At 61.1% G+C, this 55,098-nt stretch carries 61 protein-coding genes (2 of these 61 running past the window's edge); 35 read left to right on the top strand and 26 right to left on the bottom strand.

The features are described from left to right. The 3 genes from choV to AC2YI2_RS05305 form a co-directional block, all read right to left on the bottom strand. Positions 1-386 carry the beginning of a choline ABC transporter ATP-binding protein gene (gene choV / locus AC2YI2_RS05315; RefSeq protein ID WP_487385401.1) on the bottom strand. Its footprint begins 652 nt before the window's first position, so the window shows 386 of its 1,038 coding nt (coding positions 1-386); it begins with the start codon at positions 384-386; the stop codon falls past the left edge of the window. After that, the gene (choW, locus tag AC2YI2_RS05310) at positions 383-1,258 is read right to left on the bottom strand and encodes a choline ABC transporter permease subunit (RefSeq protein ID WP_487385400.1); all 876 of its coding nucleotides are present in this window, start codon (positions 1,256-1,258) and stop codon (positions 383-385) included. Before choW ends, choV begins: the two co-directional genes overlap by 4 nt. Positions 1,259-1,337: 79 nt before the next feature. Further along, positions 1,338-2,276, bottom strand: coding sequence for a choline ABC transporter substrate-binding protein (locus AC2YI2_RS05305; protein WP_487385399.1), 939 nt, complete (start codon positions 2,274-2,276; stop codon positions 1,338-1,340). On the opposite strand from AC2YI2_RS05305, the gene AC2YI2_RS05300 reads away from it, so the two are divergent. The 7 genes from AC2YI2_RS05300 (at position 2,275) to AC2YI2_RS05270 (ending at position 9,166) form a co-directional block, all read left to right on the top strand. Continuing rightward, positions 2,275-2,493, top strand: a complete 219-nt coding sequence (locus AC2YI2_RS05300) for a hypothetical protein (RefSeq protein WP_487385398.1) — start codon at positions 2,275-2,277, stop codon at positions 2,491-2,493. The genes AC2YI2_RS05305 and AC2YI2_RS05300 overlap by 2 nt on opposite strands. Further along, positions 2,493-3,086 (top strand): thymidine kinase, encoded by a 594-nt coding sequence (locus tag AC2YI2_RS05295; RefSeq protein ID WP_487385397.1) that lies wholly within the window; start codon positions 2,493-2,495, stop codon positions 3,084-3,086. The genes AC2YI2_RS05300 and AC2YI2_RS05295 overlap by 1 nt, the downstream gene beginning before the upstream one ends. A 90-nt stretch (positions 3,087-3,176) precedes the next feature. Then, positions 3,177-3,557 carry a c-type cytochrome gene (locus tag AC2YI2_RS05290; protein ID WP_487385396.1) on the top strand — a complete coding sequence of 127 codons (381 nt, stop codon included), beginning with the start codon at positions 3,177-3,179 and terminating at the stop codon, positions 3,555-3,557. 186 nt (positions 3,558-3,743) lie between these two features. Further along, positions 3,744-4,832: a hypothetical protein gene (locus AC2YI2_RS05285; RefSeq protein WP_487385395.1), complete on the top strand. Its 1,089-nt coding sequence runs from the start codon at positions 3,744-3,746 to the stop codon at positions 4,830-4,832. Positions 4,833-4,917: 85 nt separating this feature from the next. After that, entirely contained in the window at positions 4,918-5,799 is an 882-nt protein-coding gene (locus AC2YI2_RS05280) for a prohibitin family protein (RefSeq protein ID WP_487385394.1), read from the top strand. A gap of 10 nt (positions 5,800-5,809) precedes the next feature. Further along, the gene (locus AC2YI2_RS05275) at positions 5,810-6,958 is read left to right on the top strand and encodes a hypothetical protein (protein WP_487385393.1); all 1,149 of its coding nucleotides are present in this window, start codon (positions 5,810-5,812) and stop codon (positions 6,956-6,958) included. 291 nt (positions 6,959-7,249) lie between these two features. Then, the gene (locus AC2YI2_RS05270) at positions 7,250-9,166 is read left to right on the top strand and encodes an AAA family ATPase (protein ID WP_487385392.1); all 1,917 of its coding nucleotides are present in this window, start codon (positions 7,250-7,252) and stop codon (positions 9,164-9,166) included. 38 nt (positions 9,167-9,204) lie between these two features. Here AC2YI2_RS05270 and AC2YI2_RS05265 read toward each other — a convergent pair whose 3' ends face one another. Beyond that, positions 9,205-9,522, bottom strand: a complete 318-nt coding sequence (locus tag AC2YI2_RS05265; protein ID WP_487385391.1) for a hypothetical protein — start codon at positions 9,520-9,522, stop codon at positions 9,205-9,207. Between AC2YI2_RS05265 and AC2YI2_RS05260 the strand changes: the two genes are divergently transcribed. The 6 genes from AC2YI2_RS05260 (at position 9,521) to AC2YI2_RS05235 (ending at position 15,682) form a co-directional block, all read left to right on the top strand. Continuing rightward, entirely contained in the window at positions 9,521-9,862 is a 342-nt protein-coding gene (locus AC2YI2_RS05260) for a helix-turn-helix domain-containing protein (protein WP_487385390.1), read from the top strand. The genes AC2YI2_RS05265 and AC2YI2_RS05260 overlap by 2 nt on opposite strands. 44 nt (positions 9,863-9,906) lie before the next feature. Next, positions 9,907-11,196 carry a DUF6638 family protein gene (locus AC2YI2_RS05255; RefSeq protein ID WP_487385389.1) on the top strand — a complete coding sequence of 430 codons (1,290 nt, stop codon included), beginning with the start codon at positions 9,907-9,909 and terminating at the stop codon, positions 11,194-11,196. Positions 11,197-11,200: 4 nt separating this feature from the next. Beyond that, positions 11,201-12,322, top strand: coding sequence for a DUF2333 family protein (locus AC2YI2_RS05250; protein WP_487385388.1), 1,122 nt, complete (start codon positions 11,201-11,203; stop codon positions 12,320-12,322). Between the two features lie 361 nt (positions 12,323-12,683). Further along, positions 12,684-14,012 carry an omega-aminotransferase AptA gene (aptA, locus tag AC2YI2_RS05245; RefSeq protein ID WP_487385387.1) on the top strand — a complete coding sequence of 443 codons (1,329 nt, stop codon included), beginning with the start codon at positions 12,684-12,686 and terminating at the stop codon, positions 14,010-14,012. A gap of 223 nt (positions 14,013-14,235) precedes the next feature. After that, complete coding sequence (locus tag AC2YI2_RS05240; protein ID WP_487385386.1) at positions 14,236-14,934, top strand: pentapeptide repeat-containing protein; 699 nt, start codon at positions 14,236-14,238, stop codon at positions 14,932-14,934. Positions 14,935-15,538: 604 nt separating this feature from the next. Next, positions 15,539-15,682 carry a DUF1127 domain-containing protein gene (locus AC2YI2_RS05235; RefSeq protein WP_487385385.1) on the top strand — a complete coding sequence of 48 codons (144 nt, stop codon included), beginning with the start codon at positions 15,539-15,541 and terminating at the stop codon, positions 15,680-15,682. 160 nt (positions 15,683-15,842) lie between these two features. Here AC2YI2_RS05235 and AC2YI2_RS05230 read toward each other — a convergent pair whose 3' ends face one another. Continuing rightward, on the bottom strand, positions 15,843-16,079 hold the full coding sequence (locus AC2YI2_RS05230; RefSeq protein WP_487385384.1) for a hypothetical protein: 237 nt from the start codon (positions 16,077-16,079) through the stop codon (positions 15,843-15,845). A gap of 153 nt (positions 16,080-16,232) precedes the next feature. Between AC2YI2_RS05230 and AC2YI2_RS05225 the strand changes: the two genes are divergently transcribed. Then, a complete protein-coding gene (locus AC2YI2_RS05225) occupies positions 16,233-16,952 on the top strand; it encodes a BA14K family protein (RefSeq protein ID WP_487385383.1) in 720 nt (239 codons plus the stop codon). A 456-nt stretch (positions 16,953-17,408) separates the two neighbouring features. On the opposite strand, the gene AC2YI2_RS05220 is transcribed toward AC2YI2_RS05225, so the two are convergent. Next, complete coding sequence (locus tag AC2YI2_RS05220) at positions 17,409-18,632, bottom strand: MFS transporter (RefSeq protein ID WP_487385382.1); 1,224 nt, start codon at positions 18,630-18,632, stop codon at positions 17,409-17,411. Between the two features lie 120 nt (positions 18,633-18,752). Here AC2YI2_RS05220 and AC2YI2_RS05215 point away from each other — a divergent pair, with 120 nt between their 5' ends. Next, positions 18,753-19,343, top strand: coding sequence for a TetR/AcrR family transcriptional regulator (locus AC2YI2_RS05215; protein ID WP_487385381.1), 591 nt, complete (start codon positions 18,753-18,755; stop codon positions 19,341-19,343). Between the two features lie 74 nt (positions 19,344-19,417). Next, positions 19,418-19,558 (top strand): hypothetical protein, encoded by a 141-nt coding sequence (locus AC2YI2_RS05210; protein WP_487385380.1) that lies wholly within the window; start codon positions 19,418-19,420, stop codon positions 19,556-19,558. A gap of 85 nt (positions 19,559-19,643) precedes the next feature. On the opposite strand, the gene AC2YI2_RS05205 is transcribed toward AC2YI2_RS05210, so the two are convergent. Further along, positions 19,644-20,135: a hypothetical protein gene (locus tag AC2YI2_RS05205; RefSeq protein ID WP_487385379.1), complete on the bottom strand. Its 492-nt coding sequence runs from the start codon at positions 20,133-20,135 to the stop codon at positions 19,644-19,646. 210 nt (positions 20,136-20,345) lie between these two features. Next, entirely contained in the window at positions 20,346-20,609 is a 264-nt protein-coding gene (locus tag AC2YI2_RS05200; protein WP_487385378.1) for a hypothetical protein, read from the bottom strand. A gap of 898 nt (positions 20,610-21,507) precedes the next feature. Here AC2YI2_RS05200 and AC2YI2_RS05195 point away from each other — a divergent pair. From AC2YI2_RS05195 to AC2YI2_RS05180, 4 genes are all read left to right on the top strand, one after another. Next, entirely contained in the window at positions 21,508-22,536 is a 1,029-nt protein-coding gene (locus AC2YI2_RS05195) for a CorA family divalent cation transporter (RefSeq protein ID WP_487385377.1), read from the top strand. A gap of 64 nt (positions 22,537-22,600) precedes the next feature. Next, the gene (gene ade / locus AC2YI2_RS05190; protein ID WP_487385376.1) at positions 22,601-24,295 is read left to right on the top strand and encodes an adenine deaminase; all 1,695 of its coding nucleotides are present in this window, start codon (positions 22,601-22,603) and stop codon (positions 24,293-24,295) included. A gap of 56 nt (positions 24,296-24,351) precedes the next feature. Further along, positions 24,352-24,615: a type II toxin-antitoxin system Phd/YefM family antitoxin gene (locus AC2YI2_RS05185; RefSeq protein ID WP_487385375.1), complete on the top strand. Its 264-nt coding sequence runs from the start codon at positions 24,352-24,354 to the stop codon at positions 24,613-24,615. A gap of 1 nt (position 24,616) precedes the next feature. After that, a complete protein-coding gene (locus AC2YI2_RS05180) occupies positions 24,617-24,883 on the top strand; it encodes a Txe/YoeB family addiction module toxin (protein WP_487385374.1) in 267 nt (88 codons plus the stop codon). A gap of 25 nt (positions 24,884-24,908) precedes the next feature. Here the strand turns inward: AC2YI2_RS05180 and AC2YI2_RS05175 are convergent, their stop codons facing one another. Both AC2YI2_RS05175 and AC2YI2_RS05170 read right to left on the bottom strand, forming a co-directional pair. Continuing rightward, on the bottom strand, positions 24,909-25,166 hold the full coding sequence (locus AC2YI2_RS05175; RefSeq protein ID WP_487385853.1) for an Atu4866 domain-containing protein: 258 nt from the start codon (positions 25,164-25,166) through the stop codon (positions 24,909-24,911). A 109-nt stretch (positions 25,167-25,275) separates the two neighbouring features. Next, positions 25,276-25,404, bottom strand: a complete 129-nt coding sequence (locus tag AC2YI2_RS05170; RefSeq protein WP_487385373.1) for a hypothetical protein — start codon at positions 25,402-25,404, stop codon at positions 25,276-25,278. A 194-nt stretch (positions 25,405-25,598) separates the two neighbouring features. Between AC2YI2_RS05170 and AC2YI2_RS05165 the strand changes: the two genes are divergently transcribed. Next, complete coding sequence (locus AC2YI2_RS05165) at positions 25,599-26,492, top strand: AraC family transcriptional regulator (RefSeq protein ID WP_487385372.1); 894 nt, start codon at positions 25,599-25,601, stop codon at positions 26,490-26,492. 3 nt (positions 26,493-26,495) lie between these two features. Here AC2YI2_RS05165 and vapC read toward each other — a convergent pair whose 3' ends face one another. Genes vapC through guaD form a run of 3 tightly spaced genes read right to left on the bottom strand, consistent with a single transcriptional unit; the run spans position 26,496 to position 28,457 of the window. Next, positions 26,496-26,885 (bottom strand): type II toxin-antitoxin system VapC family toxin, encoded by a 390-nt coding sequence (gene vapC / locus AC2YI2_RS05160; RefSeq protein ID WP_487385371.1) that lies wholly within the window; start codon positions 26,883-26,885, stop codon positions 26,496-26,498. Then, positions 26,882-27,094, bottom strand: a complete 213-nt coding sequence (locus AC2YI2_RS05155) for a type II toxin-antitoxin system VapB family antitoxin (protein ID WP_487385370.1) — start codon at positions 27,092-27,094, stop codon at positions 26,882-26,884. Before AC2YI2_RS05155 ends, vapC begins: the two co-directional genes overlap by 4 nt. A 55-nt stretch (positions 27,095-27,149) precedes the next feature. Next, a complete protein-coding gene (gene guaD / locus AC2YI2_RS05150) occupies positions 27,150-28,457 on the bottom strand; it encodes a guanine deaminase (protein ID WP_487385369.1) in 1,308 nt (435 codons plus the stop codon). Positions 28,458-28,656: 199 nt separating this feature from the next. On the opposite strand from guaD, the gene AC2YI2_RS05145 reads away from it, so the two are divergent. Continuing rightward, on the top strand, positions 28,657-29,700 hold the full coding sequence (locus AC2YI2_RS05145) for a hypothetical protein (protein WP_487385368.1): 1,044 nt from the start codon (positions 28,657-28,659) through the stop codon (positions 29,698-29,700). Positions 29,701-29,712: 12 nt separating this feature from the next. Here AC2YI2_RS05145 and puuD read toward each other — a convergent pair whose 3' ends face one another. From puuD to AC2YI2_RS05100, 9 genes are all read right to left on the bottom strand, one after another. Then, positions 29,713-30,939, bottom strand: a complete 1,227-nt coding sequence (gene puuD, locus AC2YI2_RS05140; RefSeq protein ID WP_487385367.1) for a urate hydroxylase PuuD — start codon at positions 30,937-30,939, stop codon at positions 29,713-29,715. A 95-nt stretch (positions 30,940-31,034) separates the two neighbouring features. After that, positions 31,035-32,591 carry a tetratricopeptide repeat-containing sulfotransferase family protein gene (locus AC2YI2_RS05135; RefSeq protein WP_487385366.1) on the bottom strand — a complete coding sequence of 519 codons (1,557 nt, stop codon included), beginning with the start codon at positions 32,589-32,591 and terminating at the stop codon, positions 31,035-31,037. Positions 32,592-32,630: 39 nt separating this feature from the next. Beyond that, on the bottom strand, positions 32,631-33,431 hold the full coding sequence (gene xdhC, locus AC2YI2_RS05130) for a xanthine dehydrogenase accessory protein XdhC (RefSeq protein WP_487385365.1): 801 nt from the start codon (positions 33,429-33,431) through the stop codon (positions 32,631-32,633). Between the two features lie 229 nt (positions 33,432-33,660). Continuing rightward, positions 33,661-35,991, bottom strand: coding sequence for a xanthine dehydrogenase molybdopterin binding subunit (xdhB, locus tag AC2YI2_RS05125; protein ID WP_487385852.1), 2,331 nt, complete (start codon positions 35,989-35,991; stop codon positions 33,661-33,663). Positions 35,992-35,996: 5 nt separating this feature from the next. Beyond that, positions 35,997-37,478, bottom strand: coding sequence for a xanthine dehydrogenase small subunit (gene xdhA / locus AC2YI2_RS05120; protein ID WP_487385364.1), 1,482 nt, complete (start codon positions 37,476-37,478; stop codon positions 35,997-35,999). A 201-nt stretch (positions 37,479-37,679) separates the two neighbouring features. Then, a complete protein-coding gene (locus AC2YI2_RS05115; RefSeq protein ID WP_487385363.1) occupies positions 37,680-38,351 on the bottom strand; it encodes a glutathione S-transferase family protein in 672 nt (223 codons plus the stop codon). A 29-nt stretch (positions 38,352-38,380) separates the two neighbouring features. After that, complete coding sequence (locus AC2YI2_RS05110) at positions 38,381-38,971, bottom strand: VOC family protein (protein WP_487385362.1); 591 nt, start codon at positions 38,969-38,971, stop codon at positions 38,381-38,383. A 23-nt stretch (positions 38,972-38,994) separates the two neighbouring features. Next, positions 38,995-40,326: a phenylacetate--CoA ligase family protein gene (locus AC2YI2_RS05105; RefSeq protein WP_487385361.1), complete on the bottom strand. Its 1,332-nt coding sequence runs from the start codon at positions 40,324-40,326 to the stop codon at positions 38,995-38,997. After that, positions 40,316-40,444: a hypothetical protein gene (locus AC2YI2_RS05100; RefSeq protein WP_487385360.1), complete on the bottom strand. Its 129-nt coding sequence runs from the start codon at positions 40,442-40,444 to the stop codon at positions 40,316-40,318. Before AC2YI2_RS05100 ends, AC2YI2_RS05105 begins: the two co-directional genes overlap by 11 nt. A 110-nt stretch (positions 40,445-40,554) precedes the next feature. Here AC2YI2_RS05100 and AC2YI2_RS05095 point away from each other — a divergent pair, with 110 nt between their 5' ends. From AC2YI2_RS05095 to AC2YI2_RS05060, 8 genes are all read left to right on the top strand, one after another. Further along, positions 40,555-41,244 carry a GntR family transcriptional regulator gene (locus AC2YI2_RS05095; protein ID WP_487385359.1) on the top strand — a complete coding sequence of 230 codons (690 nt, stop codon included), beginning with the start codon at positions 40,555-40,557 and terminating at the stop codon, positions 41,242-41,244. A gap of 114 nt (positions 41,245-41,358) precedes the next feature. Further along, positions 41,359-42,855 carry a glycerol kinase GlpK gene (gene glpK / locus AC2YI2_RS05090; RefSeq protein WP_487385358.1) on the top strand — a complete coding sequence of 499 codons (1,497 nt, stop codon included), beginning with the start codon at positions 41,359-41,361 and terminating at the stop codon, positions 42,853-42,855. A gap of 59 nt (positions 42,856-42,914) precedes the next feature. Next, a complete protein-coding gene (locus AC2YI2_RS05085) occupies positions 42,915-43,190 on the top strand; it encodes a type II toxin-antitoxin system TacA family antitoxin (protein ID WP_487385357.1) in 276 nt (91 codons plus the stop codon). A gap of 6 nt (positions 43,191-43,196) precedes the next feature. Beyond that, positions 43,197-43,700, top strand: a complete 504-nt coding sequence (locus AC2YI2_RS05080; protein WP_487385356.1) for a GNAT family N-acetyltransferase — start codon at positions 43,197-43,199, stop codon at positions 43,698-43,700. Between the two features lie 35 nt (positions 43,701-43,735). Next, positions 43,736-44,110 carry a YciI family protein gene (locus AC2YI2_RS05075; RefSeq protein WP_487385355.1) on the top strand — a complete coding sequence of 125 codons (375 nt, stop codon included), beginning with the start codon at positions 43,736-43,738 and terminating at the stop codon, positions 44,108-44,110. Positions 44,111-44,255: 145 nt separating this feature from the next. Further along, entirely contained in the window at positions 44,256-44,723 is a 468-nt protein-coding gene (locus AC2YI2_RS05070; RefSeq protein ID WP_487385354.1) for an SRPBCC family protein, read from the top strand. Positions 44,724-44,740: 17 nt separating this feature from the next. Next, positions 44,741-45,163, top strand: a complete 423-nt coding sequence (locus AC2YI2_RS05065) for a DoxX family protein (protein ID WP_487385353.1) — start codon at positions 44,741-44,743, stop codon at positions 45,161-45,163. Between the two features lie 94 nt (positions 45,164-45,257). Next, positions 45,258-45,512: a type II toxin-antitoxin system Phd/YefM family antitoxin gene (locus tag AC2YI2_RS05060; RefSeq protein WP_487385352.1), complete on the top strand. Its 255-nt coding sequence runs from the start codon at positions 45,258-45,260 to the stop codon at positions 45,510-45,512. A gap of 43 nt (positions 45,513-45,555) precedes the next feature. Here AC2YI2_RS05060 and AC2YI2_RS05055 read toward each other — a convergent pair whose 3' ends face one another. Then, complete coding sequence (locus AC2YI2_RS05055) at positions 45,556-46,182, bottom strand: LysE family translocator (RefSeq protein ID WP_487385351.1); 627 nt, start codon at positions 46,180-46,182, stop codon at positions 45,556-45,558. 155 nt (positions 46,183-46,337) lie between these two features. Between AC2YI2_RS05055 and AC2YI2_RS05050 the strand changes: the two genes are divergently transcribed. From AC2YI2_RS05050 to sbmA, 3 genes are all read left to right on the top strand, one after another. After that, entirely contained in the window at positions 46,338-47,399 is a 1,062-nt protein-coding gene (locus AC2YI2_RS05050) for an LLM class flavin-dependent oxidoreductase (RefSeq protein WP_487385350.1), read from the top strand. Positions 47,400-47,434: 35 nt separating this feature from the next. Continuing rightward, entirely contained in the window at positions 47,435-48,184 is a 750-nt protein-coding gene (gene map / locus AC2YI2_RS05045; protein ID WP_487385349.1) for a type I methionyl aminopeptidase, read from the top strand. Between the two features lie 132 nt (positions 48,185-48,316). Continuing rightward, positions 48,317-49,588, top strand: a complete 1,272-nt coding sequence (gene sbmA / locus AC2YI2_RS05040; RefSeq protein WP_487385348.1) for a peptide antibiotic transporter SbmA — start codon at positions 48,317-48,319, stop codon at positions 49,586-49,588. A 4-nt stretch (positions 49,589-49,592) separates the two neighbouring features. On the opposite strand, the gene AC2YI2_RS05035 is transcribed toward sbmA, so the two are convergent. Both AC2YI2_RS05035 and bglA read right to left on the bottom strand, forming a co-directional pair. Beyond that, entirely contained in the window at positions 49,593-50,570 is a 978-nt protein-coding gene (locus tag AC2YI2_RS05035; protein ID WP_487385347.1) for a polysaccharide deacetylase family protein, read from the bottom strand. A gap of 66 nt (positions 50,571-50,636) precedes the next feature. After that, the gene (gene bglA / locus AC2YI2_RS05030) at positions 50,637-52,289 is read right to left on the bottom strand and encodes a beta-galactosidase BglA (protein WP_487385346.1); all 1,653 of its coding nucleotides are present in this window, start codon (positions 52,287-52,289) and stop codon (positions 50,637-50,639) included. An 86-nt stretch (positions 52,290-52,375) separates the two neighbouring features. On the opposite strand from bglA, the gene AC2YI2_RS05025 reads away from it, so the two are divergent. Together AC2YI2_RS05025 and AC2YI2_RS05020 are read left to right on the top strand one after the other, a co-directional pair. Beyond that, positions 52,376-53,284, top strand: coding sequence for a sugar kinase (locus AC2YI2_RS05025; RefSeq protein ID WP_487385345.1), 909 nt, complete (start codon positions 52,376-52,378; stop codon positions 53,282-53,284). A gap of 95 nt (positions 53,285-53,379) precedes the next feature. Further along, positions 53,380-54,411 carry a glycosyltransferase family 4 protein gene (locus AC2YI2_RS05020; protein WP_487385344.1) on the top strand — a complete coding sequence of 344 codons (1,032 nt, stop codon included), beginning with the start codon at positions 53,380-53,382 and terminating at the stop codon, positions 54,409-54,411. A 141-nt stretch (positions 54,412-54,552) separates the two neighbouring features. Here the strand turns inward: AC2YI2_RS05020 and der are convergent, their stop codons facing one another. Continuing rightward, positions 54,553-55,098: the final stretch of a ribosome biogenesis GTPase Der gene (der, locus tag AC2YI2_RS05015; protein ID WP_487385343.1), read on the bottom strand. 879 nt of this gene lie beyond the right edge of the window; 546 of the gene's 1,425 nt are visible here — the last part of the coding sequence; the start codon falls outside the window, past its right edge — the gene reads right to left on this strand; its stop codon occupies positions 54,553-54,555.

The following is a 55,098-nucleotide window of genomic DNA, read 5'->3' as shown; positions in this document are numbered from 1 at the left end:
TTCTCCGCAACCGTCCGCCAGGGCAAGAGGCCGAACTGCTGGAACACCATCGAGACGGTGTGCATCCTGAGATCGCGCAGTTTCTGCGGCGGGCACTTGTAGGGATTGGTCGTGTTGCCGCCGGAAAACACATTCACCTCGCCGCGCACCACAGGCGCCAGCGCATTGACCGCGCGCAGCAGCGTCGACTTGCCTGACCCGGACAGCCCCATCAGCACGAGGATCTCGCCCTCCTCGATATCGAGCGAAGCATTGGCGACACCGAGCACGAGACCGGTGGCGGCGCTGATCTCGTCGCGGGTCTTGCCGGCATCGGCCATGGCGAGCGCACGCTCGGGCTGATTGCCGAAGACGATGGAGACATTGTCGAAACGGACAGCGGTCATGCCTTGTCTCCTTCGTCACCGGATCGGAACACGCGGTCGAGAATGATGGCGAGGATCACGATGCAGAGGCCCGAGGCGAAGCCCTGGGCGATATTGACCGAGTTCAGCGCCCGCACCACAGGCACACCAAGCCCGTTTGCGCCGACCAGCGCGGCGATGACCACCATGGACAGCGACAGCATGATCGTCTGCGTCAGGCCCGCCATGATCTGGGGCTGGGCGAAGGGCAGTTCGACCTTGGTCAGCACCTGGCGCGGCGTCGCGCCAAAGGCCTGCGCGGCTTCGACCAGCGACGGCGGTGTCGAGATGATGCCGAGGCGCGTCAGTCGTATGGGCGCGGGGATGGCGAAGATCACGGTCGCGATCAGGCCGGGCACCATGCCAAGGCCGAACAGGATCAGCGCGGGGATCAGATAGACGAATGTCGGAATGGTCTGCATCAGGTCCAGGATCGGCCGGATGATCGCGTAGAGCCACGGCCTGCGGGCGGCAGCGATGCCGATCGGCACCCCGATCAGCATGGAAACGGTCGCGGCCGCCAACACCAGTGCCAGCGTGTCCATAGTCTCCTTCCAGTAACCCTGGTTGAGGATCAGGAGCAGACCGATGAATGTGAAGGCAGCGACGCCGACAGACCGGCGAATCAGCCAGGCCAGGCCGGTCAGCACCAGGATCATGAAGACGGGATAGAAATCCTCTAACACAGTGCCGCGCAGAAACGGCCCCTGAAGCACGTAGAGCATCGCCTTGATGCCGCCGTCGAGAACCACTTTGATGAAATCGAAGAAGAATTTCAGATTGGTCGTAAGCCAGTCGACGACGGTCTTCGCCCATGGTCCGACGGGAATCTTGTTATCGGTCAGCCAGTCCATACGCGTCCCCCGTCCGCCGGCTTGTCATGTCGGACAGAGCGGTTTCCCGCTCCGTCCATCGCAGTCGTGCATAGGCAGATCAGAGACCCAGTTCGCTCTTGACCGCTCCAACGGCGTCGCCGCCGTCCTTCGTCGTCACGCCCTTGAGCCAGGGCTCGAACGCGGTCGGATTGGCCTTCAGCCAGGTGGTCGCGGCCGCTTCCGGCTGCTCGCCACCGTCGATGATCAGCTTCATCACCTCGTTCTCCATCTGCAGCGAGAACTTGAGGTTCTTGAGGAAGGCGCCAACATTCGTGCATTCAGAGACGTAGCCGGCACGGGTGTTGGTGTAGATCGTTGCACCGCCGAGATTCGGACCGAACACCTCGTCGCCGCCCGTCAGGTAGGTCAGCTTGAAGTTGGCGTTCATCGGATGCGGTTCCCAACCGAGAAAGACGATAGGCTTGCCGTCGGCATTGAGCTTGGCGGCCTGGGCCAGCATGCCCTGTTCCGAGGATTCGACCAGTTCCACGCCCTTGAGGCCGAACTTGTCGCTTTCGATCATGCCGAGGATCAGGCGGTTGCCATCATTGCCGGGCTCGATGCCATAGATCTTGTTGTCCAGCGCGTCCTTGTGCTTGGCGATATCGGCGAAATCCTTGATGCCGAGCGCGGCACCTGCCTCGTTGGTCGTCAGCGTATATTTCGCACCTTCGAGATTGGCGTCGAGCACATCGACAGTCTTGGCGTCGCGGAAAGGCTTGAGGTCGGCTTCCATCGTCGGCATCCAGTTGCCGAGGAAGACGTCGATGTCCTTGTTGGCCATGGACTGGTAGGTGACCGGAACCGAGAGCACCTTTACGTCGGTCTCATAACCGAGTGCTTTGAGGATCACGGATGCCGTGCCGGTGGTCGCTGCAATGTCGGACCAGCCCACATCGGCGAAACGCACCGTCCCGCAGCTCTCCGGCTCGGCAGCGAAAGCTGCACCCGCCGAAAGGCTCAGGGCGAGGAAGGTGGAAGCTAGAAGTCTTGTCATGGTCGTTCTCCCAGTTGTTCTTATGGGCGACAGCCAATCACCAATGAAAGGCAAATTCAAGCGGATAGGCGCCGCCTATCTGCGCATTAGCGACCTTTCCGTGCCGTTTGCGGAAAGGAGCCGGTTTGGGCCCACAGAAAGCTGTGTCTTTCGTGCCGTAGCGGTGGCAATCCGCAAATCGATTGCGCATGAGGAAGTGACAGAAGGGATTCCTTGATGGCAAAGCTCTATTTCTCCTACTCCACCATGAATGCCGGCAAGTCGACCATGCTGATGCAGGCCTCCTACAATTACCAGGAGCGGGGCATGCGCACGGTCATCCTGATCGCGGCAATTGATGATCGCGCCGGATTTGGCAAAGTCTCTTCGCGAATCGGTCTTGAGGCCGACGCCATTCCCTTTCATCCAGGCGATGACCTCTACGCGTTGCTCGAGGGCCTGAACCGGAAAGAGCGGATCGCCTGCATCTTCATCGACGAGTCGCAGTTCCTCGAACGCGACCAGGTCTGGCAGCTCGCCCATGTCGTCGATCGTCTCGACATCCCGGTCATGGCCTATGGCCTCAGGACGGATTTCCAGGGCGAACTCTTTCCCGGTTCCAAGGAGTTGCTCGCCATCGCCGACGAGCTGCGCGAGGTCCGCACGATCTGCCATTGCGGCCGCAAGGCCACGATGGTGGCCCGACTGGACGCGGAGGGCAAGGTACTGCGCGAAGGCGCCCAGATCGACATCGGCGGCAACGACAAATATGTTTCCTATTGCCGCCGCCACTGGGAAGCGCTGATGCATGGCGGCGCCCCTGCCGAATAGCGGAAAGACGAACGCTTTCCATGTTTCGATCAGGGCGGCGAAAGCCGGAACCGGTAAAAGCGGTGCGATCGCTTTCCAATGGAGGACCCCGTGAAGCTCCGTCTTGCTCTTTTCTCCGCCGCACTCTGTTCCGTCACCGGTCTCGTTCATGCCGCCGATGCCGCGCATGGCGCCGTCGTTTTCAAGAAATGTATGGCCTGTCACACTGCAACCGCGCCGACCAATCGCGTCGGCCCCAGCCTGCAGGGGCTCATTGGACGCCCCGTCGCGACGGCGGAGAACTTCAAATACAGCCAGGCGATGAAGGATTTCGGCGCCGGCAAGGTCTGGGACGAGGCGACGTTGACGACCTACCTCGCCGCGCCGAGGCAGGTGGTCAAGGGCACTTACATGGCCTTCCCCGGCCTCAAGGTACCCGAGGATATCGCCGATGTGATCGCCTACTTGAAGGACCCTGCGGCGGCAAACTAGTCGCTATCCCGACACATAAGCTGAATAATACGCGGTACTTGACCGTCAGAAAGCCGACACCAAATCTGGTTGAGGCGATCTGCCGGAGGGTACCCTTTTCAGTTTCAAAGCTGGCGAAAACGGGTATTGTCTGGCCGGATCATTGTCACAACCAGCTATGCAAGCTGTGGAAAACCGGGGAAAATCATGGCCACTCTTCAGTCCTTCGACGCGGAAATCCAGAAGACCCAGGCGGTCGTCAACGACATGCGCGGCAAGCTGGACGCCTCGACGAGCGTCCTCAACCAATTCGCCCAGGCGGATGCCAAGATCGGTGACGTCAATTTCGACATCGAAAATGCCCGCATCCAGGACGTCATCAACCAGCAGAAGGTCATGGAAGGCAACATCGCCGACCTCATCATCGGCCTGGAAGACGCGACCAATGTCTTCGGCACCGAATTCGAAAGCATGAAGAGCCAGACCGGCTGGGAAAAGTTCATCGGCATCTTCTCCAAGCAGTCGGCCCAGCGGATGCGCACCGAGCGCGTCCGCAACATGTCGCTCGCCGGCAACCTGCAGGAACTGCTTGCCAAGTCCGACTCGATCGTCGGCATGCTGAAAGAGCAGAAATCCGTGCTTGAAATGCGCTACAAGCAGTCGGAAGCCAATCTCGTGCAGGTCATCCAGCGCCGCAAGAACACCATCACCAATCTCGAAGCCGTGCAGAAGCGCATCGAGGAACTCAACCCGCTGCTGATGGACATCGAGAACAAGATCGCCTCCGCGACCGACCAGGTCGCCCGCCAGGATCTCGAAGCCGAGCGCTCCAAGCTCGCGACCGAATATAACGAAAAGCAGGCCAAGGAGCAGGAACTGCTCGCCGAAAGCCAGACGCTGGAACGCTACACCTCGATGTTCCAGACCTTCGTCGACTCGCTCAACAACCAGCTTGCGGCGCAGAACACGCTGATCAACAAGCTGACCATCGATACCGAACAGCGCATCGTCCTCTACAAGGCGCTCGAAGACTCGCTGAAGACCGCCGCCCAGCAGGACGTCGCCCACAAGATCAACACGCTCGGCAGCCAGGTCGATACCGCCGCGGAGGAAACCATGGCCGGCATCGGTGCCGCTTCCCAGAAGCATATCGGCGACCTGCTCGAAATGCATGAAAAGAACATGCTCGCGACCCAGGACATCCAGCGCCGGAAGAAGCTGGCCGACGATGCCTTCGCGCGCCGCTTCCAGAGCGTGCTCGAAAAGCACAATTCTGCGAATTACGTGAAGCAGTAAGATAGATATCCGGGTTGGTTACCTGGTGGCCGGCCATGCCGGTCGCCAGATTAGTCATGTGAGCGAACCCATGGGGGAGATTTGAATGGCCGAAGCAACGGCGCCTGCATCGACACGAGGATTTCTGAGGACAGCGGCCATCGCAGTCGTCGCCGGCCTCGCCGCGCTGATCATCTTCGGTGGCAGCTTCTACACCATCGACCAGGGCGAGCGGGGTGTGATCCTTCGCTACGGCGCGGTGGTCGGCACGGCCGAGCCGGGCCTCGGCTTCAAGCTGCCGCTCATCGATACCGTCGTGAAGATCTCGGTCCAGAGCCGCGCCAAGGTCTATGACAACGTCAACACCTATTCCCGCGACCAGCAGCCGGCCAATATCACGATCTCCGTGAACTACCGCCTGCCGACCGACCAGGTCGAAAAGATCTATGCCGAATATGGCGGCGAGGACGGCATCGTCAACCGCCTCATCGACCGCCGCGTTTTCGAGCAGTTGAAGAACGTCTTCGGTCGCTTCAACGCAGTGACCGCAATCCAGGACCGTGCCAAGCTGAATGCCGAGACCGAAGACGCGATCCGCAAATTCATCGTCGGGCCGGTGGTGATCGAGAGCGTGCAGATCGAAAACATCGATTTCTCCGACGCCTATGAGCAGTCGATTGAAAACCGCATGCTGGCCGAGGTTGAGGTCCAGAAGCTGCAACAGAATGCCGAACGCGAAAAGGTGCAGGCGCAGATTACTGTGACCCAGGCACAGGCCCGCGCCGACGCCGTTCGTGCCGAAGCCGAAGCCAATGCGGCAGCAACCCGCCTCGCCGGCGATGCCGAGGCCGATGCGATCCGGGCCAAGGGCGCGGCGCTCCGCGACAATCCCGAACTCATCAACCTGACCGCCGCGGAGAAGTGGAACGGCGCGCTTCCCTCCACCATGGTGCCGGGTTCGGCCCTGCCCTTCATCGGCGTGAAATAGGAAGGCTGACATGACCTCGGCCGATGCCGCCGTGCAGCAATATTTCCAGACCGTCCGGGCCGCCTTTGCCGGCCTGGAAGTCTATCTCGACGATGTGACGCGGAACAATCCGCCGGCGCGTGATCTCACGGCTTCGCTCATCATGAAATATGTCGAGCGGCTCATGACGTCGCTGCGCTGTTGGGAAAACAAGACCGGCTTCCTCGAACGCTTCCGCATCTCGCGTGCTGAATCCGGCTTTCCGATCTACCAGAACGTGCTCGAACTCGAGAACGACCGGAAGACCGCGCCCGAACGCCTCGCCCAGATCCCTGATGGCAACAAGCTCCGCGCCGAGATGGTCGATTTCATCCTGCGCAACAAGGCTTTCCCGGAAGCCCTGCAGGGCCGCATGGCCGAGCGCCTCTATCTCGAAGAGGTGGTCAAGGGCGACGTGTTCTCACCAGTTATTCTGCCGGAAACCTCTGGCGTCACCATCAACCCCGACAACCGCAGGCCAGTGATCGTGGCCAACTGGGCCTCCTTCGACGGCAGCCAGACACTGCCGATGATCTATGTCGCCAAGATCGAGGATTCCTCCGAGAACATGGCGCGGATGCTGGTCACCCGCGACGGCAAGCTCAACACCGATATCGACATTCCGCTCCCCGTCGGTGGCCTGCTCAATCCGGAACTCGCCGCCCGTTTCGACGACTTCGTCATCCGCAATTCGAGCTACACGCTCTCGCCGGTGACGATCGCGACCAACATGGACAAGGATTTCCCGACGCTGCACCCCAAGCAGCTCCGCCGCATCGTGATCGGCCCCTTCTATTCCGCCGGGATCACCGAAAACAACGAGATCATCAACGGCATTCTCTCCCGCGTGCGTCGACCCGAAAATGCCTGGCTGCTGACCTGGACAGTGCAGGAAGTGTTCTCGACACGCGAAAGACCCGAGGTGAAAGGCTTCTTCTCCTCGACGCCGGCGAGCCAGGAGTTCCATATCGACACCACCAATATGGAAGCCTCCCGCATGGGCGTCTCCGGCTTCGAGAAGCACGCGCTGGTTCCGCACGAGGCCTATACCGCGCTTTACGCCTCCAACGAAGCCGAGAAGATATTCGCCGGCTACAAGGTGCATGTGATTTCAGGGAACCAGGTGACGAGTCAGGTTTAGCTCGACGGAGCCTGACGCGTTTACCCCTCACCAACTTTGGCCATGGGTTCACGATCGTTCACCCGGCCTTCGTATCCTCTCCCACAAGGGGAGAGGTCGGTGCCACAAGCCCGGCCTTTCTCTGAGGCGAGGCAGCGCCGCGAGTTTCACCTCTCCCCTTGTGGGAGAGAATAGCAAGGCCGCGAGAGGCAAAGCCGATCGCATGGCCGCGCTTGGTGAGGGGTAACTCGCCGAGCACAACAGCCAACACGGGGCACCTGCCCGACCCGATCGACGAAAGGAATAGCTCCCATGTCCCTGAACACCGGTCTCACCGCCATCCCCGAAGAGGATATCGCCAAGCACCAGTCGATCGCCCAGAGCTTCGTCACCAAGGTGGTGATGCTGGAAAACGACGGCGGCACTTCGGGCACGGCGATCGCCGGCACCGGCCGCCGCTTCGTTTCAACGGTCTCGACATCTGGCGCCCGCAAGACGCGCGAGGTCTCGCTGGCCGCGGTCATCCAGTCCATCCGCGCTGGCGACCAGATGCTGTCGCCAAACCAGCACGCCCTGCTCTACCGCGCCCGCCGCGGAACCATGATCGGCCTGGCTGTCGCCGATGTCTTTGCCCGCCACACCAATCTCGAGGGCCTGCAGGCGCGCAACACCACCGCTCCCCTCCAGGGCCCGGATGCCGACAATTTCAAGGCCCTGCTCTCGGCGGCGGCCTATATCACTGCCTTCACACTTTCAGCCTATCTCACCACCACGCTTCCCGGTGAAGGCGAACCCGGCGAGGATGTCGCCGAGCCCGACTACCTCTTCGATACGCCGCAGGATGCAGCGAAATCGCTGATCGCCGGCCTCGAACGAGCCATCCAGGGCTCGCCCGACGACACGACCATGATCTCCCGCGCCCGCGCCTTCGCCCGGGTCGCGACCGAAGGCCTGATCTCGCGCAAGGCCCGCTTCACCGGCCTCGCTGCCTTCGAGAACGCCCATATCCGCATCGAGCAGGACGATTTCGACCTCAACGGCTTCGACGTCAAGCCGGGCGCCAAGCGCAAGCCGCTGGTCATGTCGTTCAAGAAACCCGAAGAGGTCGTCGGCAACCACATCGCCAAATACCAGAGCATGAAGCTCGCCAAGATGATCATGGCCTACGATTTCGAGCGCCAGATGAACCCTTTCGTCGAGCTCGGCGGCTTCCTGTTCACCTTCATCGGCGACGGCATGCCCGGCACCGGCAAGACGACCTTGATCCAGATGATCGCCGGCCTGATGAACGATTACTGCCAGGTCGCCGGCTACGCCTTCCACTACGAGAACTTCGGCGTCGACCAGATTTCCTCCTACCAGGGCAAGTCGGGCCAGAATTGCAAGGACTTCATCAACAATGTGATGAACCCCAAGGCGATCGGCTTCGGCACGATCGACGACGTCGATCAGGTCGCCGCCAAGCGCTCCGACGATCGCGCCTCCGCCGGCCAGCAGGAAGTGACCGCCGTGCTGATGGAGAGCTTCGCCGGCGCATCGACGGTCGTGCGCGGCAACGCCACTTTCGGCATGTTCTCGAACTACCCTGAAAATGTCGACGACGCGCTGCGCCAGCGCGCCGGCGCCCGCTGGCTGGTCGACGGGCCGCAGACCCGCGAGGACTATATCGACATCTTCGCGCTGCTCGCCGGCAAGAACCACACGATTCCGCTCGGCGAACACCAGCTCTTCGCCAACCAAGAAATCAAGAAGGCTGTCTCCGATACCTATTCGGCCCATGCCAAGCCGCATGAAGAGGGTCTCGCCGCTGTCTGGGAACGTTTCGAGAAGGAAAAGGGCGGCCTCAAGACCATCGCCGATGTCGGCACCTACCTTCACATGATCCGCGTTGCCGAACCCCGCTTCACCGGTCGTGCGGTCAAGAACATCACCGACGCAATCAAGATGCGCGCCATGGATGTCGAGCTTCCAGACCTATGGTTCGAGAAGCCGGAAACCTTCATGCACAAGTCCTACGACGACAAGAAAGCGATGATTGCGGAACTTCGTGGTCCGATCACGCTCGACATGATCCTCCAGGAGATCAACCGCTACGGCGACTCCGAATTCCGCTACACCGACAAGTCCGACGATGCCGCCATCAACGACATCATCCGCCGCGAACGCCAGCGCGAGAAGGCGATCCGCGAGATCGAGGCAATGCGGAAGGACGGACGGTGGGGTGCGTGAGTTAGCTTATAGCGAATATCATTGTGCTTCGCCGTAATCTAGGCTACTAAATGGGCGAGAAAATAGCCTACAGCAAACAAGCAATCAAAACGCTTGCGAAGCTGCCGGCAAACGAATCCACACGTATCTGATCGAAACTTCGCCAGTATGCCGACGATCACGCCTCGCAGGCAAACAATGTCAAAAAGCTTCAGGGACGGGACGCCTACAGGCTCAGAGTCGGCGACTGGCGCGTCATCTTCGACGAAAATGATGTCGTCATCGACGTGATCAGGATCGGCGCGCGGGGCGACGTCTACAAGGAGTGAGACCATGAATACGGCGGTTTCGTTCAAGACCCCGAATGGCGAGGACATGATCGTCCTCAGCAAATCCGATTACGAAATGCTGCTGGAAAGGGCGGAACTCGCCGAGGACATCGCCGCCGTCGATGCTTATCGCAAGAAGCTGGCGGCCGGCGAGGAGGAAGCCATCCCCGAGGAATTCGCCAACCGATTGATTGACGGCGAAAACCCTATTCGTGTCTATCGCGAATTACGCGGATTGAGTGCGAGGGAACTTGCAGAGAAAACAGGCATCAGCGCAGCTTTCCTGTCTGAAATCGAGAACAGCAAGAAGGAGGGTGGCGTTTCGACATTGAAAAAAATCGCCCAAGCTCTACGGGTAACCATCGACGATCTTGTCGATGGTGACTAAGAAATTATTGCATCGCCCGCGTGAACTCGTGAACAGTTGACCGCATGAAACGCCTCCTCGAAGCCGAACTGATCTATGGACGCCTGATGACGGTCAACGAGCCGCATCTGATCGGCCGTTACAACAAGGCGCTCAAGGGTTTCGGCCTGCCGGAGACGAAGCTCGAGGAATTCGACATCGACATGACCGGATTCTCGCCCCAGGTCGCAGCCGAGTTGAACGACCGTGACTATCTCGATCCCAACCGCGTCAACCGGCGCTTCATCATCCTCACCCCCGGCCAGGAGCAGTTGCCCGTCGTCCATACGAGCTTCTCCAACACGGCCGCACTGATGCACGAATTCTTCAACGCCAATGCGCGCGCCATTAATGCCGTGACGATCAAGGACGCGCTCTATGGTGAGATCGAGGATTCCGTCGCCTCGGTCGATCACATCGAGGATCTGCTCTCGATCAACGAGGTGCATTTCAAGGTCTATTCGGCCGAGGATATCCTCGGCAAGGCGGCGAAGCTGCGCGAACTCGCCGACATGCTGGTCTCCAAACCCGATGCCTGGCGTGACGACGACATGCTCAACCGCATGGTCGAGCTCGCCAAGGCCACTGGCGACATCCGCCAGAACATGCTCGTGCCGGACCAGCTCGTCTTCCGCCACGATGCCTTCTGGGCCAATCATTTCGGTGGCGTCTTCGTCTTTCATGACGGCCGTAACACGACCGTCATCTGCAAGTCCGACGTTCCCGGCTTCCGCAAGGCGCGGCCCTGGCAGGTTTCCTATATCGATATCGAGGACTACGACACGATCTACGGCTTTCTTGCCCGGACACAAAGGCTCGAATTGCCGCAGGGTTCGTGGATCCGGGACTCTGGCCTGCTCGAACATCGCATGGAAATGAGCCTGCTGAGCCTCGCCGGCGAGAACGATCCGACCTTCGACCCCGCCAAGGCGGACCGGGTCTGGCTGCAGACATGGGCGCATATGAACGCCAAGCTCGTCGCCGACGAAGGCAACTACCCGTTCCTGGCGGAGATGCAGCGGCAGATCGTGGCGACCGGGCAGATCCGCATGCGCGATGTCGCCGCCCGCTTCCGCTTCCTGCTGGTGCGCGCCAACCCCGATCATCCGGACAAATGGCTGGTCAACCAGCTGATTTCACTGTTGCAGCCCTTCGATTTCGTCTCCCGGTACGTCTTCGACAAGCAGGGCTTCTACGAAGCCTATGAACGCTACCCGGAGAAGTTCCAGGAACACGTTGTGAAGACGCTGCAGGATACTTATCTCACTGACAAGACTGCCTTCCGCCGCCGGCTATACGGCATCAAAGAGGACTGACCAAATGCTCGACCCGATCATTCTGTTCATACAGAACATCTTCAGCGCGATCGGACGCGGCATCGGCTATGTCATTGCCTGGATCCTCTTTCCGTTCATGAGCGCGGGCCGCTGGTATGCCTCGCGCGGCATGATCATCAAGGGCGTCGTCGGCATCCTTTTCGTGCTGCTCGTCGTTGTCTACGCCCATTTTGTCTGGATCACACAGACCTGGACGGGGTTCGATCCGGACTATGTCGCCAGCTACAAGTTCGAGCAGCAGAAACTGCCGGCCGGCAAGGAACTGCCCGGCGAAGATCCCGCCGCACCGAAGAAGTGCCAGCCCTCGGCAATCGTCGCGGTCACGGCCGGCCTGATCGACATGGAGGTTAACCAGAATACCTGGATCTCTTCGGCGCCGCTCTACAAGCTCGGCTTCTTCGGCATCGATTGGGACCACACGCCCTGGCTCGACAACAAGGCAAGTTTCCAGCGCGGCGTGAACCAGGCCGTCCGCCGCACGACGATCGAGCTCGTCGACTCGCTCGCCCGCGTTCGCGGCACCTCGGGCACCAATGCGCAACTCCAGGAAGCCCGGCAGGACATGCAGTATGATGAAAGCTCCTGGTATGTCAGCTTGTCACCCTTCGGCTTCCGCACGCCGACGCCAAGCGTCTACCAGACGGCCATCGGCCACCTGAACACGTTCAACACCGAGCTCGGCCAATGCAAATCGACCTTCGACGGCCGTTCGGACAACTTGCTCGAATTCATCGACCGCATCTCCAACGACCTCGGCAATACGTCGAATATCCTGAAGGAGCGCTCAGCGAACTACAATGCCGGCTGGTTCGACACCCGGGCCGACGATCGCTTCTGGTTCGCCTATGGCCAGCTCTATGGCTATTACGGCATCCTGTCGGCAGCCCGCGTCGATTTCTCGGAAACGATCCGCGAGCGCAATCTCGCCGCGCTCTGGAACACGATGCTCGGCCGCTACCGTGATGCGCTCGACATCCAGCCTTGGATCATCTCGAATGGCGCCGAGGACGGCATGCTCATGCCGTCGCATCTCGCAACCCAGGGCTTCTATCTGCTCAACGCCCGTACGAGCCTCACCGAGATCCGCGACGTTCTCGATCGCTAAGGCGCAAAAGAAAGCTCCGTCTCCCGAGGTCACCGGAAGACGGAGCGATGCGAGCATTCGCTATTTCTAAGGCGGGCACGCCAGTCGTTTTGCCCTGGACCAGTCCTGTCCGCCGCACACATCACTGACACGATAAACTTGCGTCGGACTTGCACCTTCGTGCCCGCAACATGCGCGCCCGATCAATTCCGGTGATCTCTTATGAAATTCTTTGGCCCGCCTTGACCGCAACGGGCGAATTGATAACGTCCCGCGTGATGAACAGGACGCGCCCCGCTCGCCCGAAATGCCGTAATTTCCCGGCCATTCGGCGACCATGAAGGACAAAGGCGCGGCTTAAACCCTTCCGGAGCTGAGATCCATGTCAAATCGCCTGAACACGACGCCCAATGATATGCGGGCGTTCTGGATGCCCTTCACCGCGAACCGCCAGTTCAAGAAGGAACCCAGGCTCTTCGTCTCCGCCCAGGACATGTATTACAAGACCCATGACGGCCGCACCGTGCTCGACGGCACCGCCGGCCTCTGGTGCGTCAATGCCGGCCATTGCCGCCCGAAGATCACCGAAGCCATCCGCCAGCAGGCCGGCGAGCTCGACTATGCGCCCGCCTTCCAGCTCGGCCACCCCAAGGCCTTCGAACTCGCCAACCGTCTGATCGACATCGCCCCCGACGGCATGAGCCATGTTCTCTACACGAACTCCGGCTCTGAATCGGTCGAGACCGCGCTCAAGGTCGCGCTAGCCTATCACCGCGTGAAGGGCAACGGCTCGCGCACCCGCCTGATCGGCCGCGAGCGCGGCTATCACGGTGTCAATTTCGGCGGCATCTCGGTCGGCGGCATCGTTGCCAACCGCAAGATGTTCGGCACGCTGCTGACCGGCGTCGACCACATGCCGCATACCCATTTCCCGGACAAGAACGCCTTCACCAAGGGCGAGCCGGAACATGGCGGCGACATCGCCTCCGAACTCGAGCGCATCGTCACCCTGCATGATGCCTCGACCATCGCCGCCGTCATCGTCGAGCCGGTCGCCGGCTCGACCGGCGTCATCCTGCCGCCCAAGGGCTATCTGAAGAAGCTGCGCGAGATCTGCACCAAGCACGGCATCCTCTTGATCTTCGACGAAGTCATCACCGGCTTTGGCCGCCTCGGCACGCCCTTCGCTTCACAGTATTTCGACGTCAAGCCCGACATGATCACCATGGCCAAGGGTCTCACCAATGGCGTGATCCCGATGGGCGCCGTCTATGTGACCGAGGAAATCCACGACGCCTTCATGCAGGGACCCGAACACATGATCGAGTTCTTCCACGGCTACACCTATTCGGGCAACCCGATCGCCTGCGCCGCAGCACTCGGCACGCTCGACACCTACAAGGAAGAGGGCCTGCTCACCCGCGGCGCCGAAATGGCCTCCTACTGGGAGGATGCGCTACATTCGCTCAAGGACTGCCCGCATGTCATCGACATCAGGAATATCGGCCTGATCGGCGCGATCGAGCTGAAGCCGATCGACGGCGAGCCGACCAAGCGCGCCTTCTCGGCCTTCCTCAAGGCCTATGAGAAGGGCCTGCTGATCCGCACGACGGGCGACATCATCGCGCTGTCGCCTCCGCTGATCATCGAGAAGAGCCATATCGACGAACTTGTCGGCAAGCTGCGCGACGTGCTGGTCGCCAACGCCTGATCGCGTCGGACCCTGATCGCGTCGAACAATGAATGCATTTGGGCGGTCGCGAGGCCGCCCTAATTGTTTGAGGACCCCATGCATTGTAAGACGCCTGACATCGGTCCCATGTCATCATCGCGCTATTGGAATGCAGGGCTTTCCGATACTACATGTTGGCTGTGGTCACATTGGCTGGTTAGAACGGGGCCGGTCCGAACGGGGTAAGGCGATGAAGGTTCGCATGAAATCCATCCTCTCGCTGGCGCTTCTGGTTGGCGCGTTCCTGGGCGCTTCCTGGCAGCCCGCCGCCGCGATTGATTGCCGTAGCGCACCGGCTCCCGGCATCGACTGGCAGGGCTGCGACAAGAAGCTCCTGATGCTCGGCGGCAGCGACCTCCAGGACGCAAGACTTGGGGAAGCAGATTTCAGCACAACGGACCTGCGCGGTGCGAACCTGGTCGGTGCGAATCTCGAAAAGGCAAAGTTCATCCGCGCCACCCTGGCCGGCGCGTCTGCCAAGGGCACAAATTTCGCCCGGGTCGAAGCCTACCGCACCGACTTCAGCAGCCTGATCGCCGACGATGCCAGCTTTGAAAGCGCCGAATTGCAGCGTTCCAATTTCGGGAATGCCCAGCTCTTGAATGCCAACTTTACCAAGGCCGATCTCGGTCGATCGCAGTTCGACGGCGCGGAAGTCGGCGGTAGCCGCTTCGCGCTCGCCAACCTCGCCCGCGCCGATTTCCGCAAGGCGACCTTTTCCAAGCCGGCCAATTTCGACCGCGCCTTCCTCTTTCTGACCCGCATCGAAGATGTCGATCTCGCTGCCGCTACCGGCCTGGTCCAATGGCAGATCGACATGGCCTGCGGCAACGACGAAACGGTACTCCCCGCAGGATTGAAAAAGCCGGCGAACTGGCCCTGCAAGTTCGAGCAGGACTAACGGAGCACAACGCTTCGCTCCCAACTTCCCTCAGGAACCGAACAACCGGCCAATCGCGTCGGCGTAAGGGCCGATCGCTTCCGGATTGCGCGGCGATAGGCTGCAGTCGAATTACCGATCCCATGCCGCCGTAAAAGTTAACCCGCCCGCGCCGAATGCCCAGCGCGGGCGGAGTCTTTCGCCAGCTGGTGACGGGCTGGCTGCGAGAGGCGATTCCCGCTCGCTGGCACCCTTCTACTTCACGCTCGGCGCGATGGCTGCAACCGGGGGAACACATTGACAAAAAAGAAAAACCGGCCGCGAGAGCGACCGGCTGAGTTGCATATCTTTGCAAGGGAGATACGAAACGCGTTATCGCCCGCCATTGTTTCAACAGCACGTCGGGCGGAAGCTGACGGGCGTCGACGTCGATGATCTCAGCAAGGATTGTTTCGCCTTCTAGGCGCCCACAGTCGTTCAACAACCGGCCCATGCATCAGTCGCATGGCTGGCTTGATCGTTATGCTCCTACTGCCGAAACGGACGATCCCCATATCTAGGTCATCAAGACGCCGGACCGAAGAACGGAAGCCGACGTCACCAAGACCCACGAAAGGGGATTATCATGAACGTCGCACGTAGCTTCAACAACTGGCTCTCTTATCGCCGCGCCCTCACTGAACTCGGTCGCCTCAATGGCCGCGCGCTGCAGGACATCGGCGTCAGTAGAGAACAGATCCCGGCTCTGGCCCGCGCCTCGGTCCGCTAAGCCAGTCAGGCAAGGCGCTGAGCGGATCTCCGCCCGCCAAACCAATGTCCTCCCATGCGAAACGCCCGCTGATGAAGCGGGCGTTTTCTGTTGATAATCGGTTGGTCAACCGCACCGGAAACAACTCGGTACGTCCGCTGACTCTCTCCGACAGGGGCCGTCAGAAACTCGGAAACACTGGCGGGGCTTTCGCTATCGTCGATGACGCTGCCAGGCAGTGCTGGTAGAGCCGGTCATTGTCGGTGATGCCGCCCTGATAGGCATTGATGATGAAGCGGCCAAGCCAATCCTTCTTGTCGCCGTCGTCCTTGAAGCATGCGTCCTGTGTCAACCGCTTGAAAACGTCCTGGACAATGATGAATTCGCCCGGCTCAAGCGTCCCTGTGAAACGCGCCATACGTCCGCCCCCGAATCATTAGCACATCCTTAATATGTAGGAAAAAGTTCCATCCGCCAGTGCGAAATTTCGCACTGCTCATCCTGGCAGACTTCGGAACCTCTCCGGATTCAGGGCATTTCGATGAAAATCGCCTTGCGAATGGAGAGCGCCATGAAGACGATCGCGGCCCTGATAGCAGCTCTTCTCCTGTCTCTGACGACATTCGTTGCGGGTCTGGCGCTCGCACTGACCTATCTCAATGCCGGCGAGCCCGGCCACCGGCTCGATGCACGGAATACAGCATCGCTGTGGTCCACAGAACCGGTCTCGATCGACAGGAAATCTCAGTCCTTCGAGCGGCTGCCGGCACGTATCCTGCCCAAGGCGGAAAAGGTCGCCGCCAACCATATCGACGGACTGGGTGCAAAAGCCATCAAGACCACCTTGTTGAGTAACGCTGCGACGGTAGACCCCGTAACCACAGGTGCCATCGAGGACCCGACAACGGACCCGGCCGCCAATACCTGGCGGAGCACCGCCCATGCCGCCTGGTGCGCCCGCCGCTACCGCTCCTACAATGCCGAGGACAACAGCTATCGTCCCTATGGCGGCGGGCGCCGCGCCTGCGAGTCGCCCTATTCCGTCCTGACCACCGCCACGGCCCCGGGCGAGGTCACCGAAGACACCGATCCGGTCGCCGCCGCCTCTCATGCACAACCGGTCATGGATACCGAGCGGCGGCCGTTGGAACAGGTCGCCTACGAAGACAGCGTGAACCCTTACGCCGATGGCGACCATGTGCAATCCTGCTTCGACCGCTACCGCTCCTATCGTCCGGAAGACAACAGCTACCAGCCGTTCGATGGCGGACCGCGGCGGCAGTGCCGTTGAGAGGCGACCGAACCTGGCGGGGAATGTTGAGCCTGCCCATGAAGGCGGCTGCGTGCCCTCAACTCACGGTCAGGCCACAATCATGACACCCTTTATCAAATTATTGAAATAGCTGAGAAATCAAAGAATTTTCGGAACGGTTCGACTCGTCGCGACTTCCTTGAACAACAGAGGATCTCGACAGTGAAACCGGATCACCGCACCCCAAATCTGCGGGCGCTCGCGCTCGCCGTAACCGTTCTCAGCGCAATCACGGCAACGCTGCTCATCTCGCAGGCCAGCCTCGCCGCATCGCCAGGCCCTGCCGGCTATGGAATAGATGAAACCGTCACATTGTCGGCGGAAGGATACGGCCGATAATGGGAATGCAACATATCGTCTGATCTCGCCAGGCGAACGAAAATGGGCCGAACGAGGAATTTCCGTCCGACCCATTTTTTCTGCTTCCTTGAACGACTATTCGGCCGCCTGCAGCACACATTCCCCATTGCAATCGCTGTCGCCGGCGAGAACCCGCTGGCCGAGCGCGATGATCACCGCTGCCGAACCCGCCGCTGCCACCGACACCCAGAAGCCGTTCTGTGCCCCAAAATTGTCCACGACCCAGCCGGTGACGAAGGCGCCGAGTGCCATCCCGATGCCGATGCCGGTCATCACCCAGGTCACGCCCTCGGTGAGTTGGGCCTCGGGCACGCGCCGTTCGATCAGGCCGAAGGCGGTGATGAAGGTCGGCGAGATCGAGATGCCACTGACGAAGACGGCGAGTGCCAGAAGGGCCACGGAACTCCCCGCCACGACCAGCGGCAGCGCGGTTACGGTCAGCACGCCGGTCGCGATCAGCAACTGCTTCTCGAGCGCCAGCTTGGGGTTGAGCGCACCGAGCACCAGGCCGAGCACGAAGGAACCGAGCGCATAGACGCCGATCACCAGGCTCGCCGCATTGGGCTGGCCGAGCTCCTTGGTGATCGCCACTACACTCACCTCGGCGGTCGCAAAGGTCGCGCCGACGAAGATCAGCGCTGCGGTGATGATCTGCACGGCACGCAGCCGGATGGCTGAGCCCCGGGTGACGCCAGGCTCGACGGCCCGCACCTTCGGCTCGGTGCCGCGCTGGGCGATGAAGGCGAACGAGCCGAGCGCCAGGAAGGCCGTGCTGATCAGCATACCCGCCTCGGGAAACAGGGCCACCGCAAGTCCCACGGAGAGCGAGGCGCCGGCAATATAGACCAGTTCGTCGGCCGCACTTTCAAAGGCAAAGGCGGTGTTGAGCTCCGGCCGGTTGCGGAAGAGCTCGCTCCAGCGCGCCCGCAGCAGCGCTGGAATGCTCGGCATCACCGCAGCAAGAAAGGCCGAGAGAAACAGCGTCCAGGCCGGCCAATGTTGGTTTGCAGCGAGGATCAGCGCGCTGAAGGCTGCGACCGATATGATCGTCGTCGGAATGAGAATCGCCGACTGGCCGAGCCGGTCGACATAGCGCGAAATCTGCGGCGAAATCAGCGCATTGGTCAGCGCAAATGTCGCCGAGACCGCACCGGCGAGCCAGTACTCGCCATGGGTCTGGGACAGCATGGCGACGATGCCGATCGGCGCCATGGCAACGGGAAGGCGGGCGAAGAAGCCGGCCGCGGAGAAGCCCTTGGCCCCCGGCGTCGCGAAGATCTCTCTATACGGATTTGACATGGCACGCTCCTGTCAGATATCGAATGCAGTGATTACATACGCGGCGTATGTGAACGAGATAATCACATACGCCGCGTATGTCAACACTGACATACGTCACGTATGTAAAAAGGAGACGCGATGGCAAAGCTGCGTACAGAAATGATCGCCGAGACCCGCGCCAAGCTTCTCGCCGCCGGCCGCCATGCCTTCGGCACGATCGGTTATGCGGAAGCCTCGATGGATGATTTCACCAGCGCAGCGGGGCTGACGCGCGGCGCGCTCTATCATCATTTCGGCGACAAGAAGGGCCTGCTCAAGGCGGTGATCGAGGAGATCGACACGGAGATGACCGTCCGCCTCAACAAGGTCAACGCCGCCGGCTCTACCCGCTGGCAGGGCTTCGTCGACGAATGCGCAGCCTATATCGAAATGGCGCTCGAGCCCGAAATCCAGCGCATCATGTTCCGCGACGCGCCGGCCGTACTCGGTGACATTTCGCAATGGCAGAACGCGCCGGGCTGCATCGCAACGCTCAGCCGCAGCATCGAGAGGCTCAAGGCCGATGGCGAGATCATCGACATAGACACCGAAGCCGCCGCCCGCCTGATCAATGGCGCAAGCAGCCACATGGCGTTGTGGATCGCCAACGCGGACAAGCCGGAGGAGGTCTCACAGCAGGCCCTGGCCGGCTTCCGCATGATGATGGAAGGCCTGCGCAAGCCGAAGTGACGGCCCCTTTTCCATTTTGGTTGGAACCTTGTCCGCGCCACAGGTGTTTATTACTGCAGCTTTGGAGCACCCCGATGAAATTTCGCAAAATTCTCAAGTCGACCGCGGCAATTCTTGCCCCGCCGACGGTTCGCGTCCTGCCGACCCTCTTGCGCAGCGTCGCCACCGCGACCCGAACTACACCTAAGACCGAGACGGCCACAGCAACGCGGTGACAGCGCTTTCCGAAAAAAGCCTCGACTTGCTGCTCGACGGCCTCTCTCCAAACGCTGAATTCGTTATCCACCCTGCCCGACCCCGTCAGGCATGACGGCGAATCAGTACCTTTAGACGACGGATGATGCGCCGGCTCATATTCCGGAAGACGTCCCGGATCTCTCCTGCCCGATCGGCAACCCAGGCGAACCACCGATAGCTGAGCAGCTTGGCGCGTCCCGCGTGGTAGATGCGCTCGACAAGTACGAAGGTAAGAAGCTGCGCAAGCAGGAATGTAATCAAGCCAAGGACCACCCTGCCCTTGGCGAACAGGATGAGGGCAACCAGCTTGAGGGGCTCAGCGACCAGAAACGGAACGGCGAAGACAACGAGTATCGCCCAACGCGGAAGTGCAGAGACTTGCCGGTCGAGAAAGACAAAAAAGGGATGACCCAGAATTCTTCTGACGACCGGCAGATAGACCGGCCGGAGAAGCTCGTCGACAAAAACCGCCAGCGCGATCACGAGCTTCACGGGCAGCAGGACTGCCCAGAGCGCGAATGCGGCGATTGAGGTGGAGGGTGGTCTTCTCGGCATTTGCCTTAGATGGTGGCTTGGCGCGCAGATTGAAATGTCACCGGACGCAGAAAGAGCTTATGCCAAGGATTGACGATAGGAACCCATAGGATCGATCCTTGGTATTAGGTCCATTCGGAACCCGTCATCACAGTGTCAAGTTAGCCGGCGAACCTTGCATGCGGGACTGTCCTTTGCGGCTCGGTTAGCCCGCCTAGGCACCGCTGCCGCTTACCGCTCCACACCCACCGACCGCGTGGCAACGAATGCCCGGGCCGAAACCATGACCATCACCTTGCTTTGCTCATTCCAACCGGGCGCCCTGGTGGAAACGAAAGCCGGCGGTTCGGCCGCGTGGATCGGCCGAAACTGCGCCGGTATTTCAGCCGCCACGAGGGGAGCGGCTGCGGGACCCTGGCTGCGGACCTCTGTGACGACGGCCGAGGTGGTGAAGCCGAGAACGGTGGCGAGCACTGCGATGATGACGTTTGCCATGCCCTTCCCCTTTCTCTCCAGTTTGATCCCTGTCAACTTGAGGATAGGATTTAGAGACCGCTTGTTTCACGAAGACGACGTTCATTCGCATGCAAATGATAATTCGTTTCAGCGCGCACTCTTGAGAAAGCGAAGATTCTGAACCCTCAAACGAACCCTGCCTGAACGCGCAAAAAAATCTTCATCCCCTTCATCCCCGCCCGTTTCACCCATGCGATAATCACCCCCGTCCCGCATCGGCTACAACGCATGGCGATGCGTCGAGGCGGGGCCGGTGCCTGGCATGGAGAGACGACGCAAAGCTCCATATCAGGGCCCGTGCAGAAAATGGTCCTCCTCAGGCCTGAAAAAGGGCCTGGCGTGCCTGTGAGGCATAGGAGGCATCGGATGCCAGGCGGGGGTTGATGGTCCCGCGGGCCCGACATGCCAGCGATGGATGGCGGGTCTCACATCGCGGGCGGGTAGGCTGAACAAGCGTCCCCGTTCCCAAGGCATCCGGTGACGCAGAGGGACCGGAGTTGCGCGGGAAAAACCACCGAACGGGGCACGGAAGCGTGTCTTACCGACCGGTCCACGCCGGTCACTAACTGTGGCACGGTTTCGTGCCCCGGCCGATCCTTCATGCGAAGGCAAGGGGATCGGGAGACGTGCATGGTCAAACCACGGGGCAGAACGGCTCGCGTGAACGAGGAGACGTGGCTCGATGGAAGAAGAGACGAGATATCGGAACAAGATCGCCCCCGGCAGACCAGAGGAGGGCGAGTTGGCTCAGACATCCCGAAGGCGCAGCCGGGGCGCAAGCTCCGCGCCTTCGGGCCATGGGAAAGGAACACTTCACCCTGAGCGGAATCGGTCCTATCATGCGGCCCGACATATCCGACATCGGCAGGAGGCGGCCATGCTGGAGCGACAGAAACCCAATCTCAGCTATGGCGCCGAGCCCGGGCTGCGCTTTGCGCTGCTGCTCGACGGCAAGGGCGGCGGCGCACCGTTGACCATGGCCCGGCTTTCAGCCTGGACACCGGCCGACGGCACCGTCTGGTTCCATTTCGAGCGCGACCATCCCGCCACCGTCGACTGGGTGACCAAACGCGGCGGCTTCGACTCGCTGGTCGCCGAGGCACTGGTCGAGGAAGATTCCCGCCCACGCGTCGAGCCGATCGACGACGGCTTGCTCATCATCCTGCGCGGTCTCTGCGGCGCCCCGCCCGAAGAGGCCGAGGAGAAGCGCGAGGATATCGACCTAGTTCCGCTCCACATCTGGGTCGACGAGCACCGCCTCGTCTCGCTCCGCGACAGCGGCCATTATTTGACCGCGCTGCGCGACATTCGCCTGGCGTTGGAAACCGGCAAGGGTCCGCGCAGCACCGGCGAACTCCTGGCACTCGTCAGCGACAAGCTCGTCCGCGACCTCGAACCCATGCTCGACCAGATGGACGAGGAATGCGACGAACTCGACGACCTCGTCTTCGAGGGCAATGCCGGCGAGGTGCGCGAGCGGCTCAAGCTGCTCCGCCGCCGCTCCGTCCAGCTCAAGCGCTATCTTGCACCCCAGCGCGACGCGCTCTCCCGCATCGAGCATGACGACGCGCCTTGGCTCACCGGCCGCGACAAGCTCCGCATGCGCGAGGTGATCGACAAGCTGCTGCGCTTCATCGATTATCTCGACTCGATCCGCGACCGCACCGGCATCCTGCATGACGACCTCTCGACCGTCATCAGCGAACGCATCGCCCACAATTCCAACCGGCTCGCGGCTCTTGCCGCGCTGCTCCTGCCGCCCAGCCTTGTCGCCGGTCTCTTCGGCATGAATGTCGGCGGCATTCCCGGCGTGCATGAGGACTACGCCTTCATCGCCGTCGGTGGCTTCGTGCTGTTCATGTCAGCGATGACACTGTTCATCCTCAAGCGCATCAACTGGCTCTGATCCTTTTCATTGGCTTCGCCATACGCCCCGGCTAATCTGCCGCAAATCAGGATGGGAGTATCGGATGGGCAGACTCGAACGGATGATCGACCAGGGCACCGGCCGCGAGAAGGCCGACATCGTGCTCAAGGGCGGCCGCTTCTTCGACCTCGTCACGGGGGAATTGATCGAGTCAGACATCGCGATCTGCGAGGACCGCATCGTCGGCACCTGCGGCGCCTATTCTGGAGTCACCGAGATCGACATTTCCGGTCGCATCGTCGTGCCGGGCTTCATCGACACCCATCTGCACATCGAATCCTCGCTGGTCACGCCGCTGGAATTTGACCGCTGCGTCCTGCCCTATGGCGTGACGACCGTCATCTGCGACCCGCATGAAATCGCCAATGTGCTCGGCACCGAGGGCCTGCAATATTTCCTCGATTGCGCGCTGGAGACGATCATGGACGTCCGCGTCCAGCTCTCCTCCTGCGTTCCCGCCACCCATCTCGAGACCTCGGGCGCGGATCTCCCTATCGAGCGCCTGCTGCCCTTCCGCAAGCATCCCAAGGTCGTCGGCCTCGCCGAAATGATGAACTATCCCGGCGTGGTCCACAAAGACCCGATAGCACTTGCAAAGCTCGAAGCCTTCCAGGACGGCCATATCGACGGCCATGCGCCGCTCCTCTCGGGCATGGACCTGAACGGCTATCTCTCCACCGGCATCCGCACCGATCACGAATGCACGACGGCGAGGGAAGCACTCGAAAAGATCCGCAAGGGCATGCATATCCTGATCCGCGAGGGGTCGGTCTCCAAGGACCTCCACGCGCTGGCCCCCATCATCACCGAGCGTCTGTCGCCCCATATCGCGCTCTGCACCGATGACCGGAACCCGCTCGACATCGCCGAGCAGGGCCACCTCGACTACCTCATCCGCACCGCGATCTCGCTGGGCGCCGAACCCCTGGCCGTCTATCGCGCCGCCTCCATCTCCGCCGCCCGCGCCTTCGGTCTGCGTGACCGCGGGCTGGTTGCGCCCGGCTGGCGCGCCGATCTGGTCGTCATCGACAGTCTCGAAAACTGCAAGGCCGAAGCAGTGTTCTCAGGCGGCCGCAAGGTCACGCCGGAACTCTTCGCGACCCGCAAATCTGTCGAGCCGGTCGGCCTCGACAGCGTCCGGGCGCGCAAGGTCACCGCCGCCGACTTCGCTGTGCCGGCCCGCGATGGCGACAGTTCCGTCCTCGGCGTGATTCCCGGCAAGATCATCACCGAACACCGCCGCATCCGCCTGCCCAACAAAGGCAACGAAACTGCGGTCGATCTCGTCAACGACGTACTGAAAGTCACCGTCGTCGAACGACACGGCAAGAACGGCAACATCGCCACCGCCTTCGTCCAGGGCTTCGGCCTGAAAAAGGGCGCCATCGCCTCGACGGTGGGCCATGACAGCCACAATATCTGCGTTGTCGGCGCCGATGACGACGACATGGCGCTGGCCGCCAACCGCCTCTCCGAAATCCATGGCGGCTTCGTCGTCGTGGAAGATGGCAGGATCACCGGCGAAATCGCGCTGCCCGTCGCGGGCCTGATGAGCCTCGAACCCTATGAGCAGGTCCGCGACACGCTCCACCACTTGCGTCAGGCCGCCTATGCGCTCGGCTCCACTCTGCAAGAGCCCTTCCTGCAACTCGCCTTCCTGCCGCTGCCGGTCATCCCGCATCTCAAGATCTCGGACAAGGGTCTCGTCGACGTCGACAAGTTCGAACTGATGACGTGAATTTTGAAAACATCCATGACTTGTGCCATATATTGTACAAGTCATTGAGGTGATAGATGGATACGATTGTCTTCTCCAAAGCGCGCGCCGAGTTCGCAAGCCTACTCGACAAGGTCAACGACGATGCCGCGCCCGTCGAAATCGTCCGGCGTGACAAGCCGTCCGCCGTGCTGATGAGCAAGGAGGAGTATGAGGGCATGATGGAAACCCTCTATCTGCTCTCGTCCCCCGCCAACGCGGCACGCCTGCAGACGGGAAAGGCCGACATCGAAGCAGGTCGGTATTCGGAAAAGATTATTCCCGGCGTCAACGACAACTGACATGCTGCTGGCCTTCACGGACCAGGGTTGGGAAGATTGTGCCCATTGGCAGCAGAATGATCCGAAATTGGTCGAACGCATCAACGAACTGCTCAGGGACGCGATGCGACATCCCTTCCACGGTATCGGCAAACCGGAGCCGCTCAAGGGAGACCATATGGGGATGTGGTCGAGGCGGATCAATCATGAACACCGTCTGGTTTATGAGATCAAAGGAAAGGGCGATGACCAGATCCTGATCATCGCCCAATGCCGTTTCCATTACTGACCAAGGACTACGCCGACCTCACGCCTCAGACGCTATCCCGGCGATAGAGAACCATACCGGCATGATAGAGGATGCCGTCCTTGAAATCGCCATCGGCCGTGAAGCCAGTGTCGTCGCGATACTCTATGTGATCGCCCAAAACCAGGTACCGGCCCTCATAGGCCTTTTCCTTTTCGCCTCGGGCCTCGACATAGCGGCCGTCGGGCAGGAGTTCGTGGCGGATAAAGCCGTCGGCGGTCACCCAGAGACCTGAATAGGCTTGTGACGTCATTCCAACCCCCATCTCGGTTTCGTTGCGCTTGCGCGCTCCATCCGCGGGGGCAAAGCCCATTGATGCGAACGCAGCGATCAGTGACAGCGAAAAGGTCAGCGTGCCCAACAAAATTCCTTCTTTAGCCATTGAGCCACCTCGCTTCCTCGTTTTCGCGGTCGGCAACATATTTGCGGATTTTCTTGGCGCCCATATTGAAAAGCATCGCCGGGAAATCCCAAATGACATGGATGAGACTGTTCTGCGTCATGGTCTTTCCTTTCTGAAATTTGGTTGATCCAACGGGGACTGGTATAGCGCACCGCTTCGGAAAAGTGATAGACAGATCCTCCACCATGATTGCACAATCCTACAAAGCTGAAATTCAGCGATTGGTAGGTTTGGATTTCTAGGCTATCTCTGTAGTGCGAAAGGCAGACTTTCAATGAAAATTGGACGATACAGATGAGTGATCTACAGGAACTGGCAGAGACGATTGCCCGATACGCCGAACGCGATGGGGTACACGAAACGGCGGTACCGCGTGTTTCGATCGTCCGGATTTCCAGGCCGAGCGAGCCTATGCATGGTGTCCACAAGGCGGCGATCTGCATCATAGCCCAAGGCCGCAAGCAGATGATCATCGCCGACCAGACCTTTCGCTACGAGGCCTCCCAGCAACTTCTCGTGTCCTGCGACCTGCCTGTGATCGGGCAGGTGATCGATGCCAGCGAAGAAGAGCCTTACCTGTCGATGAAGCTGGAGCTCGATCCGGATCTCTGCACGGAACTGCTGCTGAAAATGCCGCCGGCGCCGGCCGAGACCGATTTCGGCCTCTCGATCGGCAGCACACAGCCCGATCTGCTCCATGCCATGATCCGCCTGCTCAAGCTGCATGAAACGCCCGATGATATCGCCGAACTGGCGCCGCTGATCGAGCGCGAAATCCTCTACCGGCTGCTCAAGAGCGAACAGGCGGGCTTCATCCGCCGCATGTTCGAGCCACAGCATCGCCATCGGCATGTCGGCCGCGCGATCAGCTGGATCCAGGAGAATTACAGCCGCGCCTTCACGATCGAGGAAGTCGCCTCGCTGTCAGGCATGAGCCCCTCGTCGCTCCACCAGCATTTCCGCGACGCGACGGCGATGAGCCCGCTGCAATACCAGAAACAGCTGCGGCTGCAGGAGGCGCGCCGGCTGATCCTGACGCGATCGCTCGACGCAGCGACCGCGGGCCATTCGGTGGGCTACGAGAGCCCCTCTCAGTTCAGTCGGGAATATAAACGCCTGTTCGGCGCGCCACCGCAGCGGGATATCGAGCGGCTGAGGCAGCAGCCGCAGGGCTACGCAGATGCATGAGGGCTAGAACTCGACCAGGCCGAGGTGCTCCACCATCGGGCGGAAATCTCTATCCCGATGAAGAAGGGCATGCCCATGTTGCACGCAGTAGGTACCAATTACAACATCGGCCTCTTTTCTGATTGTCACTCCAAGTGAACGCAACGTGCGATAGTTCGTTGCAGATTTGATCGCGATATCGGGACTTAGAATCGGTTCAATGTGAAAATGCCGGAATTCTCTCTCTAGCTGTCGCGCATGAAGGTCGCTCCGCGCACCGCGCAAGACTTCATACATGACGAGGTCGCCGACAAGGATATCCTTGATCGAGCGAACGTTGCGGAGTTTCCGAGTCTCCTCATTATCGATTTCTTTGAAAAGATCTATCCAGACCGAGGAATCGACAAAAATCATTGTTCCGATACCGGCATGAAATCCTTTCGCATCTCATCCAGATCGCCTTCCCAACCAATTCCCCAGAGCCTTTGAAGCGCAGCACGCCCTTCACGTTCTCGCACGAGTTGCTCAAGGGCTTCTTCAACCACTGCCTTCTTGGTCTTAAGGCCCGTAGCCTTCATCGCCTTCTTCAAAAGCTTGTCGTCGATATCGATATTGGTCCGCATGCCAGACTCCAATGTGTATCGTCCGAGCAGAATATACACATCGTTCCTGCAACCTTCAAGCAATCCCCGACTTCGCCGCTTGCCCCGCCACATAGGTCTCCACGATCGTCCGATCATCGCCCATCGTCTGCATCAGGAAGAGTTCCTCGGCCAGCGTCGAGACCACCTCCATCTTGAGCGCCATGGCCGGTACGGACGCGGCATTCAGCACCACCAGATCCGCATCGGAGCCGACATCCAACGTCCCGATCCTGTCTTCAAGCGCGAGCGCCTCGGCATTGCCGCGGGTCATGCGGTAGAAGCTCTCGAGCGGCGTCATGCGATCGCCCTGGAGCTGCAGCACCTTGTAGCCTTCGTCCAGCGTCCGCAGCATCGAATAGGAGGTACCGCCGCCGATGTCGGTAGCAATGGCGGCGCGGACGGGCTTGGGACGGCGCTCGAGGCGTTTCAGACCGAAGAGGCCTGAGCCGAGGAAGAGGTTCGAGGTCGGGCAGAACACCGCCACCGAACCGCTCTCGCTCATCGCGTCCGCTTCACGATCCGAGAGATGGATGCAATGACCGAACAGGCTTTTGCGGCCGAGCAGAGCATAGCGAGCATAGATATCGGTGTAGTCCTTTGCCTCCGGATAGAGCTCAGCGGCGAACCGGCATTCGTCGAGATTTTCCGAGAGATGCGTCTGGATGTGGAGATCCGGAAATTCGCCGGCCAGCGCCTGGGACATTTCCATCTGCTCAGGCGTCGAGGTGATGGCGAAGCGCGGCGTGATGGCAACGTGGTTGCGTCCTTTGCCATGCCAGTCGGCTATGACCTGTTTGGTATCATCATAGCCGCTCTGGGGCGTATCGCACAGGCCGGGCGGCGCATTGCGATCCATCATCACCTTGCCGGCGACCATGCGCATGTTGCGCCTGAAGCTTTCGGCGAAGAAGGCATCGGCGGAAACCTTGTGCACCGAGCAGTAGGCGACTGCGGTCGTCGTGCCGTAGCGGACAAGTTCATCGAAGAATTTTGACGCGATCCGGGCGGCGTGGGCGGGGTCGACGAAGCGCTGCTCCTCGACGAAAGTATAAGTGTTCAGCCATTCCAGGAGATTGCCGGCATAGGAGCCGACCACCTGCATCTGCGGGAAATGGATATGCGGATCGATGAAGCCCGGCATGATGAGATGTGGCCGGTGATCGATCGCCTCGACGTCCTCGGCCGCCTGCTTGCGGATCACCGCATAGTCGCCGATCGCCGTGATCTTCCCACGCTCGATCAGCAGACCTCCATCCTCGTGATAGACGTAGCTGCTGTCGTCCTTGAGGTCTTCCGGTTGGCGCAGAAAGGAGAGAAGACGGCCACGGAGCAGTCGGGTCATGAAAAATCCTAAGTCGGGTTGGGCTGATATCGAAGCGCTAGCATAGTCGAGTGCGCCGGCGCATCCAACACCTGCCGACGGCAGCGCAACAAGTGGCCGATGCCACACGCTCTAGGCTCAGGCAAGGCTTGGCCATTAGCGTCGATGGATCATCGATCCGAGCATGAATGCCCCCACACTCTTCCCAAAGGAGTAGGCCATGAACGAGCTACCGAATTCGCGGCAGATCAAGACAGAGTCCGTTGCGTGGCGGTTGGTCGAAACAACCATGGTCGATCCGGCCCGCGCCGTGGCCGACGAGGTCTTTGCCGAGAAGGATGGGTTACTCAAGATGAACCTGCTCGGTATGGCCGCGACAATCCATCCTTTCAGCGTGCCGCATCTGCCATCCACCGTACAACCGTCGTCGCTTTTTACCGTAGAGGCCTGGGGCAAGAGCATTGCCATGGCGCGCATGGTGGCGGTTAACACCGAGACCAAGCGTCTCCTCGTGGCCGCCGCACCGAAGACAGGATCCACTTTCATCACCGGCGCGCTGGAGCGGACCTATGATCTCGCCCGCGTCAGTCTGACCCTGCTCTCCGCGCGCAGTTACGGCCAGTATCAGTTCGGCGGCGGATTGCGGGATCACGATGTCGACGAACTGGCACTGATCACTGCGGCTTTTATCACCAAAGGTTTTGTCGCCCATCACCACATGATCGCATCGCCCTATCTCGGCAAGCAGGCCGAACTCTATGGCATCACGCCGGTGGTCACCAAGCGCAACTTCTTCGACACATTTGTCAGCTTCGATGACCACATCATGAAGCTACGCGGCACCAGCATCGTCACTCCCTACCTGCATTTCGGCTTTCCGGAAGGCTGGTACGACATGGAGTTCGATGATCGCCTAGAATTCTTGCTCGATTACCGGCTGCCCTGGTATACTCGCTATTACGCCAGCTGGCGGCTGACCGCACAGGAAGGCTTTATCGATCCGCTGTGGATCGACTATGAAAAGGACATTCTCGGCTCGAAGCAAGCATTGGCCGAAAAATTGGTGGAACGTGTGGGCGGCAACGAGGCGACCGCCGCCAAGCTCGCCGGAGAACTCGGCAACAGCGGCACGAGCGGGGATCATTTCAACAAGGGCGTGGCCGGCCGGGGCGCCAGGATCACGGGCAAAAACCGCCAGAAGATCGAGGACTTCGTCCACCGCTTCAAGATCGTCTGCGACCTGACCGATCTTCTTGAAGACTGACGCCAGCGGCGATCAATTCGCCACCGCACTCTCATACCAGGCAACCAGCAGCTTGCGCTCTTCCGGCGTCATCTCGGTGACATTGCCGGGTGGCATGGCGTGGCTGCGGGCGGCCTGCAGATAGATCTCGCGCGCATGCATGGCGATGCCATTCTCGCTGTCGAGATGCACGCCCTTGGGCGCCGAGATGATGCCTTCCCACGCCGGCTCTGCGGCGTGGCACATCGAACATCGTGTTGAAATCGTCTCCGCCGCCTTGGCAAAATGCTGGTCGGCCTTGAAGCGCTCGAAGATCGGCGCCAGCGCGGTCTCATCCTCACTGGTCAGCATCTTGGGCGCGGTCGAGAGCCACATTATCGCGACGAACAGCAGCGCGGTGATCAGCCACGTCCAGTGCGGTTCGCCCTTGCGGGCATGGACGGTGTTGAACCAGTGGCGGATGGTGACACCCATCAGGAAGATCAGTGCGGCGATGATCCAGTTGAACTGGGTCGCAAATGCCAACGGATAGTGGTTCGACAGCATGAAGAAGATGACGGGCAGCGTCAGGTAGTTGTTGTGCAGCGAGCGCTGCTTGGCGATCTGGCCATATTTCGGGTCGGGCGTCCGTCCAGCGATCAGGTCGGCGACCACGATCTTCTGGTTCGGGATGATGATGAAGAAGACGTTTGCCGACATGATCGTGGCCGTGAAGGCGCCGAGATGCAGGAGGGCGGCTCGGCCGGTGAAGACCTGCGTATAGCCCCAGGCCATGATGACCAGCGCGATGTAGAGCAGGATCATCAGGCCCCAGGTGTTCCTGCCCAGGGGCGATTTGCAGAGCTGATCATAGAAGATCCAGCCTACTGCGAGCGAGGCCATCGAGATCAGGATCGCGACCGGAGCGGAAACGTCGAGCACGTGGCGGTCGATGAGGAAGAGATCCGCGCCGCCATAATAGACCACGGCCAGCATGGCGAAGCCCGAGAGCCACGTCATGTAGCTCTCCCATTTGAACCAGGTCAGGTGCTCGGGCATGTTGGCCGGCGCGACCAGATATTTCTGGATGTGGTAGAAGCCACCGCCATGCACCTGCCACTCCTCGCCATAGGCGCCTTCGGGCAGACCGGGCCGCTTCACCAGGCCGAGATCCAGCGCGATGAAATAGAAGGACGAGCCGATCCAGGCGATGGCAGTGATGACGTGCAGCCAACGGACGGCAAAGGCCAGCCACTCCCAGGCCAAGGCATATTCATACATGGAGAACCCCGATCTTCTTTTCGGGGATTATCACCATATTTCGCGCTGCAGCGCAAAGGGGCGGCAGAGGTTTATCAAGGCTTCGGCAGAACAGCTCAAGCGTCGTCGCGCAGCGCGAGCAAGGGCCCGAGATACGGCAGATAGGGCTTGAGCCGGTCGGAATGGCCGCCATAGAGGGGCTTCTTGACCTGCAGGCTGCTGAGCGTCGCGACCTGGCTGCCATTGTCCTGGAAGGACAGGCAGCGTGGGTCGAAATCAAGACTGAGGAAATCAAGCAGGCGGCGCGTCTGGTCCTCCTGGTCGGAGACGATATCGGCGAGATCGACATCGAGGATGCGGCCGGGCACTACGTCGTGCCAATGCGCCATCAGGGACCGGTATTGCCGATAGTAACCCGCGAGATCGTCGAGGTCATGGCTGTAGCGATTGCCACCGGACGCGAAGAAGCTGGAATGGATCGAGAAGCAGGTCTCGACCGGATCGCGGCGGCAATGGATGAAGCGGGCCTCCGGCATGATCGCCGCGATGATGCCAACCCAGCGGAAATTCAGCGGCATCTTGTCGGTGAAGTGCGGCGCACGGTCGGCGACATCGCGCATGGCCGAGAGATAGGAGGATTGCATCTCCGCGCATTTCTCAACCGAGAATGCGCCAGCCGAGAGCGAGAGACCGGGGGCATCGGGCGTGATGAGAAAGCGCCGCACGAGGTCTGTCATGGCGATCGACTCGCCGCCGGCTGCGACTTCGGGGTGGCTCGACAGGATCTGCTCGATCAGGGTTGTGCCGGCACGCGGCATGCCGATGATGAAGATCGGGCCCTTGGTCGCACGGTCGGTAGACGGAGCTTCGCTGAAGAATTTTGCGTCGAAGAATTCCGCGAGTTGCTCGAAGACCAGCCGTTCGGTCGATGCATCATAAGGGAATTTCCGGCGGCGGAGCAGGTTGGCCTCTCTGAGCCGATGGAAAGCGCGCTCATGCAGGCCAGCCTTGCCGAGTGCGTCGAATAGCGCAAAGCCAAGGTCGATGCCGGCATCAAGCGGCAGGCTCTCCCGGTCGAGCAGCATCTCCATCTGTTTGATATGCGGGTCATCAGGGGCGTAGCGCGCCAGCCGCGCGAGATTGCGGTGTGCCGTGCTGTCGCGTGGCTCGCGCGCAATCAACTGCCGGAAACCAGATTCGGCGTCCTGGGACCGTCCGAGCGAGAGGTCGAGGAGCGCCAGGGAACGGAGATAGGTCGTCTCGGCAGGCGCAAGCCGCACCGCCTCGGCCAGTTCTGACCGGGCTAGCGCGGCATCACCCTGCTTTGCAAGAGCAAGGCCGAGATTGTGGCGGACCTGCGGATTGGCCGGCGCGAAGCGAGCCGCCATGTGGAGCGCCGAGATCGCCGCATCGATCTGGCCTATACCGAAGAGGAGCGTGCCGAGCTCGAAATGCCCTTCGGCACTATTTGGATCGACATCCAGTGCCGCGACATGAAGATGGAATGCACTCAGCCTGTCGCCGCGGGCAGCAGCCGAACGGGCTTGTGCCCGAAGTGCGACGGGATCGCGAAGGGCGGCATCGGCGGGCGACCGCCACAAGGCGTCCAGTATCTGCAGGTTGGCGTGGCGCTGGTTCACGGGCTCGCTTTCGATGGAGATCGCAAACAGCATTGCCCGCGAACACTTGCTTCTGGCTTATGGGCCTACGCGTCAGGCACCCGAAGGACCGAACATCGCCGTAAGGAGTTCTGCGGCGACAAGCGCCGCGATGACCTCCGGCCGCTTGTCCCGCACAGCGCTGCCCCCGATCGGCAATATCAGACGATCCATCAGCGACGCATCAAAGCCCTGGCGCGTCAGGTGATGAGCAAAGACGCCACGCTTGGTCTTGGAGCCGATCATGCCGACATAAGCAAGGTCACCGCGCTGGAGGGCCTCGGCGGCGATCAGGAAATCCAAGGCATGGTCGTGCGTGAGAACAATCGCCGCCCCGCCGGGCCGTATGTCCTGAACCAGACCCTCCGGCATGGCAACCAGACGGGTTTCGATCGTGGGGGGCAGATCTTCGAGCTCTGGTTCACGGGTTTCGATCATCACAACGCGGACCGGCAGCGGCGCCAATGCGGCAGCGAGAGCCCGGCCGACATGACCGGCACCGAAGACGAAGACATCTGGGTTTTGACTCTGCTGTTCGGCGAATCGCCTGCGCACGGCTTCGATGCCCGTCGCGTCGAGCCGGGTGAACGTCACTTCGACCACACCGCCGCAGCACTGGCCGCTGTCGGGGCCGAGGGTGAAAGTCATTGTCCCGTCGACCTCAGGTCCGGCCAGAATGCCACGGGCGCGGTCGATCGCCGCAAACTCAAGATTGCCGCCGCCGATCGTGCCCCAGAGACCGGTGCCGGAGACGAGCATGAAGGCGCCGGTCTCGCGGGGGGTAGAGCCCTTGGTGGCGGTGATGTCGGCGAGGATGATGGAGGTGGGTTGGGTGAGGAAGGCTTCAAAGGTCATGAGTGGGGCGCCTTCGGGTGGCGGCTACCCCCCTCTGTCCTGCCGGACATCTCCCCCTCAAGGGGGGAGATTCGATGGGGCGCTGTTCCACTCCTCATCTCCGTCGAATGCGCAGTTAACAACGCTGTATTGGGGCACGGCGAAAGCCGCCTGCGAATCTCCCCACTTGAGGGGGAGATGCCCGGCAGGACAGAGGGGGGTAAAGCCACGCCCATCAACGCCCTCGAAATCACACCGCCCGCATCCGCTCGACTGCCATCAGCACCCGCTCGGGCGTCGCCGGTGCGTCGAGTTTCGGGCACAGCTTGTAATCCGCCACAGAGGCCACGGCCATGGAGAGCGCCTCCAGCACCGAGACACCGAGCATGAAGGGCGGTTCGCCGACGGCCTTGGATCGGCCGATGGTCATTTCCTTGTTGACCGACCATTCGGCGAGGCGGACGTTGAACTCGCGCGGCCGGTCGGAGGCCAAGGGGATCTTGTAGGTCGATGGCGCGTGCGTCCGGAGCCGGCCCTTGCCGTCCCACCAGAGTTCCTCCGTCGTCAGCCAGCCCATGCCCTGCACATAGGCGCCTTCCACCTGGCCCTTATCGATGGCCGGATTGAGCGACTTGCCGACCTCGTGAAGGATGTCGGCGCGATCGACCATATATTCGCCGGTCAGCGTGTCGATCGAGACTTCGGATACCGAGGCGCCATAGGCATAATAGAGGAACGGCCGGCCCTGCCCGCGCGCGCGGTCCCAATGGATCTTCGGCGTCTTGTAGAAGCCGGCAGCGGAAAGATGGACGCGGGCCATATAGGCCTGCTTGATGAAATGGGCGAAGGGCACTTCCTCGCCGCCGATCCGCACCCGATTCGGCAGGAAATGCACGTCGGCGACCGGTACCTGCCAGCGCTCGGCGGCGAAGGCATAGAGCCGGTCCTTGATCTGGCGGGCGGCGTCATGGGCCGCCATGCCGTTGAGATCGGTGCCGGAAGAAGCGGCGGTGGCCGAGGTGTTCGGTACCTTGCCTGTCGTCGTCGCCGTGATCTTCACGCGGTCGATATCGATCTGGAACTCGTCGGCCAGGACCTGTGCGACCTTGGTGTAGAGCCCCTGCCCCATCTCCGTGCCGCCGTGGTTGAGATGCACCGAGCCGTCCTGATAGACATGAACCAGCGCGCCTGCCTGGTTGAAGGGCGTGAAGGTGAAGGAGATGCCGAATTTCACCGGCGTCAGCGCGATGCCCTTGCGGATGACCTTCGACGTCTTGTTGAAATCGACGATCGCCTGTCGCCGCGCCTGATAGTCGGAACTCGCCTCGAGCTCGTCGACGATGCGGTGGATGACATTGTCCTCCACCTTCTGGTGATAGGGCGTCAAGCAGCGCTCGTCGCCCTCGATCGCATAGAAATTCCGCTTGCGGATCTCGAGCGGGTCGACGCCGACGGCATAGCCGATCTCCTCGATGATGCGCTCGGCCCCGACCAGTCCCTGCGGACCACCGAAACCGCGGAAAGCGGTGTTAGAGACCGTGTTGGTCTTGATCGGCTCCGAGGTCAGCAGCACGTTCGGGTAGAAATAGGCATTGTCAGCGTGAAACAGCGCGCGGTCTGTGACCGGACCGGAAAGGTCGGACGAGAAGCCGCAGCGCGCGGCATAATTGGTCTTCACCGCGAGGATGTGGCCTTCGTCGTCGAAGCCGACATCATATTCAGCGAGGAAGTCATGCCGCTTGCCGGTCATGACCATGTCCTCGTCCCGGTCGGGCCGGAATTTCACCGCGCGACCGAGCCGCTTGGCAGCCAGCGCCGAGAGAGCCGCGAACTGATTGCCCTGCGTTTCCTTGCCCCCGAAGCCACCACCCATGCGTCGTGTATTCACCGTGACCGCGTGGACCGGAATCTGCAGGATATTGGCGACCATATGCTGGATTTCGCTTGGATGCTGCGTCGAGGACCAGACGATCACCTCATCGTCTTCGCCGGGAATGGCGAGCGCGATATGGCTTTCGAGATAGAAATGCTCCTGCCCGCCGATGCGCATCGCACCCTGCAGGCGGCGCGGGGCGGTTTCGAGGGCGGCGACAGCATCGCCGCGCTTCAGCGTCAGCGGATCGGTGACATTCTTGTAGCCGAGCGCGCGGGCATCGAGGATGTCGGTCGCGTGCGGCAGGTCGTGATAGGTGAACTTGGCCTTGCGCGCGGCGGCGCGGGCGATCTCGCGCGTCTCGGCAACCACGGCGAAAACCATCTGGCCGTGGAACTCGATGCGCCTTTCGGCGAGCAGCGGCTCGTCGTCGCGATGGTTCGGCCCGATGTCATTGTGACCGGGAATATCCTCGTGGGTCAGAACCAGGACAACGCCGGGCATGGCCTCGACCTCGGAGAGATCCATCGTGAGGATATCGGCATGCGCCCGGTCCGACAGGCCGGCCGCCATATGCAGCGCGCCCTCGGGCAGTACCATGTCGTCGATATAGTCGGCCTCGCCGGTGACATGCTTGTGGGCGGAATCGTGTCGGAGATCGCGGTGGGCGCCGCCTGTGATTTCTTCCTTGCGGATATCGACATCCATCTTGTTCATGCCTTGCCTCCCGCTGCAAAGCGCACCAGTTCGGCATCTTCGCCCTGGCTTTCGAGGAAGAAGCGAAGGATGAGGTTCTTCGCCGTCATCATGCGGTATTCGGCCGTCGCCCGCCAGTCGGTGAGCGGTTTGAAATCCTGGTCCAGCACTGCCATTGCCGTGCGGACATTCGCTTCGGTCCAGGGCCTGTCGAGAAGGGCTGCTTCGGCATTAGCGGCCCGCTTGGGCGTACCGGCCATGCCGCCATAGGCAAGACGGACCTCGCGTACGACATCGCCTTCCAGCCTGAGACAGAAGGCGCCGAGCACGGCGGTGATGTCCTCGTCGCGGCGCTTCGTGATCTTGTAGACTGAGAAACGCGTGTCTTCCGCCAGCACTGGTATGACAATGCTCTCGACGAATTCGTGACGCTCGCGATCCTGCCTGCCATATTCTATGAAGAAATCCTCGAGCGGCACAGTGCGTGCCCCTTCGCGCGAGCGAAGCGATACGTCTGCGCCGAGCGCGATCAGAGCCGGCGGTGTATCGCCGATCGGCGAGCCATTGGCGACGTTGCCGCCGATCGTGCCCATATTGCGAACCTGCTGGCCACCTATGCGCGGGATCAGCGTACCGAAGGCGGGATAATGCTCCGCCAGGGCCTTCAGGGCATGTGAATAGGTAACACCCGCGCCGATGCTGATGACGTCGGATCCGGCAGTGATGCCCTGCAACGCGCCGAGTCCATTGATGAAGACCACCGGATTGATCGGCCGCATCTGCTTGGTTACCCAGAGGCCGACATCGGTAGAACCGGCGACGACAGTCGCGTGCGGGTGGGTCGCCATAATCTCGGCAAGGTCGGCAGTCGAGGACGGAATATAGAGTTCGTCGGCACCGTCGACGATCCGCACCGGGCCGGCCAGCGTCAGTTCCGAGAGCCTCGCCTTGACCCGTTCGCGCATACCCTCGATCGGATCGAACACATCGGCCGGCCGAATGCGCGCCGCCGTTTCGGCCGCCTTCACGATCGGCTCGTAGCCGGTGCATCGACAGAGATTGCCTTGCAGCGCCTCCTCGATCGCCTGCCGGCTCGGATTGGAGTTGGTGAGCCAGAGGCCATAGAGCGACATGACGAAGCCCGGCGTGCAGAAGCCGCATTGCGAGCCGTGACAGTCGACCATGGCCTGCTGCACCGGATGCAGCTTGCCGTCCTCGCCCTTCAGGTGCTCGACCGTGACGACGTGGGTGGCATGCAGCGAGCCCATGAAACGGATGCAGGCATTGACGCTTTCATAGACGAGTTCGCCATCGAGCAGCCGGCCGACCAGAACTGTGCAGGCACCGCAGTCACCCTCGGCGCAGCCTTCCTTGGTGCCGGTCAAGCGTTTTTCCAGCCTGAGCCAATCGAGCAATGTCTGCCGCGGCGGCACCTTGGTGAGCGCCACCTCCTGTCCATTCAGAATGAACCCGATCTTATCCCCGAAAGCGATCGCCATCATGTTCCGCTAATTGTTGTTGTTTGCCCGCAGCCTGTGCGCAGTTGCGAAAAATCGCAAGAGGCAAATTTTTACCTTCCGGTAAAAAGTGACCGCAGCGAAACCGGCGGAATGAAGCGGAGGCCGGCAGGCAAACGCGCCAGGCGCGTCCCCCTGCCTGCCGGCCATCTCCCCCCTCGGAGGGAGAAACGGAGGCGAGCGTCAGACGACGAACTGCTTGTCCTTCAAGGATTCCCCGAAGCCGCTGATGACGGCAGACACGTCGCCCCAGCTCTTAAGCGACTTCATCCTTTCGAGCCATGCCTTCACATTCGGGAACTTCGTAAGATCATAGCGGATCAGTTCGCCGGCAGAGACGAAGCCCGCGCCCATATAGTCGGCGATGGTCACCTGGTCCCCCAGCAGGTATTTGTTGCCCTTGCCGAGATAGTGGTCGTTGAGCACCGAGAGCCAGAAGCCCGCCTTGTCGCGACCCCACTCCACCGCCACCTTCTGGCCGTCGTCGGTCGGCCGCTTGTGGTGTGGAAAAATCTGCGGATAGAGCATGTTGTACGCCCAGTCGCGATAGAAGCCGGTATTGAACCAGTCCATGACCTCGTTGACGCGAGCGCGCGCCTTCAAGTCTTTCGGATATTCCGGCATGTCGTATTTGTCGGCGAGGTATTTCAGGATCGCCGAGCACTCGGTCATGCGGAGATCGCCATCCTCGAACACCGGCACCTGCCGGCTGGGATTGATCGAGACGAAGGGCTCCTGGTGATGGGCGCCGATCATGAGGTCGACGACCTCCTCCTCGACATCTAGGCCCTTTTCGGCAATTAGCAGGCGGATCGGCCGGCTGGTCTGCGAGACGGGATGCATATAGAGCTTCATCGTTTCCTCCATCGATTGTCTCTGGTTTTTCACGCTTTAGAATAGGGATCCTTCGGACTGCGATCCGAAGAGAGGCTGCCGCGATTGCGCGCCGTGAGCGCCTCGATCGCATCGGCCAGGTGGATCTCGGTGATATTGTAATCGCCGCGCCCCACGCGGATCTTATGGGCTTCGAGCATCACGTCACCATAGCTGTAGCCAAAGGGCGGCTCGAAGCGATAGGAAGCGAGTTCGATCAGAAGGCCGAGCGGATCATTGAAATAGATCGAGTCCATGAAGCCGCGATCCTTCTGCCCGGAATGCTTGATGCCGCGCTCGTCGAGCCGCTCCACCGCCTGCCGGAACGTGGCTTGCGAGACCGAGAAGGCGAGATGGTGGACGCAGCCGATATCGGTCGGCGTCCGCGACGGTTCGGGCTTCCTGGTGTCGTCGGTGAAGATGGTGATCAGGCGCCCGTCACCCGGGTCGAAATAAAGATGGCTCTCGCTCGCCTTGTCGAGATTGGGCTGCTCGAAGACGAAGGGCATGCCGAGCACGCCTTCCCAGAAGTCGATCGAGGTCTGGCGGTCGGCGCCGACGATAGTAATATGATGCACACCTTGGGTCTGCAGTTTTCTCATCTCTTCCTCCTCATCGCCCGGCTTCATCGCCGCTCGGCGTCCGCTGCCAGGCTCCCGTCGACCAGCTTGGACTTGTAGTCGCTGCGGGGCAAGCTGCCCCACGGCACGAGCTCGATTTCGGCACCGACGACAAGCACGTCGCGGATGCGCTGCCTGATCCTGTCCGAAAGTTCTGTGGACTGTTCGGCATCCTCCGCAAGCTCCACGATGACAGGCAGTGGTGGCGCTTGTTTGACACCCTTGATCCCGGGCCGGATGGAAATGACGCCACTGACTTCGGGTCGGAACTGGTTGACGACCTCGCGTACCGCTGTCGGGAACAGGTTGACGCCGCGCACGATCAGCATGTCGTCAGTTCGGCCGATGCAACGCACGCGCGGTGCGGTGCGGCCGCACGTACAGCGGCCGACACTCATCCGTACGTGGTCGCGACTGCGGAAACGCAGAAGCGGTGCCGCGCGATGCTGGAGGTGCGTGTAGACCAGTTCGCCCTCGGCGCCATCCTCGATCGGCTTCGGCTCGCCCGTCTCCGGATCGATCAGCTCGAAATGGACGAAGCCGCGCCCGGAAAAATGCATGCCGGCTTGCGCCTCACACTCGCCCCACAGCGAGACCGAGATATCGCCGATGCCCATGGCTTCGGTGACCTTCGCCCCCCAGGCAGCTTCGAGGCGGGTGCGAAGCGCCGGCTCCCCGCCACCCGGCTCGCCGGCGACAAGGATGCTTCTCACACTCGACCCGGCGATATCGATACCGCGCGCCTCCGCCCATTCAGCAAGATGCAGCGCATAGGACGGCGTGCAGCCGAGGATCTCGGGCTTGAGGAATTGCACCGCCGCCATCAGCCGCTCGGTATTGCCGGAGCCGACGGGGATCTGGCAGAGGTTCAGCATATTGAAGGCATCGAGTGCGACGGCCGCGACGAAAGGGCCGGCATTGTAGGTTGAAACGATCTTCTGGCCCTTGGCGACGCCGGAAGCCGCATAGGAACGGGAGGATGTCTCGATCCAGTTGCCGAGATCGGAGCGGGTCAGCGGAATGTAGTTCGGCGTCCCCGTCGTGCCACTGGTCGAATAGATACGCACCACGTCATCCATCGGCGTCGCAAGATGCGTGCCAATGGGGTGATCGGGCGTCCGGCTGGCGCGGAGCTCGTCCTTTTCGGTCATCGGCAACCTGCCAATGTCACCAAGGCCGCCGACGCCAGCCGGATCACCGAAGCCAGCCGCCACCAGCTTCTTCCGATAGAAATCCGAATGCTCGAAGAGATAGCCGATCTGGGCGCGATAGAGCCGGTCATCAACCGCGGCTTGCTCGTCCCACGGCAAGGTCTCGACATCAGGATTATGCATCATTTAGCATCTCGAGCCGGCCCGTGAGGTCGGCCGTGAGGCTCATGTTACGCACGCTCGTGTCAGCTGCATCGACAGTGCCGATCGACGTCGTCGCCGGTCCCGCCTTGCCGGTCGGCATGGCTTCTCCTCCCCGAGTCTTTGACTCTTATTGTAGGACAATATTGGCAGCAAAATTGGGGCTGTCAATCATTGCTTTTCGGCGCTACCTCTAGGCCAAGGGAGTCGAGATTGACGAAGATCAGGGAATTGAGAGAGCGGCCGCATGGGCGCAAGGAGGCCTCGGTCGCGGATTATCTGAGTGCGGCGATCCTGAACGGCCGTTTCGTGCCAGGCCAGCGCTTGGTGGAGGCCGAACTGACGACCAATCTCGGCGTCAGTCGGGGGCCTGTCCGCGAGGCTTTCCGGCGGTTGTCTGCGGAAGGGCTGATCGAGATCGTGCCCAATCGCGGCGCGGTGGTGCGGCGGCTCTCCATGGTGGAGGCGCTTGAGCTTTTCGAGATCCGGATGGAGCTGGAGGCGCTCGCCGCGCGCAAGGCTGCCGAGAATATGAAAGATCTGTCCATCCGCGACGCCTTCGACAAGGCGGTGGCGCCGATCTGGAATGTCGAGCCGCGGCAGTCGACCGCCGATTATCTCCAGGAGAACCAGCGCTTTCACGCGGCAATCGTCGCCGCATCGGCCAATGGCCAGCTGATCAAGCTCAATCAGCAGCTCCACCTGTCGCTCATCCTCGCTCAGATCAGTCCGTCGCTTTCGTCCCATGTCATGGGCGCCTCGCTGAACGAGCACCGCATGATCGCCTCGGCGATCCGGGCGCGCAATGTCGAAGCAGCGGACCGCGCCATTCGTGAGCATCTCGGCCGCGCGCAGGAGATGATGCGTGCCACCCCGCCCGAGCTCTTCCGGCACGACAACTAACCTGAATCGGTTGTCGCCGCGCCCCGTGTGTCGAGGTGCGTTTATTTTCCTTTGACTTTCGTTTGCAGTTCAGATTGAAAATCGGACATCAGGAATCTGGATGGGGAGGATCCGATGACCGGCTTTGTGCTAGCGATCGACCAGGGTACGACATCGAGTCGTGCAATCGTGTTCGATAAGAACATGCAGGCCGTCGGCACGGGCCAGAAGGAATTCACCCAGATATATCCGCAATCCGGCTGGGTGGAACACGACCCCGAGGAGATCTGGGCCTCGGTCGTCAGCGTCGTCAAGACCGCGATCAAGAAAGCGGGTATCCAGGCCTCCGACATCTCCGCCATCGGCATCACCAACCAGCGCGAGACAGTGGTGGTCTGGGACCGCAAGACCGGCAACCCCATACACAATGCCATCGTCTGGCAGGACCGCCGGACTGCCCGGCTTTGCGACGCGCTAAAGATCAAGGGCCTCGAGAAAAAGTTCAGCCGCAAGACCGGGCTGCTGCTCGACCCCTACTTCTCCGGCACCAAGCTCTCCTGGTTGCTCTCGAAAGTGAAGGGCGCCCGCGCCCGGGCTCAAAAAGGCGAACTCTGCTTCGGCACCATCGATACTTTCCTCTTATGGCGGCTTACGGGTGGGAAGAGCTTCCTCACTGACGCGACGAATGCCTCGCGAACCCTGATCTACAATATCGGCGAGAACCGCTGGGACGACGAACTGCTCGGCATTCTCGACATCCCCACCGCCATCCTGCCGGAGGTACGCGACTGCGCCAGCGATTTCGGCGTCACCGAGAAGTCGCTTTTCGGCGCCGAAATCCCGATCCTGGGCATCGCCGGCGACCAGCATGCCGCCACCATTGGCCAGGCCTGCTTCTCACCCGGCATGCTGAAATCCACCTATGGCACAGGCTGCTTCGCGCTGCTCAACACCGGCGCCGACATGGTGCCGTCGAAGAACCGGCTGCTGACCACCATCGCCTACCGTCTCGACGGCAAGACGACCTATGCGCTGGAAGGTTCGATCTTCATCGCCGGTGCTGCGGTACAATGGCTGCGCGACGGCCTGCGCGTCATCAAGTCGGCCGCGGATTCGGCGGCGCTGGCGGACAAGGCCGACCCCAATCAGAATGTCTATCTCGTCCCCGCTTTCGTCGGCCTGGGCGCGCCGTGGTGGGACGCCGATGCCCGCGGCGCGATCTATGGCCTGACCCGCAATTCCGGGCCTGAAGAGATCACCAAGGCAGCGCTGGAGAGCGTCTGCTATCAGACCCGTGACCTGCTGGACGCCATGCACAAGGACTGGAAGAGCGACGGCGAGCGCCAGACTGTGCTCCGCGTCGATGGCGGCATGGTCGCCTCGGACTGGACCATGCAATGCCTCGCCGACATCCTCGACGCCCCCGTCGACCGCCCGAAGGTGCTGGAAACCACCGCGCTCGGCGCCGCCTGGCTCGCCGGCTCCCGCGCCGGCGTCTGGCCCGATCAGCAGGGTTTTGCGAAGAAGTGGGCGCTGGAGAGAAAGTTCGAGCCCAGGATGGATGAGAAGACCCGCAACGCCAAGCTCAAGGGCTGGAAGGACGCGGTGAGGCGGACGCTGACAGCGAGCTAACTGTCGTCTTGACATTGTCATGACATATTACTAGGTTTGTTGCGAACCGAGGACAAAGTATGACGGCATCATCCCAGCGCTCGGACAAGATCGACATTCGTATTTCGCCTGCAGCAAAGCGCATCCTTCAGGAGGCTGCGCGCGAGCGGCATACAACGATCAGTCAATTCGTTATCGACAGTGCGCTCAGCACCGCGCAGGACGTTCTGGCGGAGCGGGCTCGCATCGCTCTCGACACCCCTCAGTGGGAGGCCTTTGTCACGGCGCTTGATGCTCCTACCGAGCGCCATCCTCGCATGGAACGGCTCCTGAAAGAGCCCACGATTCTTGATTAGACATCGATGAGCGAGAAGCCGAATGTCGCCAAACTGACGGCGGACCACGATCACGCATCGTTCGACTGTGGGAACGATGCCCTCAATCGCTTCATCAAGCAACACGCCCTACAAGGCCAAAGGGCCGGCATTTCCCAAACCTATGTCGCGACGATCGGCACTGGGATCGTCGGGTTTCATACACTCGTCGTCGGCGAAATCACGCATAGTGAAGCGCCAGAGAGGTTGGCCAAAGGCCTTCCAAGGTTTCCGATTCCGATCATCATTCTCGCTCGGCTGGCAGTGGACGCATCATGGAAGGGCAAGGGCCTGGGCGGTGCACTCATCGTCGACGCCATGCGCCGAATACTCAATGCAGCGGACATTGCCGGTGTGCGAGCGATGGTGGTTCATGCCAAGGATGATGATGCGCGACGCTTCTATGAACATCTCGGCTTCATTCCATTTCCGGGGAAAATGCTGACGCTTTATCGACTGTTGAAAGATATCAGGGCTATGCGAGACAGCTAGTCAGGCGGTCGATGTTTATCAAATGGGGGAATTCCATGCACTACGCCATCCTCTGCTACAACGAAGAAGACGTGATCCAGGCCTGGTCTGCCGAGGAAGATGCAGCCACCATGGTGCGGCTCCAGGCCGTCGAGAAACAACTCACTGCACAGGGCAAGCTCGGGCCGGTGGCGCGGTTGCAGCCGACGAAAACGGCGACCACGTTGCGCAAGAGCGGCAAGGAGCAGTTCATCTTGGACGGGCCGTTTGCCGAGACGAAAGAGCAGTTTCTGGGCTTCTTCGTCGTCGAGGTCGAGACCATGGATGAGGCGATCGCCGCGGCGAAGGATCTTGCTGAGGCCAATCCCGGCACCGGCGCCTATGAGATCCGGCCGCTGATGATTTACAGCCCAGACAAGCGCACGGCCTAGCCGCCAGCCGCATCACGAGAAAACCAATATAAAATTCAACTGCTTGAGAGATTCTTGCTGGAATTTTTCGGGCCGTTGTCGGATCGCGCGCCCCTCCGTCGTCGTGAAGGCATCCAGTTGATTTGCTTTCAGGATGGAGACCCCGATGACTGAGACTACCCCCGACTACGCCCTGACACTGACCCGCACCTTCGATGCCCCCGCTGCCAAGGTCTACAAGTGCTGGACCGATCCGGAGCTGATGAAGCAATGGTTCGCACCGCGCCCTTTCACCACGCCAATCATTGAGCTCGACCTCCGTGCCGGCGGCGCCAACCGCATCGTGATGCAGGACGAGGCTGGCAATGAATATCCGAACCAGGGTGTCTATCTCGAGATTGTGCCGGATCGGAAAGTCGTCTTCACCGACGCCTTCACCTCCGCCTGGAAGCCCTCGGCCAAGCCCTTCTTCGTCGGCGAGATCCATTTCGAGGAAGAGAACGGCAAGACGAAATACACCGCCATCGCCCGCCATTGGACGAAGGAAGACATGGAGACCCACGAGAAGATGGGTTTCCACGAAGGCTGGGGCCAATGCGCCGACCAGCTCGCCGATCTGCTCAAGACCATCTGACCGGCAAGGAGGACAATATGACCACGATCGACTTCTCCAATCCCACCTTCGCCCCGAGCAAGGCGGCACGGATCACCGGCTGGGTGCTGAGCGGCCTGCTCATTGCCTTCCTGACCTTCGATGGCGCGATCAAGCTTGTGCCGCTGCAAGTGGTGCTCGACACCAGCGCCCAGCTCGGACTGCCCGCCGATCCGACATCTGCCCGCATCCTCGGCGTACTGACGCTCGGCTGCACCCTGCTCTACGTAATCCCGCGCACGGCCATCCTCGGCGCGATCCTGCTGACCGGTTATCTTGGCGGTGCTATCGCCACGCATTTCAGCGCCGGCAGCCCGCTCTTCACGCATCTGCTGTTTGGCGTCTATCTCGGGCTGTTCGCCTGGGGTGGCCTCTGGTTCCGCGATCCGCGCATCAGGGCGATGATTCCGTTCAGCAGGTGACCGACCGCCAAATATGCCCTCCGGGGGACATCCCGGAGGGTTTGGTCTGGAGAAGGCCCCAATCCTGATATATAAACTTTCTACGCATGAGGGGATGGCGACCATGACATCGATGTCCAGCGTAGAATTCAGTCAGGACACAGGCAAAGCTCGACAACTGGCCAAGAAGGCACCCGTGTTCATCATCGATCACGGCGAGACCTCACACGTCCTTCTTTCGATCGAAGAGTGCCAGAAACTGGCCAGCCAGGGCAAAAGCATTTCCGACCTCTTGGCCATGGATGACCATGTCATCAAGCCGCCACCCCGGATCGATCACAGCGAATTTCGACCAGTGGAATTTGATTGAGATCGGGCCTGGCCACTGCGGCCGGGCTCGGTCGCTTGGCACGTTAAGCCGCCGCCCGTTTCCATCCCGCCGCCAACACCCCTGCCCCGATCATCAGCGAACCGCCCGTGCGGTTGACGATGCGCTGGACGCGCGGTTTGCGGATCTGTTGGCGGGCCATGGCGGCAAGCAGCGCATAGAGGCTCGCATTGGCCGCCGCGAGCACAAGGAAGGTGATTTCGAAGATCGTGAGCTGGATCGCCACGGGACCATGCACGTCAAGGAATTGCGGCAGGAAGGCCACGAAGAAGATCAGACTCTTGGGATTGAGCGCCGTTACCAGATAGGCATGGGCAAAGATGCGGCGCGGTCTCTCCCTGGGAAGCTCCGCGATGTCGCCGTCCGCCACCGGTGCGCGCCAGAGCTTTAGGCCGAGATAGACGAGATAGGCTGCGCCTACCCATTTCAGGATGGTGAAGATCGTGGCCGAGGTCGCGAGCAATGCGCCCAGCCCCAGCATCGACGCGGTCATCGCCGTGAAATCGCCGAGCGTCACGCCGGCAACGGTCGCGAAGGCAACCTTGCGGCCATGGCCGAGCGCATAGGAAATGACGAGAAGGACCGTGGGGCCGGGAATGGCAAGCAGGATTGCGGAGGCTGCGCAGAATGCCAGCCAATGTTCGAGAGACATGTATTCCTCCATCCAAAAACCAGACTAATCCATGGGACCCGGATGTTGGCAAGAGGCATTTTCATGCCCGCTCGAACGCAGTGTTCGCCCGTCGCAGGCTTTTCATTTACCGCAGAAATCGCCATGTAGCAGGCACGAAAAATCCGGAGCTCGACATGGAACTTGGCCTTTACACCTTCGCCGACGTGAACCCCGAAGCTGCCGCCGGCGAGCGTGGCCGCGATGCGGCGGAACGCGCCAGGCATCTGCTTGAAGAAATCGAACTCGCCGATCAGGTCGGTCTCGACGTCTTCGGCCTCGGCGAACACCATCGGCCAGACTACATGGCCTCGGCCCCTGCGATGCTGCTGGCCGCTGCCGCAACCCGAACAAAGAACATCCGCCTCACCAGCGCGGTGACCGTGCTGAGCTCCGACGATCCGGTCCGCGTCTACCAGCAATATGCGACGCTCGACCTGATCTCCAACGGCCGCGCAGAGATCATGGCCGGCCGCGGCTCCTTCATCGAGAGTTTTCCGCTGTTCGGCTACAATCTCGACGACTATGACCAGCTGTTCTCTGAGAAGCTCGAATTGCTTCTCGCGATCCGGGACGAGGAGAAGGTAACGTGGTCGGGCACGATGCGTCCGCCGATCCAGGGCCGCGGCGTCTATCCGCGGTCGCTGCAGGACAAGCTGCCGATCTGGATCGCCGTCGGCGGCACGCCGCAATCGGTCGCCCGCGCCGGCTATCTCGGTCTGCCTCTTGCGATCGCCATCATCGGCGGCGAGCCGGCACGTTTTGCGCCGCTCTTCGACCTCTATCGCGAGGCGGCCCGCAAGGGTGGTCACGATCCGGCGACGCTCAAGACCTCGATCAATGTCCACGGCTTCATCGCCGACAGCGATCAGGCTGCGCTCGATCAGTATTACGAGCCGTCGATCACGGTCATGAACCGCATCGGCCGGGAGCGCGGCTGGGGTCCGTCGGGCCGGGCACAGTATGAGGCATCCGCATCCTCGCGCGGCGCGCTGTTCCTCGGCGGGCCGGAGCGGGTCGCAGAGAAGATCGTTGCCCACCAGAAGATCTTCAAGAACGACCGCTTCCTGCTGCAGATGGCACTCGGGCTGATGCCGCATGACCAGCTGATGCGCGGCATCGAGCTCTACGGCACCAAGGTCAAGCCGATGGTCAAGCAGATGCTGGCGGATCAGCCGGTTGACGCTATGGCGAAATGATCCGATAGAGCGGGAAGGCAAACCGGGCAAATCAGATGGTCGTCTCCAACGATAGCGAACTCCAGGGGCTGAAGGAAATCGGGCGCATCTGCGCCGCGACGCTCAACGCCATGGCCGCGGCGATGGAGCCTGGCATGACGACCAAGGAGCTCGACGACCTCGGCCGCAGGCTGCTCGAGGAAGCCGGCGCTGAATCGGCGCCGGAGACCTGCTATCAGTTTCCAGGCGCCACCTGCATCAGCGTCAATGAGGAAGTGGCGCACGGCATTCCGGGCGACCGGGTACTGCAGGCGGGCGACCTCGTCAATATCGACGTCTCGGCCGTGAAGGATGGCTACTTCAGCGATACCGGAGCCTCCTTCGTCATCCCGCCCGGCAATTCAAAAATCGAAAAACTCTGCCGCGATGGCCGCCGCGCGTTGTGGACCGGCCTGCAGCAGGTCAGGCCCGGCAGGCCCTATGCGAAGATCGGCGACGCCATCGGCGCCTTCGCCGCCAAGAACCGCTATACGCTGATCCAGAATCTCGCGAGCCACGGCGTCGGCCGCTCGCTGCACGAGGAGCCGGCGGAGCTCTCGACCTGGCCCGACGCCACCGAACGACGGATCATCGAGGAAGGCCAGGTCTTCACCATCGAACCCTTCCTGTCGCTCGGCGCCCATTGGGCCGAGAGCAGCAAGGATCCCTGGACGCTGCTGGCTGAGCCGAAGGCGCTGACAGTGCAATTCGAGCACACGATCGTGGCGACCCGCGGCGGACCGCTGATCCTGACGCTGGCCGAATAAGAGCCGGATTTTCCGCCCGTTACATTTTCTTCATCTTGGCCGGGCGCCATTGAAGCGCCATTCTTTCTGAAATACGGTCGCGCCGAAATCAATGCTTCGCGGTCAACGCCGCGATCTCAGGAGATATGGCGCTTGTTCAAGTCGTTCTTTCCCAACCCGAAGCCGTTTTTCCTGTCCGCGATACTTTGGACCGTCATCTGTGGATTTATCTGGTTCGGCATTCTCAGCAACTGGCAAGGGGCGCTGAATTTCTTCGGGAACTTCGTGCACGGCCAGCCCGGCCCGGATGGAAGGCCGCCCTTTCTCACGCCCGAGCGCCTTTACATCTACACCTTCCTGATCGCCTGCGGCATTGTCTTCTCGATCTTCTGGACCGTCTATTCCGACCAGCGCTGGCGACTATGGTCGGTCTGGGGCTCCACCCTCATCGTCCTCTCCTACTATTTCAACGTCCAGATCGATGTATATCTCAATGACTGGTACGGCAGCTTCTTCGACATGCTGCAAGCCGCCCTGACCAAGACGCGCGTCGTGTCCGAATGGGAATATTACTCGTCGCTGTTCTCGGTAACCGGCATCCTGGTCGTCAACATCGTCTTCCTCGTCCTGCTTTCCTTCTTCACCGCCCATTATGTTTTCCGCTGGCGCACAGCGATGAACAACTACTATGTTGACCATTGGAAGAAGGTCCGGAAGATCGAAGGTGCATCCCAGCGCGTCCAGGACGACACGATGCGTTTTGCGCGCGGATTGCAGGGACTCGGCGTCAGCTTCATCAGTTCGATGATGACCCTAATCGCATTCCTGCCGCTGCTCTGGACGTTGTCCAAGCAGGTCACGAATATTCCTTTCATCGGCAATATCGACGGATCGCTGATCTTCGTCGCACTGATCTCGGCGAGTTTTGGGACCATCCTGCTGGCACTCGTCGGCATTCGGCTACCAGGGCTCGAATTCCGCAACCAGCGCGTGGAAGCGGCCTACCGCAAGGAACTCGTCTACGGCGAGGACCATGAGCACCGCGCAGAGCCCCTGACGCTGGCGGAACTGTTCACCGCGGTGCGCAAGAACTATTTCCGGCTCTATTTCAACTATATGTACTTCAATGTCGCCAAGTTTGCCTATCTGCAAGGCGCGACCTTCGTGCCTTATTTTGCGCTCGGCCCGACGGTCGTCGCCGGCACGATCACCTTTGGCGTCTTCCAGCAGATCAACCAGGCCTTCTCGCAGGTCGACAGCTCGTTCCGTTTCCTCGCCTCGTCGTGGAACGACATCGTCGAGATGACCTCGATCTACAAGCGCCTGCGCGCCTTCGAAGACGCGATCGAGGGCCAGGAGTTGTCGTCGATGGAGAAACCCTACGTCGACAGCTCGACGACTGAGATCGCACAGTCAGAACTGTGAGCCCTCAGAAGGCTGAGCCGTCGGCCTTCCCCTTCAGCATCCCGATCGCCTGCGCATAGTTCACGCAGGCGACATCGGGCTTGCTGCAGGTCTCGGTGAGGAATGTATCGAGCGCATCCCAATAGGCGCCGCCATTCATCTCGACGAAATGGAAGCCGAGCTGCAACGGAACGCGATTGCCATTGTATTGGCGCGTGAAGGCCGCCCGGAATGCGTCGAGCGTGCGCGCGGCAAAGATATCGGCACGGCCCGGCGAATTCAGTCCGCCGGAATGGCGGATGAAGAGATTGTAGTCCATGCCGATCACCAGCCGTTCGTCGGGCCCTTCCGGAATGCGTGGCAGCGCGAAGCGCAGAAGCCCGTCCTCGTCTTCCACCTCGGCCGGCCCCTTGGAAATCAGGCTCGCGTCGTAGGTGAAGTCCTTCGATTTCAGAGCTGTGGTCAATCCCGGCCCCGTCGAGAGATAGGGCGCGCGAAAACCCTTGATGTCGTTCTTGACGAAGTCCGCCCAGCCCGATGGTTCCAGCGTTCCGTAGTCGTTGCCTTTCCAGGCATTCAGCAATGCCTTGTCGAAGGCGCGGAATTCCTGTTTCCACTCGGCTTTCGTCCAGTCCTTGCCGTCGAAATGGCCGCAGGCATGCGAGCCGATGTCGTGACCTTCGAGATGGGCCTGCCAGATATTGCCGAGCCGTGCCTGGATCTCCGGCACGCTCTGCGCCCAGCCGGTGGCCGAACTGCCAGGCTTTTCGTGGGGCGCCTTGTAGGCATGGCGGTCAGCCGGATTGATCAGATAGGTGCAGGACAGGAAATAGGTGAAATGCGCGCCAGTCTTCTTGGCAAGCTTGCGCGAGCGGTCCCAGAGCTTGTTGTCGTGCGCGCCGTCGAAGGAGATGATCACCAGTTGCTTCGGTTTGTCCTCCTCTGCAACGGCAATGCCTGATGTGGCGAGAAGGGCGATGGCGGCAGCAAGGATCAGGCGCATGGATATTCCGGAAGGTTGGCAGGCAGCCATCCTTCCTCCGTGATTGCGGATATTTCGTGATCTCCGTCAGAGCTTGCCGCAGAAGGCATCCATTGCCGAGAGCTCCACGGCCTTGTCATCGAAGGTGGGATTGAAGCCTGGAATTGCCACCGCCTTCAGACCCTTGAGCTTCGACGGTAGGGTGAAATGGCCCGGCTTCCGCGTCAGATTGAACACGAAGAGGAACGTATCCTTGCCCTTGGTGCGCGTGAAGGCCAGCAGGTCCTGGTTCGTGGCGAGGAATTCGATGTCACCATCGACCAGCGCATAATGCGACTTCCGGAAAGCAAGCATCTGCCGATAGTGCGACAGGATCGAGCCGGCGATGCCGTCCTGTCGGTCCACGGCAAGATCGACATGGGCCGATGGCACGGGCAGCCAGGGCTTGACCGAGGAGAAGCCGGCGAACGGCTGGCCGTGTTCCCAGACCATCGGCGTGCGGCACCCATCGCGGCCCTTGAAGGCCGGCCAGAAGCGGATACCATAGGGATCGCGGAGATCCTCGAAGGCGAGATCGGCTTCGGCCAGACCGAGTTCCTCGCCCTGATAGAGGCAGATCGAACCGCGCAGGCTGGTGAGAACGCTGAGCGCCAGCTTGGCGACGCGCGCGGGATCATCGCCTTCCTGCGTGAAACGGCTGACATGGCGCATCACGTCATGGTTGGAAAAGGCCCAGCAGATCCAGCCATCCTTGATGCTTTTCTCGACGGCCTCGACGCAGCCGCGGATATGCGCGGCGGTAAAGTTCGGCGAGAGCAGGTCGAAGGTATAGCACATGTTGAGCTTGTCGCCGCCATTCGTATAGGCTGCGACGGTCGAGAGCGACCGGTAGCCGTCGCCGACCTCGCCGACAGTCGCGCGGGCGTCGTATTTGTCGAGCAGCGCGCGGATGCGCCGCATGAACTCGACATTCTCCGGCTGGGTCTTGTCATGGAGGTGGTGCTGCATCGCATAGGGGTTGGTATCAGGCGCATCGGCGGTTCCACCTGCCAGATGGGCATCGAGCGGCGGATTGTCCCTTAGATGCTTGTCGTGGAAGTAGAAATTCACTGTATCGAGGCGGAAGCCGTCCACGCCCCGATCCAGCCAGAACTTCATCGTGTCGAGCACGGCCTGCTGCACCGCCTTGCTGTGGAAATTGAGATCGGGCTGCGAGGTGAGGAAATTGTGCATGTAGTATTGCCGCCGCACCCCGTCCCATTCCCAGGCCGGTCCGCCGAAGATCGAGAGCCAGTTGTTGGGTGCAGTGCCATCGGGTTTGGGATCGGCCCAGACATACCAGTCGGCCTTCGGATTGTCCCGGCTCGTCCGGCTTTCCTTGAACCACGGGTGCTGGTCCGACGTGTGCGAGATGACCTGGTCGATCACCACCTTCAGGCCCAGGCTATGGGCCTTGGCGACCAGCGTATCGAAATCGGCGAGCGTGCCGAACATCGGATCGACGTCGCAGTAGTCGGAGACATCATAGCCCATATCGGCCATCGGCGACTTGAAGAAGGGCGAGAGCCAGATCGCGTCGACGCCAAGCGAGGCCACATGTTCGAGCCTCCCCGTGATGCCGGTGAGATCGCCGCCGCCATCGCCGGTCGAGTCCTGGAACGATCGTGGATAGATTTGATAGATCACCGCGCCACGCCACCAATTGCTGTCTTTTGATGCGGCGGATTTCTTCGCGGTCATGCCAATCTCCATTGATGTGCTACCCCTTTACCGGTTGGGCGTGATTCCGTAAACGGGTCGAGCCTTCCACGTGTTCCGGAGTCTCCATGCCGAACTTCCTTTCCATCGGTGAGTGCATGATCGAGCTTGCCAGCCTCGGCGGCGACATGATGCGCAAGGGCTTCGCCGGCGATACGTTCAACACCGCCTGGTACGCGCAGGCCTGCAGACCGGAGGGCTGGACGGTCGACTATTTCACGGCCCTCGGCGACGATCGTGCCTCGGGCGAAATGCTGGAATTCATCCAGGCAGCCGGTGTTGGCACTGGCCATATCAAGCGAATGCCGGGCAAGGCGCCGGGCCTTTACATGATCCATCTCGACAAGGGCGAACGCAGCTTCAGCTACTGGCGCAGCGTCTCGGCGGCGCGCGAACTCGCCAATGACCGCGACGCGCTGGCCGCCGCCATCGACGCCGCGGACACGGTCTATTTCTCCGGCATCACGCTCGCCATCCTGCCCCCCGAGGGACGAAACACGCTGATCACGCTTGCCGCCGCCGCCCGACAGGAAGGCAAGACGGTGGCGTTCGACCCCAATCTCCGCCCTCGCCTTTGGGCGAGCCGGGACGAGATGCTGGCAACCATCTCCGACGCCGCGGGCGCAGCCTCCATCGTGCTTCCCGGTTTCGACGACGAGGCGGCGCATTTCGGCGATGCCTCCATTCCGGAGACCGTCGCGCGCTACCGGGGCCTGGGCGCGGGTGATGTTATCGTCAAGGACGGCGCGCGCGGGGCGACACTGGCGATCGGCGACGCCCGCTTCCATGTTCCCGCCCATCCACCCCGCGAGGTCGTCGATACGACATCGGCCGGCGACAGCTTCAACGGCGGCTACCTCATGCGCCTTGCCGCCGGTGATGATCCAGAGACCGCGGCCCGTTTCGCCTCCCGGCTGGCCTCAGCCGTGATCGGCCATCACGGCGCGCTGATAACCCGTGATACGCTTGGCCTTTGAAGCCCGTCATAAGCCTGTAACACAATCATCGCAAAAGCCTCGGCAACGAAGGGCGCCGGCGACTCGGGACGCCCAGGCATGGGGCAAGCCTCAGCATGGCGAAGATCACGATCGTGACGGATGCCTGGCATCCGCAGGTCAATGGTGTCGTACGATCTCTGGAGAACACGATCGAAGAGATGCGGCGCATGGGCCACGAGATCATGCTCGTGACGCCGGATCGCTTCCGCAACATCCCGCTTCCTTCCTATCCCGAGATCCGCATCGCACTGACCCGCTACAGCACTGTTAGGCGCGAGATCGATCGCTTCCAACCGTCCTTTGTTCATATCGCCACCGAAGGCCCGCTCGGCTTCTATGCGCGGCGCTGGTGCCTCTCGCGCAAGATGCCGTTTTCGACCAGCTATCACACGCGCTTTCCGGAATATGTCTCGGCGCGCCTGCCGCTGCCGGAAAGCATGCTCTACGGCCTCGTCCGCTGGTTCCACAATGCCGGCAATGTCTGCATGGTCGCCACCCAGAGCCTGGAAGTGGAACTTGCGGCGCGCGGCTTCCGCAACCTGACGCGCTGGACGCGGGGCATCGACCCTACGCTCTACTCACCGCAGCCGCTCGAAGAGACGCCCTTCGGCCTGCCGCGGCCGCTCTTCATGCAGGTCGGTCGCGTCGCCGTGGAGAAGAACATTCCCGCCTTCCTCGAACTCGACCTGCCCGGCTCGAAGATCGTCATCGGCGACGGCCCGGATCTGGAAAAGCTCAAGCGCACCCATCCGGATGTGCTCTTCACCGGCGCCAAATTCGGCAAGGAACTCGCCGAAGCCTATGCCCAGGCGGACGTCTTCGTCTTCCCCTCGAAAACCGATACATTCGGCAATGTCATCCTCGAAGCGCTGGCCTGCGGCGTGCCGGTCGCAGCCTATCCCGTCACCGGCCCCGCGGATATTCTTGGCGGCCACCCGGAAGCGGGGGCCCTGGATGACGACCTGCGCACCGCCTGCTTGAAAGCGCTCGACGCCTCACGCACCGGCGCACGCACACTTGCCGAGGGCTACACCTGGGAAGCGGCCACGTACCAGTTCCTGCAGAATGTGATGCAAGCCAACGGGATCGTGCTCGCCGCAGAATGATTGGCTCAGATTGCAAGTTCGATAATCATGCGCCCAGCAGGCGAGATGATGTCGAAAACGCCTCAAACGACGAGATTGCGTCCCGGTTTTACGAAGGCAGCATCTATCCAGATACAGACAAGCCCGAACCAGATCCGACGCTCACTTCCGCTTGTTTGCCTTGCCTTCGAACGGATTGACCGTGCCGCGGTAGGAGATGCGGATCGGCACGCCGAAGAGATCGAAGTCCTGCCTCAAGCCATTGATGAGATAACGGGTATAGCTCTCCGGCAGCGCATCCGGGCGGGTCGTCGAAATGATGAATCCGGGCGGGCGCGACTTGATCTGCGTCATGTATTTAAGCTTCACGCGGCGGCCGGAAACGGCCGGCGGCGGATGACCCTGGGTCTGGAATTCGAGCCAGCGGTTGAGCTTGGAGGTGGAAACGCGCTTGTTCCAGACCTTGTCGGTATCGACCACCGCCTGCATCAACCGGTCGAGCCCGTCGCCGGTCTCGCCGGACACGGTAACGGCGCGGATGCCGCGGACCTGCGGCAGCAGCCGCTCGGTCTTCTCGCGGAGATCGGCCAGCACCTTCTGGCGATCCTCGATCAGGTCCCACTTGTTGAAGGCGAGCACGGCGGCGCGGCCTTCCCGGACGACGAAATCGACGATGTGCAGATCCTGTTTCTCGAAGGGGATCGTCGC

The organism is Rhizobium sp. SRI_017, from assembly GCF_057586295.1.
This window is presented reverse-complemented; position numbering and strand designations above follow the sequence as displayed.

Bases quoted from the DNA above. Each gene is read 5' to 3' on its own strand.
- choW (WP_487385400.1), bottom strand. From the start codon at position 1,258: ATGGACTGGCTGACCGATAACAAGATTCCCGTCGGACCATGGGCGAAG.
- AC2YI2_RS05175 (WP_487385853.1), bottom strand. From the start codon at position 25,166: ATGGGGGTTGGAATGACGTCACAAGCCTATTCAGGTCTCTGGGTGACC.
- vapC (WP_487385371.1), bottom strand. From the start codon at position 26,885: ATGATTTTTGTCGATTCCTCGGTCTGGATAGATCTTTTCAAAGAAATC.
- AC2YI2_RS05205 (WP_487385379.1), bottom strand. From the start codon at position 20,135: ATGCCGAGAAGACCACCCTCCACCTCAATCGCCGCATTCGCGCTCTGG.
- AC2YI2_RS05065 (WP_487385353.1), top strand. From the start codon at position 44,741: ATGACCACGATCGACTTCTCCAATCCCACCTTCGCCCCGAGCAAGGCG.
- AC2YI2_RS05265 (WP_487385391.1), bottom strand. From the start codon at position 9,522: ATGTCCTCGCCATTCGGGGTCTTGAACGAAACCGCCGTATTCATGGTC.
- AC2YI2_RS05220 (WP_487385382.1), bottom strand. From the start codon at position 18,632: ATGTCAAATCCGTATAGAGAGATCTTCGCGACGCCGGGGGCCAAGGGC.
- aptA (WP_487385387.1), top strand. From the start codon at position 12,684: ATGTCAAATCGCCTGAACACGACGCCCAATGATATGCGGGCGTTCTGG.
- AC2YI2_RS05285 (WP_487385395.1), top strand. From the start codon at position 3,744: ATGGCCACTCTTCAGTCCTTCGACGCGGAAATCCAGAAGACCCAGGCG.
- AC2YI2_RS05080 (WP_487385356.1), top strand. From the start codon at position 43,197: ATGAGCGAGAAGCCGAATGTCGCCAAACTGACGGCGGACCACGATCAC.
- AC2YI2_RS05170 (WP_487385373.1), bottom strand. From the start codon at position 25,404: ATGACGCAGAACAGTCTCATCCATGTCATTTGGGATTTCCCGGCGATG.
- ade (WP_487385376.1), top strand. From the start codon at position 22,601: ATGGGCAGACTCGAACGGATGATCGACCAGGGCACCGGCCGCGAGAAG.
- AC2YI2_RS05165 (WP_487385372.1), top strand. From the start codon at position 25,599: ATGAGTGATCTACAGGAACTGGCAGAGACGATTGCCCGATACGCCGAA.
- xdhA (WP_487385364.1), bottom strand. From the start codon at position 37,478: ATGGCGATCGCTTTCGGGGATAAGATCGGGTTCATTCTGAATGGACAG.
- AC2YI2_RS05020 (WP_487385344.1), top strand. From the start codon at position 53,380: ATGGCGAAGATCACGATCGTGACGGATGCCTGGCATCCGCAGGTCAAT.
- map (WP_487385349.1), top strand. From the start codon at position 47,435: ATGGTCGTCTCCAACGATAGCGAACTCCAGGGGCTGAAGGAAATCGGG.
- AC2YI2_RS05295 (WP_487385397.1), top strand. From the start codon at position 2,493: ATGGCAAAGCTCTATTTCTCCTACTCCACCATGAATGCCGGCAAGTCG.
- AC2YI2_RS05250 (WP_487385388.1), top strand. From the start codon at position 11,201: ATGCTCGACCCGATCATTCTGTTCATACAGAACATCTTCAGCGCGATC.
- AC2YI2_RS05155 (WP_487385370.1), bottom strand. From the start codon at position 27,094: ATGCGGACCAATATCGATATCGACGACAAGCTTTTGAAGAAGGCGATG.
- xdhB (WP_487385852.1), bottom strand. From the start codon at position 35,991: ATGGATGTCGATATCCGCAAGGAAGAAATCACAGGCGGCGCCCACCGC.
- AC2YI2_RS05280 (WP_487385394.1), top strand. From the start codon at position 4,918: ATGGCCGAAGCAACGGCGCCTGCATCGACACGAGGATTTCTGAGGACA.
- glpK (WP_487385358.1), top strand. From the start codon at position 41,359: ATGACCGGCTTTGTGCTAGCGATCGACCAGGGTACGACATCGAGTCGT.
- AC2YI2_RS05110 (WP_487385362.1), bottom strand. From the start codon at position 38,971: ATGAGAAAACTGCAGACCCAAGGTGTGCATCATATTACTATCGTCGGC.
- AC2YI2_RS05105 (WP_487385361.1), bottom strand. From the start codon at position 40,326: ATGATGCATAATCCTGATGTCGAGACCTTGCCGTGGGACGAGCAAGCC.
- puuD (WP_487385367.1), bottom strand. From the start codon at position 30,939: ATGTATGAATATGCCTTGGCCTGGGAGTGGCTGGCCTTTGCCGTCCGT.
- AC2YI2_RS05195 (WP_487385377.1), top strand. From the start codon at position 21,508: ATGCTGGAGCGACAGAAACCCAATCTCAGCTATGGCGCCGAGCCCGGG.
- AC2YI2_RS05180 (WP_487385374.1), top strand. From the start codon at position 24,617: ATGCTGCTGGCCTTCACGGACCAGGGTTGGGAAGATTGTGCCCATTGG.
- AC2YI2_RS05215 (WP_487385381.1), top strand. From the start codon at position 18,753: ATGGCAAAGCTGCGTACAGAAATGATCGCCGAGACCCGCGCCAAGCTT.
- AC2YI2_RS05270 (WP_487385392.1), top strand. From the start codon at position 7,250: ATGTCCCTGAACACCGGTCTCACCGCCATCCCCGAAGAGGATATCGCC.
- AC2YI2_RS05300 (WP_487385398.1), top strand. From the start codon at position 2,275: ATGGTCGTTCTCCCAGTTGTTCTTATGGGCGACAGCCAATCACCAATG.
- guaD (WP_487385369.1), bottom strand. From the start codon at position 28,457: ATGACCCGACTGCTCCGTGGCCGTCTTCTCTCCTTTCTGCGCCAACCG.
- AC2YI2_RS05260 (WP_487385390.1), top strand. From the start codon at position 9,521: ATGATCGTCCTCAGCAAATCCGATTACGAAATGCTGCTGGAAAGGGCG.
- AC2YI2_RS05185 (WP_487385375.1), top strand. From the start codon at position 24,352: ATGGATACGATTGTCTTCTCCAAAGCGCGCGCCGAGTTCGCAAGCCTA.
- AC2YI2_RS05305 (WP_487385399.1), bottom strand. From the start codon at position 2,276: ATGACAAGACTTCTAGCTTCCACCTTCCTCGCCCTGAGCCTTTCGGCG.
- AC2YI2_RS05025 (WP_487385345.1), top strand. From the start codon at position 52,376: ATGCCGAACTTCCTTTCCATCGGTGAGTGCATGATCGAGCTTGCCAGC.
- AC2YI2_RS05075 (WP_487385355.1), top strand. From the start codon at position 43,736: ATGCACTACGCCATCCTCTGCTACAACGAAGAAGACGTGATCCAGGCC.
- AC2YI2_RS05235 (WP_487385385.1), top strand. From the start codon at position 15,539: ATGAACGTCGCACGTAGCTTCAACAACTGGCTCTCTTATCGCCGCGCC.
- AC2YI2_RS05255 (WP_487385389.1), top strand. From the start codon at position 9,907: ATGAAACGCCTCCTCGAAGCCGAACTGATCTATGGACGCCTGATGACG.
- xdhC (WP_487385365.1), bottom strand. From the start codon at position 33,431: ATGACCTTTGAAGCCTTCCTCACCCAACCCACCTCCATCATCCTCGCC.
- AC2YI2_RS05100 (WP_487385360.1), bottom strand. From the start codon at position 40,444: ATGCCGACCGGCAAGGCGGGACCGGCGACGACGTCGATCGGCACTGTC.
- AC2YI2_RS05055 (WP_487385351.1), bottom strand. From the start codon at position 46,182: ATGTCTCTCGAACATTGGCTGGCATTCTGCGCAGCCTCCGCAATCCTG.
- AC2YI2_RS05135 (WP_487385366.1), bottom strand. From the start codon at position 32,591: ATGCTGTTTGCGATCTCCATCGAAAGCGAGCCCGTGAACCAGCGCCAC.
- AC2YI2_RS05145 (WP_487385368.1), top strand. From the start codon at position 28,657: ATGAACGAGCTACCGAATTCGCGGCAGATCAAGACAGAGTCCGTTGCG.
- AC2YI2_RS05210 (WP_487385380.1), top strand. From the start codon at position 19,418: ATGAAATTTCGCAAAATTCTCAAGTCGACCGCGGCAATTCTTGCCCCG.
- bglA (WP_487385346.1), bottom strand. From the start codon at position 52,289: ATGACCGCGAAGAAATCCGCCGCATCAAAAGACAGCAATTGGTGGCGT.
- AC2YI2_RS05225 (WP_487385383.1), top strand. From the start codon at position 16,233: ATGAAGACGATCGCGGCCCTGATAGCAGCTCTTCTCCTGTCTCTGACG.
- AC2YI2_RS05060 (WP_487385352.1), top strand. From the start codon at position 45,258: ATGGCGACCATGACATCGATGTCCAGCGTAGAATTCAGTCAGGACACA.
- AC2YI2_RS05085 (WP_487385357.1), top strand. From the start codon at position 42,915: ATGACGGCATCATCCCAGCGCTCGGACAAGATCGACATTCGTATTTCG.
- AC2YI2_RS05070 (WP_487385354.1), top strand. From the start codon at position 44,256: ATGACTGAGACTACCCCCGACTACGCCCTGACACTGACCCGCACCTTC.
- AC2YI2_RS05240 (WP_487385386.1), top strand. From the start codon at position 14,236: ATGAAATCCATCCTCTCGCTGGCGCTTCTGGTTGGCGCGTTCCTGGGC.
- AC2YI2_RS05230 (WP_487385384.1), bottom strand. From the start codon at position 16,079: ATGGCGCGTTTCACAGGGACGCTTGAGCCGGGCGAATTCATCATTGTC.
- AC2YI2_RS05050 (WP_487385350.1), top strand. From the start codon at position 46,338: ATGGAACTTGGCCTTTACACCTTCGCCGACGTGAACCCCGAAGCTGCC.
- AC2YI2_RS05200 (WP_487385378.1), bottom strand. From the start codon at position 20,609: ATGGCAAACGTCATCATCGCAGTGCTCGCCACCGTTCTCGGCTTCACC.
- AC2YI2_RS05035 (WP_487385347.1), bottom strand. From the start codon at position 50,570: ATGCGCCTGATCCTTGCTGCCGCCATCGCCCTTCTCGCCACATCAGGC.
- AC2YI2_RS05275 (WP_487385393.1), top strand. From the start codon at position 5,810: ATGACCTCGGCCGATGCCGCCGTGCAGCAATATTTCCAGACCGTCCGG.
- AC2YI2_RS05115 (WP_487385363.1), bottom strand. From the start codon at position 38,351: ATGAAGCTCTATATGCATCCCGTCTCGCAGACCAGCCGGCCGATCCGC.